The organism is Pseudomonas sp. RT4P38, from assembly GCF_054897765.1.
Genome location: NZ_CM142703.1, coordinates 2,635,001 through 2,692,328, shown reverse-complemented (window position 1 = coordinate 2,692,328; position 57,328 = coordinate 2,635,001). Strand labels below are relative to the sequence as shown.

49 protein-coding genes, 2 rRNA genes and 2 pseudogenes (2 of these 53 cut by a window edge) are annotated in these 57,328 nt (G+C 60.4%); 13 read left to right on the top strand and 40 right to left on the bottom strand.

The window, feature by feature from the left end:
- Positions 1-40 carry the final stretch of a hypothetical protein gene (locus ACYZT7_RS12605; RefSeq protein WP_462041257.1) on the top strand. 344 nt of this gene lie to the left of the window's left edge, so the window shows 40 of its 384 coding nt (coding positions 345-384); its start codon lies off the left edge, out of view; its stop codon occupies positions 38-40.
- A 201-nt stretch (positions 41-241) separates the two neighbouring features.
- Here the strand turns inward: ACYZT7_RS12605 and ACYZT7_RS12600 are convergent, their stop codons facing one another.
- The 23 genes from ACYZT7_RS12600 to ACYZT7_RS12490 all read right to left on the bottom strand — a co-directional run bounded on the left by ACYZT7_RS12600 (position 242) and on the right by ACYZT7_RS12490 (position 25,822).
- The gene (locus ACYZT7_RS12600; RefSeq protein ID WP_462041778.1) at positions 242-1,066 is read right to left on the bottom strand and encodes an IS3 family transposase; all 825 of its coding nucleotides are present in this window, start codon (positions 1,064-1,066) and stop codon (positions 242-244) included.
- Between the two features lie 8 nt (positions 1,067-1,074).
- A complete protein-coding gene (locus ACYZT7_RS12595) occupies positions 1,075-1,377 on the bottom strand; it encodes a transposase (protein ID WP_462041256.1) in 303 nt (100 codons plus the stop codon).
- Between the two features lie 473 nt (positions 1,378-1,850).
- Positions 1,851-3,155 carry an IS4 family transposase gene (locus ACYZT7_RS12590; RefSeq protein ID WP_462038785.1) on the bottom strand — a complete coding sequence of 435 codons (1,305 nt, stop codon included), beginning with the start codon at positions 3,153-3,155 and terminating at the stop codon, positions 1,851-1,853.
- A 382-nt stretch (positions 3,156-3,537) separates the two neighbouring features.
- Positions 3,538-4,404, bottom strand: a complete 867-nt coding sequence (locus ACYZT7_RS12585) for a CsgG/HfaB family protein (protein WP_449645931.1) — start codon at positions 4,402-4,404, stop codon at positions 3,538-3,540.
- Between the two features lie 31 nt (positions 4,405-4,435).
- The gene (locus ACYZT7_RS12580) at positions 4,436-4,855 is read right to left on the bottom strand and encodes a curli assembly protein CsgF (protein ID WP_462041255.1); all 420 of its coding nucleotides are present in this window, start codon (positions 4,853-4,855) and stop codon (positions 4,436-4,438) included.
- Positions 4,852-5,244, bottom strand: a complete 393-nt coding sequence (gene csgE / locus ACYZT7_RS12575) for a curli production assembly/transport protein CsgE (RefSeq protein ID WP_282381189.1) — start codon at positions 5,242-5,244, stop codon at positions 4,852-4,854. The genes ACYZT7_RS12580 and csgE overlap by 4 nt, the downstream gene beginning before the upstream one ends.
- The gene (locus tag ACYZT7_RS12570; RefSeq protein ID WP_462041254.1) at positions 5,241-5,786 is read right to left on the bottom strand and encodes a type II secretion system protein; all 546 of its coding nucleotides are present in this window, start codon (positions 5,784-5,786) and stop codon (positions 5,241-5,243) included. The genes csgE and ACYZT7_RS12570 overlap by 4 nt, the downstream gene beginning before the upstream one ends.
- A complete protein-coding gene (locus ACYZT7_RS12565) occupies positions 5,761-6,135 on the bottom strand; it encodes a type II secretion system protein (protein WP_056746582.1) in 375 nt (124 codons plus the stop codon). The genes ACYZT7_RS12570 and ACYZT7_RS12565 overlap by 26 nt, the downstream gene beginning before the upstream one ends.
- A gap of 4 nt (positions 6,136-6,139) precedes the next feature.
- A complete protein-coding gene (locus ACYZT7_RS12560) occupies positions 6,140-6,613 on the bottom strand; it encodes a type II secretion system protein (RefSeq protein ID WP_462041253.1) in 474 nt (157 codons plus the stop codon).
- A 2-nt stretch (positions 6,614-6,615) separates the two neighbouring features.
- Entirely contained in the window at positions 6,616-8,445 is a 1,830-nt protein-coding gene (locus ACYZT7_RS12555) for a secretin N-terminal domain-containing protein (protein WP_462041252.1), read from the bottom strand.
- Entirely contained in the window at positions 8,442-8,960 is a 519-nt protein-coding gene (locus tag ACYZT7_RS12550; protein ID WP_462041251.1) for a hypothetical protein, read from the bottom strand. The genes ACYZT7_RS12555 and ACYZT7_RS12550 overlap by 4 nt, the downstream gene beginning before the upstream one ends.
- Complete coding sequence (locus ACYZT7_RS12545; RefSeq protein WP_462041250.1) at positions 8,960-9,508, bottom strand: GspMb/PilO family protein; 549 nt, start codon at positions 9,506-9,508, stop codon at positions 8,960-8,962. Before ACYZT7_RS12545 ends, ACYZT7_RS12550 begins: the two co-directional genes overlap by 1 nt.
- Complete coding sequence (locus ACYZT7_RS12540) at positions 9,495-10,040, bottom strand: PilN domain-containing protein (RefSeq protein ID WP_462041249.1); 546 nt, start codon at positions 10,038-10,040, stop codon at positions 9,495-9,497. The genes ACYZT7_RS12545 and ACYZT7_RS12540 overlap by 14 nt, the downstream gene beginning before the upstream one ends.
- Position 10,041: 1 nt before the next feature.
- The gene (locus tag ACYZT7_RS12535) at positions 10,042-10,845 is read right to left on the bottom strand and encodes a hypothetical protein (protein WP_462041248.1); all 804 of its coding nucleotides are present in this window, start codon (positions 10,843-10,845) and stop codon (positions 10,042-10,044) included.
- Positions 10,826-12,532: a GspE/PulE family protein gene (locus ACYZT7_RS12530; protein ID WP_462041247.1), complete on the bottom strand. Its 1,707-nt coding sequence runs from the start codon at positions 12,530-12,532 to the stop codon at positions 10,826-10,828. The genes ACYZT7_RS12535 and ACYZT7_RS12530 overlap by 20 nt, the downstream gene beginning before the upstream one ends.
- Positions 12,533-12,616: 84 nt before the next feature.
- Positions 12,617-13,144, bottom strand: coding sequence for a response regulator (locus tag ACYZT7_RS12525; RefSeq protein WP_462041246.1), 528 nt, complete (start codon positions 13,142-13,144; stop codon positions 12,617-12,619).
- 222 nt (positions 13,145-13,366) lie between these two features.
- Positions 13,367-14,320, bottom strand: coding sequence for a peptidylprolyl isomerase (locus ACYZT7_RS12520; RefSeq protein ID WP_462041245.1), 954 nt, complete (start codon positions 14,318-14,320; stop codon positions 13,367-13,369).
- A 15-nt stretch (positions 14,321-14,335) separates the two neighbouring features.
- Positions 14,336-15,886, bottom strand: a complete 1,551-nt coding sequence (locus ACYZT7_RS12515; protein ID WP_462041244.1) for a cytochrome c/ABC transporter substrate-binding protein — start codon at positions 15,884-15,886, stop codon at positions 14,336-14,338.
- A 9-nt stretch (positions 15,887-15,895) separates the two neighbouring features.
- Entirely contained in the window at positions 15,896-16,522 is a 627-nt protein-coding gene (locus ACYZT7_RS12510; protein ID WP_462041243.1) for an SCO family protein, read from the bottom strand.
- A complete protein-coding gene (locus tag ACYZT7_RS12505) occupies positions 16,519-17,175 on the bottom strand; it encodes an SCO family protein (protein ID WP_462041242.1) in 657 nt (218 codons plus the stop codon). Before ACYZT7_RS12505 ends, ACYZT7_RS12510 begins: the two co-directional genes overlap by 4 nt.
- Positions 17,176-17,187: 12 nt before the next feature.
- A complete protein-coding gene (locus ACYZT7_RS12500) occupies positions 17,188-19,140 on the bottom strand; it encodes a YncE family protein (RefSeq protein ID WP_462041241.1) in 1,953 nt (650 codons plus the stop codon).
- Positions 19,141-19,174: 34 nt separating this feature from the next.
- Positions 19,175-25,009 carry a manganese-oxidizing multicopper oxidase MnxG gene (gene mnxG / locus ACYZT7_RS12495; RefSeq protein WP_462041240.1) on the bottom strand — a complete coding sequence of 1,945 codons (5,835 nt, stop codon included), beginning with the start codon at positions 25,007-25,009 and terminating at the stop codon, positions 19,175-19,177.
- A gap of 204 nt (positions 25,010-25,213) precedes the next feature.
- A complete protein-coding gene (locus ACYZT7_RS12490) occupies positions 25,214-25,822 on the bottom strand; it encodes a lytic transglycosylase domain-containing protein (protein WP_462041239.1) in 609 nt (202 codons plus the stop codon).
- A 195-nt stretch (positions 25,823-26,017) separates the two neighbouring features.
- Here ACYZT7_RS12490 and gspG point away from each other — a divergent pair, with 195 nt between their 5' ends.
- The 3 genes from gspG (at position 26,018) to ACYZT7_RS12475 (ending at position 28,300) form a co-directional block, all read left to right on the top strand.
- Positions 26,018-26,452 (top strand): type II secretion system major pseudopilin GspG, encoded by a 435-nt coding sequence (gene gspG / locus ACYZT7_RS12485; RefSeq protein ID WP_462041237.1) that lies wholly within the window; start codon positions 26,018-26,020, stop codon positions 26,450-26,452.
- A gap of 14 nt (positions 26,453-26,466) precedes the next feature.
- Positions 26,467-27,654, top strand: a complete 1,188-nt coding sequence (locus tag ACYZT7_RS12480; protein ID WP_462041236.1) for a type II secretion system F family protein — start codon at positions 26,467-26,469, stop codon at positions 27,652-27,654.
- A gap of 145 nt (positions 27,655-27,799) precedes the next feature.
- The gene (locus tag ACYZT7_RS12475; RefSeq protein WP_462041235.1) at positions 27,800-28,300 is read left to right on the top strand and encodes a hypothetical protein; all 501 of its coding nucleotides are present in this window, start codon (positions 27,800-27,802) and stop codon (positions 28,298-28,300) included.
- Between the two features lie 138 nt (positions 28,301-28,438).
- Here ACYZT7_RS12475 and ACYZT7_RS12470 read toward each other — a convergent pair whose 3' ends face one another.
- Positions 28,439-29,335: a LysR family transcriptional regulator gene (locus tag ACYZT7_RS12470; protein WP_462041234.1), complete on the bottom strand. Its 897-nt coding sequence runs from the start codon at positions 29,333-29,335 to the stop codon at positions 28,439-28,441.
- Between the two features lie 159 nt (positions 29,336-29,494).
- On the opposite strand from ACYZT7_RS12470, the gene ACYZT7_RS12465 reads away from it, so the two are divergent.
- Together ACYZT7_RS12465 and ACYZT7_RS12460 are read left to right on the top strand one after the other, a co-directional pair.
- Positions 29,495-30,514 carry an alpha/beta hydrolase gene (locus tag ACYZT7_RS12465; protein ID WP_462041233.1) on the top strand — a complete coding sequence of 340 codons (1,020 nt, stop codon included), beginning with the start codon at positions 29,495-29,497 and terminating at the stop codon, positions 30,512-30,514.
- Between the two features lie 54 nt (positions 30,515-30,568).
- Positions 30,569-32,002, top strand: a complete 1,434-nt coding sequence (locus tag ACYZT7_RS12460; RefSeq protein ID WP_462041232.1) for a mechanosensitive ion channel domain-containing protein — start codon at positions 30,569-30,571, stop codon at positions 32,000-32,002.
- Positions 32,003-32,127: 125 nt separating this feature from the next.
- Here ACYZT7_RS12460 and ycaC read toward each other — a convergent pair whose 3' ends face one another.
- The 6 genes from ycaC to ACYZT7_RS12430 form a co-directional block, all read right to left on the bottom strand.
- Positions 32,128-32,754, bottom strand: a complete 627-nt coding sequence (ycaC, locus tag ACYZT7_RS12455) for an isochorismate family cysteine hydrolase YcaC (protein WP_045061273.1) — start codon at positions 32,752-32,754, stop codon at positions 32,128-32,130.
- Positions 32,755-32,822: 68 nt separating this feature from the next.
- The gene (locus ACYZT7_RS12450; protein WP_462041231.1) at positions 32,823-34,661 is read right to left on the bottom strand and encodes an amidohydrolase; all 1,839 of its coding nucleotides are present in this window, start codon (positions 34,659-34,661) and stop codon (positions 32,823-32,825) included.
- Positions 34,658-35,251 carry an antibiotic biosynthesis monooxygenase gene (locus ACYZT7_RS12445; RefSeq protein WP_462041230.1) on the bottom strand — a complete coding sequence of 198 codons (594 nt, stop codon included), beginning with the start codon at positions 35,249-35,251 and terminating at the stop codon, positions 34,658-34,660. Before ACYZT7_RS12445 ends, ACYZT7_RS12450 begins: the two co-directional genes overlap by 4 nt.
- Positions 35,244-35,660 carry a DoxX family protein gene (locus ACYZT7_RS12440; RefSeq protein WP_462041229.1) on the bottom strand — a complete coding sequence of 139 codons (417 nt, stop codon included), beginning with the start codon at positions 35,658-35,660 and terminating at the stop codon, positions 35,244-35,246. The genes ACYZT7_RS12445 and ACYZT7_RS12440 overlap by 8 nt, the downstream gene beginning before the upstream one ends.
- 461 nt (positions 35,661-36,121) lie before the next feature.
- Entirely contained in the window at positions 36,122-37,426 is a 1,305-nt protein-coding gene (locus ACYZT7_RS12435; protein WP_462040829.1) for an IS4 family transposase, read from the bottom strand.
- Between the two features lie 199 nt (positions 37,427-37,625).
- Positions 37,626-38,546: a LysR substrate-binding domain-containing protein gene (locus tag ACYZT7_RS12430; RefSeq protein WP_462041228.1), complete on the bottom strand. Its 921-nt coding sequence runs from the start codon at positions 38,544-38,546 to the stop codon at positions 37,626-37,628.
- Positions 38,547-38,781: 235 nt separating this feature from the next.
- Between ACYZT7_RS12430 and ACYZT7_RS12425 the strand changes: the two genes are divergently transcribed.
- Complete coding sequence (locus ACYZT7_RS12425; protein WP_462041227.1) at positions 38,782-39,198, top strand: helix-turn-helix domain-containing protein; 417 nt, start codon at positions 38,782-38,784, stop codon at positions 39,196-39,198.
- 112 nt (positions 39,199-39,310) lie between these two features.
- Positions 39,311-40,615, top strand: coding sequence for an IS4 family transposase (locus tag ACYZT7_RS12420; protein ID WP_462038785.1), 1,305 nt, complete (start codon positions 39,311-39,313; stop codon positions 40,613-40,615).
- Between the two features lie 56 nt (positions 40,616-40,671).
- On the opposite strand, the gene ACYZT7_RS12415 is transcribed toward ACYZT7_RS12420, so the two are convergent.
- Both ACYZT7_RS12415 and ACYZT7_RS12410 read right to left on the bottom strand, forming a co-directional pair.
- A complete protein-coding gene (locus tag ACYZT7_RS12415) occupies positions 40,672-41,496 on the bottom strand; it encodes an alpha/beta fold hydrolase (protein WP_462041226.1) in 825 nt (274 codons plus the stop codon).
- A 31-nt stretch (positions 41,497-41,527) separates the two neighbouring features.
- Positions 41,528-42,196 (bottom strand): flavodoxin family protein, encoded by a 669-nt coding sequence (locus tag ACYZT7_RS12410; protein ID WP_462041777.1) that lies wholly within the window; start codon positions 42,194-42,196, stop codon positions 41,528-41,530.
- A 226-nt stretch (positions 42,197-42,422) separates the two neighbouring features.
- On the opposite strand from ACYZT7_RS12410, the gene ACYZT7_RS12405 reads away from it, so the two are divergent.
- Complete coding sequence (locus ACYZT7_RS12405; RefSeq protein ID WP_462041225.1) at positions 42,423-45,230, top strand: ATP-binding protein; 2,808 nt, start codon at positions 42,423-42,425, stop codon at positions 45,228-45,230.
- Here the strand turns inward: ACYZT7_RS12405 and ACYZT7_RS12400 are convergent.
- Both ACYZT7_RS12400 and ACYZT7_RS12395 read right to left on the bottom strand, forming a co-directional pair.
- The gene (locus ACYZT7_RS12400; protein WP_462041224.1) at positions 45,195-46,679 is read right to left on the bottom strand and encodes an ATP-binding protein; all 1,485 of its coding nucleotides are present in this window, start codon (positions 46,677-46,679) and stop codon (positions 45,195-45,197) included. The two genes, ACYZT7_RS12405 and ACYZT7_RS12400, sit on opposite strands and share 36 nt — an antisense overlap.
- 186 nt (positions 46,680-46,865) lie before the next feature.
- Complete coding sequence (locus tag ACYZT7_RS12395) at positions 46,866-47,816, bottom strand: GlxA family transcriptional regulator (protein WP_462041223.1); 951 nt, start codon at positions 47,814-47,816, stop codon at positions 46,866-46,868.
- Positions 47,817-48,074: 258 nt separating this feature from the next.
- Here ACYZT7_RS12395 and ACYZT7_RS12390 point away from each other — a divergent pair, with 258 nt between their 5' ends.
- Positions 48,075-48,797, top strand: a complete 723-nt coding sequence (locus tag ACYZT7_RS12390) for a pirin family protein (protein WP_462041222.1) — start codon at positions 48,075-48,077, stop codon at positions 48,795-48,797.
- Positions 48,798-49,083: 286 nt separating this feature from the next.
- On the opposite strand, the gene ACYZT7_RS12385 is transcribed toward ACYZT7_RS12390, so the two are convergent.
- Together ACYZT7_RS12385 and ACYZT7_RS12380 are read right to left on the bottom strand one after the other, a co-directional pair.
- Positions 49,084-50,898 carry an ABC transporter ATP-binding protein gene (locus ACYZT7_RS12385; protein ID WP_462041221.1) on the bottom strand — a complete coding sequence of 605 codons (1,815 nt, stop codon included), beginning with the start codon at positions 50,896-50,898 and terminating at the stop codon, positions 49,084-49,086.
- The gene (locus ACYZT7_RS12380; RefSeq protein WP_462041220.1) at positions 50,895-51,914 is read right to left on the bottom strand and encodes an AraC family transcriptional regulator; all 1,020 of its coding nucleotides are present in this window, start codon (positions 51,912-51,914) and stop codon (positions 50,895-50,897) included. The genes ACYZT7_RS12385 and ACYZT7_RS12380 overlap by 4 nt, the downstream gene beginning before the upstream one ends.
- A 166-nt stretch (positions 51,915-52,080) precedes the next feature.
- Here ACYZT7_RS12380 and ACYZT7_RS12375 point away from each other — a divergent pair, with 166 nt between their 5' ends.
- The 3 genes from ACYZT7_RS12375 (at position 52,081) to ACYZT7_RS12365 (ending at position 54,135) form a co-directional block, all read left to right on the top strand.
- A complete protein-coding gene (locus tag ACYZT7_RS12375) occupies positions 52,081-52,932 on the top strand; it encodes a 3-hydroxybutyryl-CoA dehydrogenase (protein WP_462041219.1) in 852 nt (283 codons plus the stop codon).
- Complete coding sequence (locus ACYZT7_RS12370; protein WP_462041218.1) at positions 52,919-53,521, top strand: TetR/AcrR family transcriptional regulator; 603 nt, start codon at positions 52,919-52,921, stop codon at positions 53,519-53,521. The genes ACYZT7_RS12375 and ACYZT7_RS12370 overlap by 14 nt, the downstream gene beginning before the upstream one ends.
- A gap of 200 nt (positions 53,522-53,721) precedes the next feature.
- The gene (locus tag ACYZT7_RS12365; RefSeq protein WP_462041217.1) at positions 53,722-54,135 is read left to right on the top strand and encodes a VOC family protein; all 414 of its coding nucleotides are present in this window, start codon (positions 53,722-53,724) and stop codon (positions 54,133-54,135) included.
- A gap of 333 nt (positions 54,136-54,468) precedes the next feature.
- Here the strand turns inward: ACYZT7_RS12365 and ACYZT7_RS12360 are convergent.
- The 4 genes and pseudogenes from ACYZT7_RS12360 to ACYZT7_RS12345 all read right to left on the bottom strand — a co-directional run.
- Positions 54,469-55,205, bottom strand: a pseudogene (locus tag ACYZT7_RS12360) (transposase).
- Positions 55,206-55,448: 243 nt separating this feature from the next.
- Positions 55,449-55,980 (bottom strand): annotated as a pseudogene (locus ACYZT7_RS12355) (reverse transcriptase domain-containing protein); the annotation flags it as partial.
- 500 nt (positions 55,981-56,480) lie between these two features.
- Positions 56,481-56,596 (bottom strand): 5S ribosomal RNA (rrf, locus tag ACYZT7_RS12350).
- A gap of 173 nt (positions 56,597-56,769) precedes the next feature.
- Positions 56,770-57,328, bottom strand: a 23S ribosomal RNA gene (locus tag ACYZT7_RS12345) (it continues 2,333 nt past the right edge of the window).

The following is a 57,328-nucleotide window of genomic DNA, read 5'->3' as shown; positions in this document are numbered from 1 at the left end:
TCTTTGGTTATATGGGAAATACACCGGCCTACTCAAATGAAGAACCAGCAGCTAATTCTACGACCCAATACGAGTCCCTGAGATTTACTGCCTGTTCATTCTTCGGTTTGGTAGCGCGTTGGCCGCTGGGGAAGGCCACTGGGTTACTGGGCGTATACCCTGTGTGAGATAGGTCGGCTATCAGGCCGCCATCGCAGGCAAGCTGAACTGGTCAAGTAATTCTGGACACCAGTTAAGGTTTTCACGCCGCCAGCTTTTCCATAGCTACCGGCGACCGGTAGCCGTTGTAGCTATGGAGCCTGACGTTGTTGTAACGCATCACATAACGCTGCACATCCACGCGGGCTTCATGCTCCGAGCTGTAGCCATCTTCTGGCACCCACTCTGATTTCAGGCTCCCAAAGAAACGCTCCATCGGGGCGTTGTCCCAGCACTCACCTTTGCGACTCATGCTTTGCAGGAGTCCATGCTTGCGCATTTCATTCCTGAATTTGTGGCTGGTGTATTGGCAGCCTTGATCGGAATGAAACAGCACCTCTTTTGGACGACCTCGCAATTGCACCGCCATTCGCAACGCTTCGCAGGTCAGCGTGGCATCGGAAATCATTGAAAACGACCAGCCCACGATCCGGCGAGCAAACAGATCCAGCACCGCAGCGAAATACATCCAGCGCTTGCCGACCTTGATGTACGTCACATCGCCACACCACACCTGGTTGATCGCCGTAACATCAAACTTGCGCTTGAGCACGTGCGGCGCCACCAGCGCTTCCACGCCGGAAGATTTGTACTTGTGCCGCCGGCGCTGACGACTGGCGACGCCGGCTTCGCGCATCAAGCTGCGAGCCATATGCCGCCCGACACGATGCCCCTTTGCTTGCAGTTCCTTGGCCAAGGTGCGCGAGCCGGCAGAGGCTCTGGATGCCTTGTGATGCTCGACCAGCACGGCTTTAAGTTTCTCCCGCTCAGGCTTCACCTTGCCTTGGCGCTGACGCCAGGCGTAAAAGCTGCTGCGGTTGACTCCAAACGCCCGACAGCAATTGTTAACGCCGTACTGCTCGTCCAGCTCATTGATCAGCGAGAATGATCTTTGGAGTCCAAAAGCAGGAGAGCACTGGCCTTTTTTAGGATTTCGATATCCAGGTCTTTTTGCCTGAGCAACGCTTTGAGCTGCTGGATCTCACGTTGATCAGCGGTAATCGCTTTGGCACCCGCCGGGGTCGAGCCCAAGCGCTCTTTACGAACCTGGTCGACCCAGCGGCGCAGGGCCGTAGGACCGATATCCAAACTGGCACAGACTTCGGGAATCGCCTGTCCTTCGTCCAGTACCATGCTCGCAGCCTTGAGCTTGAACTCTCTCGAATAAGATTTACGCATATCCAAACACCTCAGATTTGGGCGCCATCATAGCGCCCGATTGAAGTGTCCAAAAACATTAGGCCAGTTCAAGCCAGCTCCCACAGTTGAACCGAGTACATCTGTAAGAAACAGGTCGACTGTCAGGCCGCCATCACGAGCAAGCTGGCTCCCACCATGGATCGGGTACGCCTTTCGCTTCTCACCACTCAACAGGCCGAGCGTTAGCTCGCCTGCAGCTCTTGATCTTGATTCACCCGCCCCATCGGGAGGCTGAGTGGAGGTGTTCATCTGGGGGGAGGCGCGCAGCGCCGTTCGACGCAGTCGAACACATCGAGAGGAGGTCGTCGCGAAGCAGACCGTAGGCGATGCCCCCAGATGAATGCCGGAACGAAGGAACGCCGAGCCTTAGCGAGGGGCCGGACGCTCGGGGCGAAGCCTTTTGGTTCCTTTTTGGCGTTTGCCAAAGGGAGTCGCTGTAAGGGCCAGCCCTTTCAAGGTGTTTTCCCTTTATGGGCTTTGAGCACTCGATCGGTCGACACATGAGCATTCGCAGCCTTTCCCTCCAGCCACTCCTTGGGCTTGGCGATTTTGGGGCCGCGTATGCTTTTGGCAACCTGTTTGGGCTTGATATTCCTTGCCAGCGCCAACAAGCGCTGTGCCAGCGTTTCTGAGGTCGATTGAAGTGACAGATAATCCGACGGTAACGCGATCTGCATGCCCTCATAACCACTGCGCACTTGCACTGCCAAATGGAAAATCGATGCCTCCCATCCCTCTGGTTGCGTCTGGCGATGAGCCTGTTCAACGCTGCGCTTAAGCACTGACAAAACGTTGTAAGCCAACACGGCCGCGGCAAATCCCAGCAGAGCCGCCTTGGGGTTGCCCAGGCTTTCGATTTCACTGTCCAGCACCGATTCCAGGCGCTGGAACATCCCTTCGATACTCCAGCGACGACGATACAAATCGGCGATTTGCTCAGCGGTGATGGTGTCGGGCAAGTTGCTCCAGAACAACAGCATGGTGTCGCCTGATTCGGTAGCTTTTTGCAGGTTCAGTTCAACACGCCGCCACTGACGTCCGCCTTTCACTTCGATGGTTTGCTCGCGCACGCTTCCCGCCTCGACCGCGACAGGTTCTTGCCAGTCGCTTTCCTGAAGCAGGCGCGGATGCTTACTCGGCTCACGAATAATGAAAGAAGCGCCAGCGTCTTCGCAGGCCTCCATGACCGGGAGCGTGCAATAGAGCCGATCAGCCATCCACAACTGGCCCCTACTGGCGTTTTCCAGCAACGGCAGCACGCCGACGCGCTCACTGGCATAAGCATCTTCACAGGGCTGAAGATCGACGACCTGGTCCAGATCAGGGTCGTAAACCACGACCGAAAAACCAGGCCGGGCGGCGCCTCGTTCACGGCGCAACGCGCCCAGACGTTTTTCGCTGGAAGGCAGGTGGTTGCCGTCAACCACCCGCAGTTGCCAGCCAGGCAAAATGGCCGAGCAGCCCAATTCTTCAATCGTCGGAGCCAGGCGTTGCGCACTGCCGACTACCAACGCACGCAGCAGCGCGGGCTCCGTGCGGCTGACCTTGTCATAAAGCGCCGCCAAGCTGACGGGAAGATCTTCCATCTGCCGCGCCGCGGCATGTAGCGAGGGTCGCAAACCCAGTGAAACGAGGGACATCAGCTCAATAATGGTCGAAAACAAAAGCTCGCGCGGGTACTGGCGCTGACGATGTTCTTCGAACACCTGATCAACCCACTCTGCCGCAACGGCCTGCTCCAAAACCAATTTGGCCATGACACTGGCCGGCGCTTTTTTCTCGAACCGCGCTAAAACTTCTGCCCACATCGTCTCGTCGCCCTGACTGGAGTTTTGGGAGATTCTAAACGAAGACCTTGAAAGGGCTGGCTGTAAGAGCGAAACCATTAGCGGCCGTTACCGCAGAAATGGATATGTACACCTGAAAGAAATAGGTCGGCTATCAGGCCGCCTTCGCGAGCAAGCTCGCTCCCACAGTTGGACTGGGTACATCTGGGAGAGACTGGTCGGCTGTCAGGCCGCCATCGCGAGCAAGCTCGGCTCCCACATTTGATCTGGGTACATCTGTAAGAGCTTGGTCGGCTATCAGGCCGCCAAGATCAAAAGATCAAAGCCAGGTCGGCCCGAAGGCCGCCTCGGTTCACTCTTCCTCACCCTCAGGCACAACCTTGTTCTGAGTCAGGTAACGGTCAAGCGTCGCATTGTTGTCAGGCGAAGAATTATCCCCCGCCACCTGCCACAAATTCCGCTCAATCCCCTGCGCCAGCAAATGCCCAACGGCCGCCTCGATCGCCGACAACACACACAACTGCGCCGGCTCGTTCGTGGTGTACCCGACCTCAGCCTCCAGCAACTTCTTGAACTCGATAAACTTGAACACCCCGGCACTGCGCCCAACAGAGTAAATCGTCTTACTCGTCATCACATTGGCCAACACCTGCCCACTGCGCACATCGACGGCACGAAGGTTCACCGACACCTGATCCACCCGATACTCACGAGAAATATCGATCCCCAGATACCGCGCCCCTTCCCCGCCACTGCGCACGTTGGTGTCATAGGCAATAATCCCGCCCTCCAGCATCAAATTGGCGGCCTGCAACGGCGGCAACTCGCCCTGGATATTCACCGGCGTGTTCGGCTTCTTCTGCGAGGCGCGAATGATCTTGCGTTCGGTCAACAGGTTCTGCAGCCCTTCCCGTTCCAGCACCACAAACCAGCCACTGGCCTGCAACGCATCCATCAACATGCTGGCCGCGCCCTGCGTCACGCTGGTGGAAAACGAACTGGCCGGGGTCGGTTTGTACTGCCCGGTCTGATCCCGGAAGCCATACACCACCGCCATCAACCGACCCTTGGGTCGTGGCATGTTCAGCAAGTCGTAATAGGTCGACGCCCGAGGTGTCAGGGTCGGTGATTCGGTGTCCTGCTCGGCCCCCATCGGCTCGCGCAAACTGCACCCTTGTAATGCCGCCAACATCAGCCCTAGCGCTATTATCTTTTTCATGTCCTTAACTCCCCATCAACCCAAATCCCCGTCAAGGGGCCAGGCCATTCACCTGGATTTCGGAAACTTCACCGGTCGCTCGGTCGGTCACTTCAATAGTCAGTGCGCCAGAGTCATCGATGACGTTCACAACAAAAGCGTCGGTGGTCAGGCTCCCGGCATTGCCCGCGGAGATGTTGTCCATCAACTGGCCTAGCAGTCGTGATTGCAGCTGACTGGTGAAACGCTCCAGGGCCGAAGCGCCGGCCACGGACGCACGGTCCTTCAAGTCAGGGTCGTCGTAGTCGTTTTGCGCCTGGGCGTTGTTGAGCAACCAGGTTCCGTTCAACGGGTTGCCGCCAAACGAGGGGTTGATGGGCGTGTAGACCAGCTCTGTGGCCTGGACCAGCCCACAACTACCGAGCCCTAGTAGCCACATGCCCGTGCGTTGCGAGAAAGCTCTAATGTTCATAGTTCGTCCCTCTCAAGGTCGGTGGTGTCCTGCAACAAGGCTTCCAGCTTGCGCTGGACGATCTGCACGCGGACCAGATCGGCAGCCTCATAGGCCTCGTCCTTCAACTCCACGGTGTTCGGCGGCAGGAAGCGCCGATAAACCAATCGTTGCTGATATTCCACGGTCACCAGGCTGCCCCAGCGTGCCGAAGGTCGTTCACGCACCACCAGGTTGAAGTCCATCGGGCTGGTGGCGCGCAGGCGTTCACTGAACGAGTAGTAAAAGTCGTGGCCGATGTGCGAGATCGTGTCGTCGACGATAAAACCCAACATTTCGTCTTCTTCGGCGGCCGACACGAAAGACGTCATCAGCATCAGGACCAGGGCCGGTAGCCAGTGTCTGTTCATGGCATCACCGCCCCAACGCCTGAGGCGTTTTTGGAGGGGCCTTTGGGTGCGGACGCACCCTCGAGGAAGGCCTTCTCGGCCACGAACTGCCAGTCCTTGTAACTCGCCATGCCGGTGAAGTCCGACCATTGAGTGGGGAAATCCGCCTGCTTGAGCGGCTTGTCCGTGGAGGGGCTGCTGAGGCCGGTGATGCGCCCGTCGAAACCGCGCATCAGCGTCCATCCCCCCCCCCCGATCGGGTCCGGGTACAGGTTGCGCAAGTGGTGTTTGGGCGACGGAAAACGCTCGTCCTGCAACAGGTCCGCCAGTGCTTGAGGGTACTGGGCCAGGCCAGGTGAACTGCGGTAATAACTGCGCAATGCCTGAGCGTATTGAGTACCGACCCAGAGCAACTGGCGTTCACGATCACGGCGCGACGCGGTGGACCACAACTCGCCGGCGCTGGCCAGGCCCAGGCCCATCAGCATGATCAGAAACAGCACGCCCAGGTAAGTGAACCCGGCCTCGTTCGAGGGCTTACCACTCGGAATAAAGGCTGCCATCACGCGCCCTCCCTGTGGCCCCGCTTTTGATATCGGCAACTCCGCCCGGGACGCCGTCAGGCGGCGCCACCAGTACCCAAAGGTCTTTGCGTTCAGCGATCGGGTCCATCGGCGGGTTGCGCAGATAACGTTGCTCGACCAGCTGTTCGATGGAGTCGGGATAACGCCCGGTGTCGCCGTAGTAGTGATCCAGTGCTTCACGCATGGCCGACAGGCTCTGGCGCAACGTGGTCTCTTTCGAGACCTCGAGGCTGTTGAAATAGCGTGGCAACGCGATGGTCATCAGGGTGGCGATGATTGCCATGACCACCATCAGTTCCAGCAGGGTAAACCCCTTTTCCCGACGCATAATCTCACCACTCCCGGTAGGCGATGCCGTTGAGACCCTTGCCGCGAGCCTTGGAGTAAACGTCAAAGACGTCTTCGCCTTCGCGCGGGTTCTGAGCCGTACTGTCGTAGGAGCGCACGCCCCAGCCACCTTCGTCGTCACGCTTGACCGGCGCCAGCGGGTCATGGGGCACGCGCCGTAAAAAGAAGAACTTGGCGCCCTTGGCGCTGCGCACATCGCGCACACCGTCCACCAGCACTTGCAGGTTCGGCGGGTAGCCGCTGCTGTTCAGGGATTTCTCGATGTAGCCGGCGTCGAAAGCACGTTTGTAGGCGTCGATGGCATCGCGAATCTGGTACAGCGCCGCGCGCAGTTCCTGCTCCTTGCCCCGGCGCACCACGGTCTCGGTCAGCGGCGCGGCCATGCCGGCCAGCAGGCCGATCAGGGCCAGCGTCACAACGACTTCGATCAGGGTAAAACCGCGTTGCGAGGCGTTCATGATCAAGGCTTCTCGACGACAACGCGGGTGGAAGCAACCGGAGCGCTCAGGGCCTCTGTGCGAATCGCCGAGTCCATCCCACGGTCCGGTGCCTGAATGTGCATGCTGGTTTCGGTTCCGGTGGTGAACTCCATGTCCGACGGGCTCTGGTACGGCAGGTTGCGCACGATCCGCGGCGTGATCGACAGCACCAACTCCGACTTGCCGACGGTGTCCTTGTTGCTGCCGAACAAGCGGCCAAGACCTGGAATGTCGCCAAGGCCGGGGATCTTGTTGCCGGTGGCGCCATGGTCGTTGCGCATCAAGCCGGCGAGGATCTGGGTTTCGCCGTCATGCAGACGCAGGGTGGTCTGGGCGTTGCGGGTATCGACCTGAACCGGAATCGTGCCCTGGCGGGTCGGTTCCAGTGGCGTGGCATTACTCACTTCCAGGGCGATTTTGATCGCCACTTCGTTGTTCAAATGCACGGTCGGCTGCACTTCGAGCTTCAGACCGACGTCCAGGTAGGTGACGCTTTCAGTGATCACCGGGCCTTGAGTCGAGGGCACCGAGGTGGCGCTGATGATCGGCACGCGCTGACCGATGTGGATGCGCGCCTGTTCGCGGTTGCTGACGCGAATCACCGGGCTGGCCAGGGTGTTGATGTCGTTGTCCTGGGCGTTGATCTTGGCCTGCGGCGACGGTGAGATGGAGATCCGGCTGGAGTTGATGCCTTTGAGTTGATCGAGCAGGGTCACGGCCGAGCCGTCGCTGTTGACCACGCCGAAGGTGTTCGGCCATTGCAGGCCTAGGTCGAGTATCCGTTGGGTGGCGACTTCCATCACCTCCACTTCCAGCACCACTTCAGGGTTGGACTGATCCTGCGATTGCAGGAGTTTTTCGGCCATGCGGATCGCGTCTTCAGAGTCGCGCATGGTCAGGGTATTGAGGCGTTCATCGACGAACACGTCGCGGGTCTTGAGCATGGTTTTGATCATGTTCAGCGCGGTGTTGGCATCAATGCTGGTCAGGTAGAAGGTGCGCATCACCAGCTCTTGATAATCCTTGAGCTTCTGTGGTGAGTCCGGGTAGATCAGCAAGGTGTTTTCGTTCACCACTTTCTGGTGCAGCTGGTTCTGTTGCAGCAGCAGTTCCACCGCGTCTTCGATGCGCACGTCACGCACGAAGATGGTGGCTTTCATGTCCGGGCGCAGGTCTTTGTCGAAGATGAAGTTCAAACCGGCGACCTGCGACAGCACTTCGAAGATGGTTTTCAGGTTGGCTTCGCGAAATTCCAGGGTCACCGGCCGATCGAGACGGGTCCGCAGTTGTGGATACGCAATCACGTTGCGGCTTTGCACCAGGCGGACGTCGCTTTGCAGCTCTAGCGCCCCTTCATTCTTTGGGTCCAGTTCGAGGATCTGTTTCACCTGGCGGTCGGCACCGTAGATGTCACCGCGACGCAGGTCACCACGGGCCAGTTCGAGTTTTTCATCCAGGCTGCGCATGTGATCGAGCTGACGCAGCGAGTCCTGGGCACGGCGGTTGTTCGGTTCGATGGTCAACACCCGGCGGTAAGCCTGGCGGGCGGAAGCGAAATCACGCTGGGCGCGATCCATGTCGCCCTGGGTCAACAGCGCCGTCACTGCACGAGCACGGCTGCTGTTCAGGGCCAGGTGCAGCTCGGTGTTGCGAGGGTTTTCCTTCAGCCCTTCCTCGATGCGGGCCAGGCCGGCTTCGTATTGTCCCGACTCCATCAGGTCGGTCGCCTCTTGCTTGGCGACCTGCGCGGAACTGCACGCGGCCAACCCTGCACAAAGGCAAAGGCTCATCAGCAAACGGGATCTGTTCATTGCGTGCTCCCCACAGACAAAGTCTGAGACAAATGCAGAGGCAGGTAGACGAAGCTGAGTTCCACATCGGAAATCCCTTCTATCCGCCAGGTTTCGTCGATCACATCCCCCTTGCGTACGACGTATATTTTTTCGCCGTTCTGCAAAAACACTTGCAGGTCCGAACGGTCACTCAACTTGCCAATGAACTGGAAAGGCATCGGTGGTGCGCTGGGGGCTTGCACGACCGGGGTCAGGTTGACGGGTTGTTCGGTGACGGTGGCGAGCTGCTGCGCAGCCTTCCAGCTACGGGCGGCGAACAGGTCGCCAGCCGGGCCCAGGTCCTTGACTGCCGCCGCAGTTTTACCGGCGGACGTGGCGGGCAGCGCACCGCGGATTTTGCTTTTAGCCGGGGTAGCCAGGGCGGCAACCGAAGCATCGCCCTCCTGCGACGACGTGAAATATTCAGGCAGCCAGGTCAGCGCCGCCGCCATGCCGAAGAACGCCACCCAGCCCACTACGCGTTTGGTATTCATCATGACCTCGACAGGTAAAGGGTCATGCGGATCCGCCCGGTGAGGTCGGTGTCGGCGATTTTTTTACGCTGGAACTCCACGTCTTCCACCACCACCGCCGGCAACTGGCCGAGCAAGGCATGCAGGAAGCGCCGCAGTTGCGGGTAGCTGCCGCGCACCGGCAGCAGAATCTGATACCGGGCCAGGTGCGTCTTGGGGTCGATTCCCAGGGAATATTCACCGCGCGCCAGGGTGATGTGTTCCTGGGCCGCCAGCGCGTAGATCTTGTCAATGGCCACGGTGGCCTGAGGCTGGGACGGCAACTTGCTGCGAAAATCCTCGAGCTGACGTTGCGGCACCACCGGAGCGGCAACCGTGCCGTCTTCGACGTTGGCCAGGTATTCGCCGGCTTCCCGAGTCTGCTGGCTGAGGGTTTGCAGCGACTGCCAGTCAGGCATCAGGCCCACCAGGCCATACGCCAGCGCCAGCAGCAACATCGCCAGCCCTGCCAGGCCGGGAGTACCCAAGCCTTGCAAGTATTCGTGGACGATCAATCTAGGGATTTGCATCGCCAATCTCCCAAGTAGCCGACAGGTTGAATTGCACCGGGTGTTCCGGCACGTTCGCGACGATTTCGTGGCTGAGCAGCGACACATCGGACAGCTCGTCGCTGGCTTCGAGGCTGCGGTGGAAGTCGAGCATGGCTTCCAGATCCCGCGCTTCGGCGCTGATTCGCACTTGGCCTTTGCGGGCATCCGGGGTCAGGGTCAATAAAGCAATGTCGTCCCGGGGCATGGCTTCGAGCATGGCGAACAGACGCTCCCAAGGCCGGCGCAATTGCTGGGACACCTTGCGCATCTCGGCCAGGTTGTGCGCCTGTTCGCGGGTTTCGGCCGGGGTCAGGCTGACTTTGCCGCCGGTGTCGCCGGTGAGTCCGCGCTGGGCGGTTTGCAAATGGCCTTGCTGTTGCGCGGCCTGTTCACTGAGGTGCTGCTGAACCAGCAAGCAGGTCAGCGTCAGCACCACGCCAGCGGCCAGCAGGCTCCAGCCCAAAGGGCCCGAGCGGCGAGGCGGCTGGAAATCGAGCATCAGGGCGCGCATATCAGGCCACCGCCCGGGACATGACGTACAAGCCATCGCGTACGGATGTCCGGTCTTCTTCGAGGGTGCGCAGGTGCACACCGGGTACGTCAGGGTGCGAGTCAATGCGCGCCGGCGCATGCAGATAAACGCTCAGCGGCCGGTCGCTGATGGACGCCTGTAATTGGTTTTCACGACCGATCAATGCCGTCAGTGCGGCGTCGCTGTCGCTGCTGCCCACCGAACGCACCGATGTCCAGCGCCCTTCCCGGGCCAGCAGCAACACGCTGCGCACCGGCTCGGCGACGACGAACAGGAAATCTTCGGCGTCGAAGCTTTTATCGAAATGATTGAACGCCGCCATCAGGTACGGCTGCACCGAACGCAGGCGCAGGCCACGAGCAGCGACCTGCGTGCGCAAATGCGTCAGCAAGTCCTGCGGCAGCGCGGTGGCGACCCGGTCGTAGCCCGCCGGTTCAGCCGACAGCACCATGTTCCAGGGTTGAGTCGGCACACCATAAAGGTCTTCGAAACACAGTTGGGCAAACCCGAGCAATTCGGCAGGGCTGCTGATCTGTTCGCTCCAGGGCACCAGACAGAAGCGGCTGAAGTGCCCGGAGATCACCACACTCAATTCGGCACCGGGACGGGTGTGTTCGGCCAGCAGACGGTCGAGCGTTTCCAGGGCCACGGCCCAGGCATGGAAGCCTTCGTCGATAAAACCGACGCTGCCCAGCCACAGGGTTTCACTGCCACGGCGCTGGCCCAGACCGACACCACTGGCGCCGAGCACGGCGACAAAACGATCACGAGATAAAAGTGACACGATTGATCTCCTCGAGCGTGGTCCGCCCCTCTGCAACCAGCTCCAGTGCCGACTCGCGCAGCAGGCGCAAGCCACGGCTGCACGCCAGGGCCTTGATTTTCGAAATGGGTTGGCGCTCGACGATCATTTGCCGCAGCTCGTCGTCGAGGTGCAGCAGTTCGGCAATCGCCGTACGCCCGCGATACCCGGTGCCCCGGCAATGGCCGCAGCCCTTGCCATGGACGAAGTGGTAGTGATCGACCTTTTGCGGATCGAGGCCCGAGGCGCGCAGTTCTTCGTCAGTCGGGTTGCTCGGCGCGCTGCAACTGGCGCAGACCAAGCGGATCAGCCGCTGGGCCAGCACGGCATTGAGGGCGGAGACGAGGCTGTAAGGGTCGATTTCCATCTGGGTGAAACGACCGATCACGTCGAACACGTTGTTGGCGTGAATGGTGGTGAACACCAGGTGCCCGGTGAGCGCCGATTGCACGGCGATCTGAGCAGTGTCGGGGTCGCGGATTTCACCGACCATGATCTTGTCCGGGTCATGGCGCAGAATCGAGCGCAAACCACGGGCGAAGGTCAGGCCTTTCTTTTCGTTGACCGGGATTTGCAGCACGCCCGGCAGTTGGTACTCCACCGGATCTTCAATGGTGATGATCTTTTCCACACCGTGGTTGATCTCGGTGATCATCGCGTACAGCGTGGTGGTTTTGCCGCTACCGGTCGGGCCGGTCACCAGCACCATGCCGTAAGGTTCGGCCGCCAGCCGACGCAGATGGCGCAGGGTTTCGTCGTCGAAGCCCAGGGCTTGCAACTGCACGCCACAGACCTTGTCGGCCAGGTCCTGTTTGTCGAGGACCCGCAGCACCGCGTCTTCGCCGAAAATGCTCGGCATGATCGAGACCCGAAAGTCGATCTGCCGGCCGCTGATGCCGATCTTGAAGCGACCGTCCTGGGGCACGCGTTTTTCGCCGATGTCCAGTTCGGCCATGACCTTGACCCGGGAAATCACTTGTTCGGCGAACTCGCTGCCCTGGATTTTGCTGATGTTGTTCAGCACGCCATCGATCCGGTATTTGATCACCAGGCCGCTGCCGGTAGTGCCCAGATGGATATCGCTGGCGTGCATTTTCAGCGCGTCGTAGAGGGTCGAGTTGACCAGCTTGACCACCACGCTGGCGTCTTCACTGATGCTGGTCAGGGACAGGCTTTGCAGGGTATCGATTTCGATATTGGCGCCGGCCTGGGCGTTGAGCGATTCCACGGCGTGGAAGCTTTCTTCGTGGCGCGCCAGGTAGGCCTTCAGGTCGTCGGCATGCACCAGATACAGCGGCGCGCCGTGCAGGCAGTCGTCGATCCAGGCCAGACGAACCGTGTCGAACGGGTCGGCAAATACTCCGATGACCGCATCGTCGTGACGCAGCAGGATGAATTCGCGCTTGATGCATTGGGCAAGGGTGACCCGGTCGAACACCGGGGTGGATTGAAACAGGGCGTCGGTGTCGAGCACCGGATAATGCAGGGTAGCGCCGAGGCACTGGATGAAGGGCATGGGGGCCAGTTCGCACAACACCCCGAGGGCTTCCAGGATACGTTCGCCGGAACGGGTGGCCCTGGCCCGGGCCTGAGCCAGTTGCTCACTGGAAAATCGAGACGATACACAGTCCAACAGCGCCGGTTCGACGGCAAGGGATAGACGGTCCATGGCATGCTCTCCAACGCCGGGGGCTTTGAGCCCTGTCGACGCGGCAGGCCATTGCGGCGGATGCCGGAACGTCTTGTCGCGCCACTACTCCCCGGTGAGCAATTGTTCGTCGTCTGGTGCCTTGGAGGTCGATGGACTTCGTCGACGATCTGCCAGCACCCAACTGCCGTCGTACAACTGCAGCGGGAAACTCTCGGTCCTGCTCTGGCGTCGTTCGACGAATCCCTCGGACATGCTCGCTCTGGGTTCGCGCTCCATCCCCAGAAGGTCGCAGACTGCTCGGGCCAATTCCGCCATTGGAAACGGTTTGAACAGGATATGGCTGACTCCCAGTTGCCGGGCCCGCTCACAGACTTCAGCGGTAGGGTGCCCGGTAATCAGCACAAAATGACACTTCCTGTTCTGGCGGACAGCATCGAGCACCTCAAAGCCTTCCATGTCGGGCAAGCGGTAATCGAACACCATCACATCGGGTGAAAAGCGTTCGGCTTCGCCGATTGCAGATTCACCGTTGTGAGCTATCCGGACTTCCAGCGCTTGCGCCTGCAGGTAACCCTGAAGGTTTTCCGCCAGCAGCTGTTCGTCTTCGACAACCAGTACTTTGTTTAACAAGGTCGACTCCTTGAAACCGCAGGTCCGATGTTCCAGCCCTGGGAGTACGCGCCTTCAATGAGGCTAACGCACACTTCATGCCAGGCTGAGCGCCGGTTTTTTTACCGTTGCACGTCTTTGATTTTCATGAAAAAACCGTTTCATCCAGAAACTCCATCCCCCAAAGGCGGGGAAGCGCTCGGATGTGCCTTGAAGCTATTCCCCACTATTGGGGGGGAACCTTCAATCATCGTCAATCCGTTCGATTCGATTGCTTGATCGCAGCTGTGCGAGAACCTGTAGACGAGCCTGAGCCTGTTGCTGTCGGGCTAGGTAAGCCCTGATCATTTCAAGCCCTTGCACCTCTGAGACATCGGTCGCCTCCAGGCGGTTCTGCAGGTAGATTAAATGCCAGCCCAACGGTGTACGCACCGGTGTACTGAGAGCCCCCGGTGCCAGGGCAAAGGCCACTGCTTCGAATTCCGGCATCATCCGCCCACGAGGAAAATAGCCCAGATCACCGCCCTCGCTCGCAGAAGCGTCTTCGGAACCGGCCCGGGCCACGCTGGCAAAGTCCTCACCCTGACTGATTTTCACACGCATCTCCTCTAAGCGTAGCCGGGCTGCTTCAACTGTGGCGGAATCAGCGCCTTGAGGCACTTTGATCAAAATGTGCCGTGCCTGGATTTCTTCCGGCCGGCTCATCTCGGCTCGATGCTCCTCATAGAACGCACGGACCTTTTTTTCGTCTGGCCCGGCGACCTTGGCGAGGTCAGCAAACACCCGCTGGGCCGCGAGCTCACGGCGGGTGTACTCGGTATAGGCGGCCTCGTCAAAACCGGCGTCTTCGAGGCGCCGGGCGAATACGTCGGCACCGCCCATGGCTTGCCGGGTCTGATCGACCTGGCTTTGCACCACCTCGTCACTGATCACCACCCCGCGCTTGACGGCTTCCTGCCACAGCAATTCTTTGTCAATCAAGGCCGTCAGTGCCGCCTGACGCAACTGCTTGTAGGCCTTGGGATTGCGGATGCTGCCCAGCGCCCGCCCCTGGTCCTCCAGGTACTCGGCGAAATAGCGCTCCAGGCGAAACTCGGAAATTTCCTCGTCATTGACCCGCGCGGCGGCCGGGCCATCGCTGCAGAACGCCAAGGGAACCCACATCGTGAACAGGAGCAGCAGCGTCTTGAGCATCATGATCGAGACCTCCGGTCAGGGTGTAGCGGCAATAGGTTTGTAGGGAGCGACCAGATAAAAGCGCTGGTCGGGCAAGTCCACGGTAACGATATGCGCGCCGCTCAAGCCCAGGCGGCGGCCCGGGCCGAAGCTGATCAGCGGGGTCAGCCCGGTATCGAAGTCGTGCAGGCCTTCCAGCGCACTGATGAGTTTCTCGCGGCTGGCATCGCGCCCGGCCTGTTTCATGCCTTCGCTGAGCAGCAACATCGAACTGAACGCGCCGACTTGCAGCACTGCATGCTGACCGCCGAGCCCCTGGTGCTTGCGCAATTGGGTCAGGGCCAGGCGTCCGGCCAGCGTCCAGTCACTGGGTACGAACGGATAAGCCAGAAACACCCGCCGGGAAAAAGCACTGGGCACCTGCAACAGATCACCCGCCACTTGGTTCGACGCGGCGAACAGGTAAGGCACTTGCCCCGCCGCCTGCAAGCGCTCGGCGAGGCGACTGAAGCCGCCGCCGCTGCCCAGGTAAAACACCGAACGCGAGCCCAGTGGCAACTCGTCCTGCGCCGAGTCGTAGGCTTTCAGACTGACCTTTTGCCAGGCGTGATCTTCCAGGTACTGGCCGAGGTTCTGCGCCGCCAACCGTTGACTGGGCTCGTCCGGGTAGGTGATCAGCGTCGGTCCCTGGAGCACCCGTAAACTGTCGGTGGCGTAATCGGCCAGGGCGATCAGTTGCTCGCGCAAACCCGGCAGCGGTTCGAAAATCTGACGACTGGATTGCGCCGTGCCCAGCAACGACAGCGGTCCGATCAGCGGAATGCCGGTCCGCTCCAGGCGCGCGGCCAGGTCCAGGTCCAGTGCCGGTGCCAGCGGCGCGATCAGGGCGAACACCTGTTCTTGCTCGATCAACTGATCCAGCGCCTGCTCGGCACTGGCGCGGTCCGGGCCCGGATCGACGATGGTCAGGCGCAACTGCCGGCCATGAACCCCGCCCGCTTCGTTGATTCGCGCGACGCTGCCCTTGAGCACCGCCGCCACCGTGGCACCCTCCTCGCTCAACGGTCCAAGGCGTGGCAACAAGGTGCCCAGGTGCAGGCTGTCGGGCGTCAGGCCGGGGTCGCGGTCATCGGCCACGCGTTTGAGGTAGGCCGTGAGGTTGCGCTGATCATTCGTCGACAGGACGAATCGCGGCATCGCCGGATCGAGCCGATTGTTGCCCGGATCACGCCCTTCCTGAATGGCACGCGCCAACGTGCCTTCGGTATACGCCGGGTAATGACGGCCATTGATTTGCTGCTGGCCGTAAGTGCTGCTGAGCCGCGACCATCTGAGATCCGGCGGTCGCACCCCGCCTTCGGGTCGCCCCAGGCCATCGGCGCCGTGGCAGTTGGCGCACGGCAGGCTGGTGGCCGGCAACAGCATACCCGCCGCCCCGACCCGCGCCATGATCGGCTCGCCACTCGCGGACACACCCTCACGATACAGCCGTTTACCGGCGCTTTCGTCGGGGCTCAGCGGCAACGCTTCGGCGGCGAAATGGAGGCCGCCAAGCAGTAGCAGGCCGAGAGCGAGTGAAGTTCTCATGGCGCGGGCTCAACGGCCAGCCACGGGCATTGTCAGCAATTGCAAGCGCTGGGCAATGGCGGCGGCCGGGGCATCGGGACGGATTTTGCTCCAGCGTTTGTTGGCCACGTCACCCACGATCAGTTGTGTTGAATGCTGCTCGGGGGTCGGCACGATCTGGCCGATGCGCCCCAGTACCAGGTCCATCTGCGCCTTGTCGCCAGTAAGAAAAAGCCAGTGGGGACCATCGACGCCCTGCTTCAAGGTGTAAGCCTTGAGTACCGCCGGGGTGTCCCGCAGCGGATCACTGGTAAGGGAGATAAAAGTGATGCCGTCAGCCTTGTCGCCCAGCAACTCACGCACTTCCTTGAGCTTGCGGGTGATCAGCGGGCAGGCATCGTTGCAACTCGTGAAAATCACATTGAGCAGCACCACGCGGTTCTGCAGCGCGTCGCTGTAGAAACGCAGGGTCCCGCCGTTCTGGTCCTGCAACGGCGTGTCGGTAAACCAGGTTTTCGCATCGCGGGTGCCGCTGGCTGGCGGTGCGGCAACGGCGGCCACCGCGGGTGCCGACTCTTCGTGCCCTTCGTGGGCGGACGCCAGCGAACTGAACATGCAAAAGCAAACCGTCAGGGTGATCCAGTCGAGGGCTCTCATGGCTGCTGCTCCATCGCGATGGCCGTGTGTTTGGCGTGGACGTTGCGCTGACCGCTGAGTTTCTCCACTTCACGGGCCAGCACCTTCGGGTCGGTGAAGCCGTAGTAGCGGGTCCAGTGGCGGCTGTTGCCATCCCCCACCAGAATCAATGGCTGATGGCTTTTGAAGTCCCCGCTGAAGGTGCCCAGTCCCTTGAGGGTTTCGTTGATCGACTGCGAGCTGCCGGTCAGCCAACTCCAGCCAGGGCCGTTCTGGAAGTTGCGGGCGTAATCGTTGAGGCGTTTGGCGTCATCGCGCTGCGGGTCGATGCTGATCGACACCAGTTGCACCTCGCCGCCGACTCGGGCACCCAGCTGTTTTTGCACCTTGCCCATGATCGACGACACCACCGGGCAAACCGTGGTGCAGCTGGTGTAGATGAAGCTCATGACCACAATCTTGTCGGTCACCAGGTCTTTTTCCAGGCGCACCGCTTTGCCGTTCTGGTCCACCAGCGCCACGTCGGCGAACTTGACTTGGGCGCTTTCCGAACGGGCGCTTTTGGCCGGCATTTCGTGACCGGCGTGCTCATCCGCCGAGTGGGCCAGGGCCTGACCGATACCGGCGGCCAACAGGCAGAACGTCAGCAGTCCACGGTGTGCGAATCGGTTCATGTCGAACTCCTTTTAGTGGGCATCGCCGGGCAGGACCCGAACGCTGGCAAAAGTCTTGTCGTCGAAACTCGCGCCCAGCGACGCCGCCCGCACGTGCAGGTACCAGGCGCCGTTCTGGTCGAGGGTCACCGGGGCTTCATACACCCCATCGCCCACTTCCAGCGCGGCGACTTCCTGGGCCCGGGATGTCGGGGCCCGGAAGTAGCGCACCTGAACGTCCTTGACCCCGCTGCGCTGGACCTTCTGTTTGCCCTGAACGATGCGAAAGCGCACCACGTAAAGACTGCCGAGCGCTGCCGTGGAGTTGTCGAGCATGAATTCCACCTTCGGCACACCCGCGTGCGGGTTGAGGTTTTTATCCGGCTCAACCAATGCCGTGAAGCAATGGATGATGTTCGGCTGGTTCAGCAGGAAGGCCACGTCGAAACGCCCGGCGGGGGGCAGTTTGATCCGGGCGCTGTACAGCCCCGGCTCGACTTCGCGCAGGCTGCGGTCGATGACCATCGCCGCCCGCGCCACTTGCCCACGATTGGGGTAGCCGGACATCGGCGCGTTCATGCCTTCGGCGTAGAAGTAGGTGGTGTTGTCCACCGGGTTGACCACAAACACCGCGTTGTCGTCCCGTGACACGGCCAGGCTCGATGCCAACGGCAAATCACCCGCCAACCGTGGCGCCTGAGGCCCGGCTTCAAAACCCTGGCTGATGGGCGTGCGGCCCTCGCCGAGGGATGACAGGTTGATCATCGTGACCTTGGCCGAGGCCAGTCCGCGAATGTAGGCATAGGCCTTGGTGAACACCACTTGATAGGGTTCGGTGGACACGTTCAGTTCATGGATCAACGAATCGGTGGCCGCGTCGATCACCGAGGCCTGGTTCTCCAGGGTGTTGAGCACGATGCCGAAACGACCGTCAGCACTGAAGCCCATCGGGCCCAGGCCCTGTTTCATTTTGATCACCCGCCGTACCGCGAGGCTTGCGGTGTCGACCACGGTCACCGTGCCGTCCTTGCCGTCGGCGACATACACCGCCTGGGACAGCGGCGAGTACGCCACTGACAACGGGTGCGAGCCGGTTTTGAGTTGCTTGCTGATGGTCAGGCTGGCGATGTCGATGAGGCTCACCGTCCCGTCATCGCGGTTGGTGACGAAGGCAAAACGGCTGTCCTTGCTGAAGGCGATTTCGTGATGCCCGGCACCGGTGGCCAGGTGCTTGAGAGTCTTGAGGCTGCGCGTGTCGATCACCGTCACCCCAGACTCCTCGGTCGACTTCGCGTTGTTGCCGACCCACAGCAGACGCTCATCCGGTTGCAATGCCAGCCGCACCGGGTTGCTGCCAGCAGCGATCGAGTCGATCAACTTGAATTGCTCGCTGTCGATCACCGCAATCTCAGCGGCCGTTGGCATCGAAACGAACACCCGCTTGTTGTCACGGGGCGTCACCCAGTCCATTGGCGGCTGCTTGATATCAATCCGCGCCATCGTGCTGGTGATCCCGCCCACCGACACCGACGGGTCGACCACCGAGACGCTGGCATCGCGGTTCATCACCAGCAGGAAGTAGCTGTTCAGGTCGAGCAACGGCCGCGCGCCGATACTCGATTTCAGAAACACCCCGACCCGGGATTTGCAGCTGTGCTCCCGACCTTGAGCCTTGTCGGCGGCGACGGTTTCCGGATCGAGCCAGGCCCCCGGGTTCACGCCCGACATGGGTTGGCCCGAAGCACTGTCAGTGACCCGGAAGCGCACATCGGCGAATCCCCCCTCGCGCAGCACGCCGTCCTCCGCCAGCGGCCGCACCTCGAGCGCCACCGACACCCCGTCGCGCACCAGCGTGTTTTTGCTCCAGGTTTTCGGCAGTGCCACGTCGTTGAGCATAAGCGGCTGCGACGCGCGCCATACCCCCAGCCAGATCAGCGCCAATCCTACAACCAGCGCCAAAACGGCCACTATGATGGTCCTGTTCATAATGCTTCTCCCCTTCAGATCTGTGTCTGCTAGCTCAAGGTGCCGGAGCCGGTTCAGGTTCGTTGGTCACCCGCAGCAACCCCCAAAGCCCGGCGGTGTTGCCATAAGCGCCGTAATCACGGAACAGGTAGTCGCCCGGTATCGCGTTGCTGCCCCCGGCGCTCGGGTGCATGAAGCTGAAGTGCGCCGCCGGCAGGATGCTTTCGCGGGCACCGATGTACATCGACATCGGGTTGAAACCGAACCGCACCGAACCCACCCCTGGTGTATTCGTCGGATAACCGCCGGTATCGCTCTTCTCCGACTGGAACGGGTTGACCGACCAGACGTGACCGTCAAGCTGGAAGGTCGTACCCCGGCTGCCACCGGTGGGCATCATGATGTGGGTGCGGAACGGTTGCCCCGGCTTCACATACAGCACCGGCGTTTGCGGATCGCCTCCCACCAGCGCGTTGCTGTAAGCCATGTGCGCATTGGGCACGTCACCATAACCATGGCCGTCGGCACGGCCGAACGGCGCATCCGGTGCCAGCCCGAAGCGGAACCACAGCGGCTCGGCCTTGTAGTTGATGGCCATGCTCGAGTTGTCCTGCGGATCGGTCGGCACACCCAGGCCTTCGGCGGCAATGCCTTCGACCGGCCGGCCATTGGCCCAGCGGATGTTCAGGGCTTTTTGCCAGACCATCGCAAAGTCGCGGTAGGTGGTTTGCCCCGCAGCGGTGACCGTCGCCGTCACTTTGCGCGCATCGTCAACCCAGGTCGCCCCGATCGGCAGGATGCTCATCGCCCCGCCCAGGCCTTTCTGCGGCTGTTTGATGACGTCCGCCGGGGTGAAATTCAACCCGCCGAACTCCACCGCCGTGGCGTTGATGTTGTCGACACTGCGGCCCAGTTGCGTGATCGGCTTGCCTTCACGCTCCAGGTGCCCGGCGTAGTACTGATAGGTACGCGTCGGGTACGCGCCGACACTGCCAACACGCGGCGGCACGGTCTGGATCGGGTTGGCGCCGACGTTAGTGCCGTCGGACTTGGTGATGTCGTACGCCAGCAGTTGCGCGTGCAGGCCAACGTGGCTGGACGGCCGCATCAGGTTATTGCTGAAGGTGGTCGCCCCCAGGCCGCTGTTGCGATCACGTTTGACCATGCCTTGCATCACCGCTGTCTGGGTCAGGTCCGGCATGATCATGGGCAGACGGTTTTCCAGGGTGATTTTGATGCAATCACCGGCCGCCGCGCGCAGCACCAGCGGTTCGACAGGCACACCGGGTTTGAGCTTGCCGGTGATCGGGTCGAGATCGCCCTTGCGCACATAAAGGATCGCCGTCGGGTCATGCAGCGGCCCGCTTTGCCCGCCGATGGTGAAGGTCTCACCGTCTTCGGGGTCGGTCACGGTGACCTGCGCAATGCTCACGGGGCGCGAGTTGAACACCAGGGTGCCGCCCGCCGGATTCAACGGCCCACCGACATGCTGACCTATCCCCGCCGGATCGCCGATGGACAGGTTCAGCGGGTTGCCGAGGATGTCGTTGGCCAGCGCCGCGACCACTTCATAGTTGCGTTGCACGGTCGGCCGGGTACCGATGCCATTCGGGTTGGCGCCGTACCGTGGGCAGATACCATCGAACGCCACAGTGTTGCGCATACCCATCGGTTTCGCGTTGTTCGGCAGCGCGAACAGATCGCTGCGCTGGGCCGTGTAGTTGCGCATCACGCCCCAGATCCCGCTCCAGTATCCTTCCAGGGAGGCGTCCATCGAGTACAGGTAGTCACCCGTGGTCGCGGCCGAGCTGGAGACCATCGACACCGGTGCATTGAAGCCCAATTGCTCGGAGATCCCGACCATCTGCGACGAACGCCAACCCGAGTTGGAGCTGTTGCCGAACCCGGAACCGCTTTGCAGCCATTTCACGCCATGCAGGGTCACGTTGTGCTCTTCTTCGTGACCGCCGGCATGCACCCGCAGCCGCACATTGTCACCGGTATAGGTACGCAGCATCGGGGTGAACGGGTCACCCGGTTCTGCGCCGCCACGGTTGATGTGCGGCGGGAACAGCGTGGTGCCGCCGGTGGGACCGGTGGCCGCGGTCACCAGGTTAGGCGCCAGGTTCATCGCCGGGATGGCGCGGTCGGTGCGGCTTTGCATGGCGTACGCCAGGTCGCCGCCGAGGCCGTCGGCCTGCATGCCGCGCTTGCCGTCCGGGCCGACCTTGTTCGGGTCGTACACCCGCAGGGCCAGCGGTTCGTTGCGGTAATTGACCACGAACATGCCAGGGTCATCCACCGAGATGGCTTGAGGGCATGGCCGGCTTGGGCAACCGGGCACTTGCCCGCCTTGCACTTCGACGATCCCTTCCAGCAGGTTGCTGGCGTTATTGCGCACCGGCGGGTTGATCGCGTAGCGGAAGCTGTCGGCGGTGGCCGGGAAGGCTTGCGGATCGGGCACGCCATTGGGGCCGGCGCCAACATACACACCCGCTTCATAGGCGTGCTGGAAGTCGCTGTACTCAAGGAAGAACTCACGGAAGCTGTCGTTCTTGCCGTCACCATCGATGTCACCGGTGGAAATCACCGCTTGCCATGAAGTCGGCCCGCCATCCTGCCGCGCGCCGCTGTACAACGGCTCGCCGGTTTCGGCGTGGAACCAGGTGGAACCGGCCGGCTCGGCCAGCACAGTGGCGTACAGACCGATCTGTTGGTGAGTCGATGGGCCTAAGTGGTCGTGGGTAAAAATGGTCCCCAGGCCACGATCGACACCTTTGGTGTTCACCACCGGATCGACAAACCAGCGCTGCATCGCCGTGCGCGCGCCGACCCAGTCAGCACGGCCAAATTGACCGAAGTACGGGTGATTTTTTGCTTTCGGACAGGCCGGCGTGCCGTCACGCGGGTCGGTGCCTTCGCACTGGTTGAACTCGCGAATCGCGCGGATGCGTTCTTGCACTGCCCCCGGGGAAAGGACGCCGTCTTCGTAGTTCCAGCCGTTGGCCGAACCATCGGCGGCCGTCAGGTCCCATTTCGGCAGGTGAATGTGCTGACCGATCACGTCGGTTGGCGTGCGCACCTGATAGTCGTCCATTTCATAGGTGGCCGGCACCAGGTTGGTTTGCTGGTACTGCACGCAGTCGAAGGTGTTCATGCGCATCACCAAAGGCTCTGGCGGACGCTGCTTGGTAATCACCGGCCAGGCGTCTTCCCACAGCGCGAGAATGCGCGCTTGCGGGAAGTGGTAACCGACCTTGTTGTAGACCGCGTCGAACTGGATGTTTGCGGCTTTGTAGACGCGGGGACGGTCGGCGGTGAACATCGACGTACCGGTGAAGGACATGCCGTCGATCCGTTCGCCACTGGCAAACTCGCCGGTGCCGGCGCTGCTGGTCAGGCGTTTTTGCCGATCATCCATGCACGGTTCGTAATACGGTGCGCCCGCTATCGGCAAGGCACCGTTGGTGCGGAAGTTGCGCGCCACGACTTGATTGCCGGGTAGCACGGCGAAGCTCGGATGGTCTTTTTTGGCATGGAACGCCATGGCCGCCTGTTCGACTTCGGTGCCCTCTTCCGGCATGTAAATGGGTTTGGCGTGGGTCACTTTCTTGGAGAAATCCAGGGACGTGGTAATGGTTTGCGCCTGGCCACCGGAGGAGAAGCCGTCCAGCGTATGGCGCCCAAGACCGCCGTCCCAGCCACCGGACTGAGCCGGGTCGAGGTTGGCCCACAAGGCGTTGCCGCTGGATTTCAGGGACTGCGCCTTGGCAGCGTCGAGCATGTCCAGCGGTGGGGTCGGTGGACGCTGGCCGACCGAACTTTCCATGCCGCCAATCCAGAACGGATAGCCAGGGTTTTTCAGGCTGCCGTCGGCATTGCGGTTGGCTTCGCTGCGATCCACCAGGGCCAGGGAACCGATAGCTTGAGCGCCGCCGTTACCGCCGTGGTGTTCGCCGTCGTCATCCTCCTCGTCATCGTCGTCATCGCCACCAGCCAACAGGGTTTCGCCGATTTTCGGCACGACCGCGACTTTGCCCGGCATCGGGGCCATGGCTTTGCCGGGCAGCGGCACTACGGCTGGAATCGGTGTACCGGCAACGATCTCGCCATCGGGCAAAGCCCGGGCGCCTGCAGCCGGTTTACCGCTGCGCAGCGCATAAGGCTCGCTGTGATAACCGTCGGCGCCCTGCTGGGACACCTCGAGTTTGGTGCCTTCTTCAAAGACGTCATGCACCCGCCACATGCTCCACATGCCTTGGGCAAAGTGCGGATAGAAGTGGCAGTGATAGATCGCATCGCCCGCGACCCGGTTGCGGTTGCCCGAACCGCCGTTGGCGATTTCGTAGGTATAGCCGGCACCCGGACCGATGCCTTGGGCGTCCACATAGTCGGAGTTGTCGTCGTTGGGGTTGAACAACCACTGATGCCCGTGCAGGTGGAAGATGTGCTGTTCGTGGCCGTTGTGGGTATTGCGGAATTTGATGAAGTCACCGATGTAGCTGTGGTTGACGTTGGACGGCTCGGACGGATACAGCGCCATGGTCGCCTTGACCCCGACCTGATCGGCGCTCGGTACTTGACCGGGGAGAATGCCTTCCAGACCGGCGTTGGCCGGCACGTCCACCAGCATCGCCACATCGCCGACGGTGTGGGAACTGAGGAAGAATTCTTCATAGGCGCAGGACAGGCAATCGTGCATCGGCCCGACGCCCAAACGGTTGGCGACCACTTCGGCGCCCATGCCGCCGGAGCCATAGTTGATCATGAACGAGTCGCGGGTCGGCTCCAGCACGTGAGCCATCACCGGGTCTGCCCAGTAAGCGGGGAACGCCTGAGTCGCGGCGGTTTCATCCTGGAACTGCGAGGCGAAATCGCGGAACGGTTCCAAACGATTCGGGATCGCCGGGTTGCGTTTGCCTATGGCTTCCAGCGGATAAGTCGACGGCGGGAAGCTGCCATCGGCGTTGCTGCCCATCACGACCGCGTCACTCTCGCTGGAAATGATTTCATTACCGTCGACCATGTTGATGATCGGCGTGCCCGCCTTGCCTTCACGGATCCACGGCTCGCGCTGCGGGTAGCGCGCCTGGTAATCGACGATCGGTTGACCGGCCGGAGTGCGGCCGACGCTGGCCAGGCGCATTTCTTCTTCGGTCACAGTGTTGCGATAGGTGCGGCCGCCCTTGGGCACCACGACAACCTGGCCGAACAGTCCGTTGGCCACGTTGCCCGCATCCCCTTCACCACCAAAAGTCGCGCCGCGGCTGCTGGCGGCAAACGCCCCTTCGCGCTCGGCGAACAAGGTGTAGGAACGGGTGGCACCGGGAGGAATCAAGGTATTGGCGTTGCGTCCGGTATAGGACGCAATGTCGTCGATGCTGTTGACCGCTTGCATACCATTGACCTGGAAGCCGACGTGGCGGTCAGCGACCTGCTCATCGACCTTGAATTCGTCTTCGTTGCCGATTTCGACTTCACCCTCAATCTCACCCTCTTCCTCCCCCCCGTCTTCGTGGCTGCCGGGGTTAGCCTGGTAGGCCAGCAGGTTCTGCAGGTTGATGGTCAGGCAATCACCGGCGGCGACGCGAAGCACCAGTGGACGCGGACGCTTGTCGGGCCGCAACGACACTTTGCCTGGCACCGCCGCTCCGCCCTGAACCAGAGACATCTCGTGATCATCGACCACATCGCGGCGCAGGGCGAACATCATGCCGTTGACGTTCTGCGCGCCGAGGCGGTTGAACATCAGCGGCTGATCCAACGCCACGACGTTGGCCACCAGATTGCGCTCGCAGCGCACGGCCGCCTCAGCCAGCTCGATGCCAAGCATCGACACCACCAACAGCAGCAATCTAAAAACGGACGGGGCGTTGGGTATGCCGGTCATGATCACGGGCCTCGCTGTGGGTGCTCACAGGGAATAGTTCTCGACAAATCCCTTGAGCAATCCGCATGCCATAAATAATTCATATGTTTTTCAGTAAGTTACGTAAACGACTTAATAACTCGGGGGATATTCCCCACTTATTCCCCACTTTTCCGCCGGGGCCCCCATGCCCCACTATTGGGGGAACGTGCCCCCACCTTGCCATTACAGCGGCGCATCCGCGGACAGGCCCTGCAAGCGCCGGTATTGGCGCAAGACACTGGGCACGTAACGCTGGGTTTCGGCGAACGGCGGGATCACCCCGCCACGGCTGAGCACCGCTTGCGGCCCGGCGTTGTAGGCCGCCACGGCGAGGCTGATGTCGTTGTCAAACAGGGTCATCAGGCGCTTCAGATAACGGGCGCCACCCTGGATGTTGGCCTTGGGGTCATAGACGTCTTTCACCCCCAGTTCCCGAGCGGTGTCGGGCATCAACTGCATCAACCCTCCCGCCCCCTTAGGTGATCGCGCGCCGGAGTCGTAGGCGGACTCGGCCTGAATCACTGCATGCAACAGCGCCGCCGGCAATTCATTGGCCGTGGCCGCGGCTGAAACCAGCTCGGCATAGGGCCGTCGGGCAATCATCTGGGGTTGTTGATCCATGCTGACCCTGGCGGATTCGGGCTCGTGAATCACCCGTTCATAGGTGCGGCCGGGACGGTGGACATTGGACAGAACGTAGCTGCCCTTGGTGTCCACGGAAACGAACACATCGGCCTGTACGACGCCGGTCAGCACCAGCAGACCGAGCAGTCCTGTGGTGAGTGTTTTCATTGTTTTGCCTCCCCTGCCCGGCCCCGAAAAATGGGGCTAATGCCCCAATGGCCGGTAGTAAACCAGTCATACGCAAGCACTGTGCCGGATGCGCGAAGGCCCGTAATTCAGGGGTTGCAGAAGAGTGTCCAGGCATGTGCATGGCAATTGCATAAGCCTTCACGGCGACCCTTCTGCCGACTGTGTGAGGTCATCATGAATCAGCGTTTGCGTTCCGCCCCGCGTACTGAAAGCGGGTTCACCCTGCTCGAACTGTTGGTGGTGTTGGTGGTGCTAGGGCTGTTGGCCGGCATCGTCGCGCCGAAGTATTTCGCCCAACTGGGCCGCTCCGAAGTGAAGGTGGCCAAGGCGCAAATAGAAGGCCTGGGCAAAGCATTGGATCTGTACCGTCTGGAGGTCGGTCACTACCCGTCGACCGAACAGGGTTTGCAGGCGCTGATCACCGCGCCCAGCGATGAGACCAAATGGACCGGTCCTTATTTGCAGAAAAAACTGCCGCAGGATCCGTGGGGCCGTAACTACGCCTATCGCTACCCCGGTGAAAACGGCGAATACGACTTGCTGTCCATGGGCAAGGACGGCCAACCCGGCGGCGAAGGCGAAAACGCTGAAGTCACCAGCTGGCAATGACGGGAGCGGCGACCATGCGATTTCATCTCAAAGCCGTTGGCAAGGCTGGCGTAGTCTCGATGACCGTCGAGGCGCTGGGCCACAGCGAAGCCCGGCGCATCGTCGAAGATCAGGGCTATCGGGTGGTGAGCCTGTACGCCGAGAGGCACTGGCGTGCGTTGCGCTTACGACAGCGCGAGACCTTCAACCTGGTGCTGTTCAGCCAGGAGCTGACTACGTTGCTCAATGCCGGCCTGCCGCTGATCGATGCGCTGGAAAGCCTGGCGGAAAAAGAGAACGCGCCCCAGGCCCGCAAAACCTTGAGCGAACTGGTGCGCCTGCTTTACGAAGGCAAATCGTTCTCCCAGGCACTCGGCCAGTTGTCGGCGGTTTTTCCCCCTCTTTATGTTGCGCTAGTACAGTCCAGCGAGAAGACCGGCGCCGTGGGCGATGCCCTGGGCCGCTATGTCAGCTATCGCCAACGCATGGACGAGGTCCGGCAAAAAATCGTCAGCGCTTCGATCTACCCCATGCTGTTGCTGGTGGTGGGAGGTGGCGTGGTGTTGTTTCTGATGGGCTACGTGGTCCCGCGCTTCAGCCTGGTGTTCGAAGGCCTGGGTTCGAACCTGCCGTGGCTGTCGCAGATTTTGATGAGCAGCGGGATGTTCCTCCACGCCCATCAGGGCGAATTCTTCGGCGCATTGCTGGCGATCATCGTCGCCCTCGGCTTCCTCCAGCGCCAACCGGCCTTTCGCCGGGGCGTCGACCGCGTGATTGAAAAACTCCCGGCCGTCCATCAACGCATCTTCATGTACGAACTGGCGCGGTTCTATCGCTCGCTGGGAATTCTGCTGCAAGGCGGTATTCCCCTCGTCACCGCCATGGGCATGGTTCGCGGCCTGCTCACCGTCGCCTCCCGCGTGCGCCTGGACCAGGCCTGCGAACGGGTGCGCGAGGGTCAGTCGCTGTCGGCCGCGCTGGAGCTCAATCATCTGGTGACCCCCGTGTCCCTGCGCTTGCTGCGCGCCGGCGAGCAGTCCGGCAACCTTGGGCAAATGATGGAGCGCAGCGCCGACTTCTACGACGAAGAAATCAGCCGCTGGATCGAATGGTTCGTGCGGTTGTTCGAACCCTTGCTCATGACCTTCATCGGCCTGCTGATCGGGGTGATCGTGATCCTGATGTACATCCCGATTTTCGAGCTGGCTTCGAGTATTCACTGACCCCTGGAACAGGGTCGAGATAGACGTTTTAGAGCTCATCGACGCTACAACTGAATAAATCCGTACGTTGAGGTGTTTACCCACTGAATCAAGCGCAAGTTGCATTCATCAACGTTCCAATCTGAATAAGAAGACGGAGAACGATATGCACATGAAAAAGCTTTTGCTCGCAGTCGCTATTGGCGCAGTTCTGTCGGCATCCACCGTTCTGATCCCGGACAGCCTGTCCGGTATGTCGAGCGCTCAAGCCAAAGACGGAGGCAGTGGCGGTAGCGGAGGCGGCGGTGGCGGCGGCAATGGGGGTGGCGGAGGTAGTGGCGGCGGTGGAAGCGGTGGCGGCGGCAATGGCGGCGGTCACGGTGGAAGTGGCAGTGGCGGCAATGGCGGTGGTCACGGTGGAAGCGGCGGTGGCGGCAATAGCGGCAGCGGCCACGGTGGAAGCGGCAGTGGCGGCAATAGCGGCAGCGGTCACAGTGGCAGCGACCATGGCTCGGGCCATTCCGGCAACTCAGCCTCATCCTCCTCCGGACGCAGTGGCACTCACGCCGAACCGGGGGATGATCACGGCGTGCATCGTTCCGGTGAAGTCGGTGACGATCACGGCGTACATGTCGGCGGCGAACCCGGTGATGACAAAAGGTCCTGACGAACACTGATTACAGAAAACCCACAAAACCCTGTGGGAGCGAGCTTGCTCGCGATGGCGGCGTATCATTCAACATTTATGCTGTCTGACACGCCACTATCGCGGGCAAGCCCGGCTCCCCCAGAAACCGTGTGTAACCTATAGCCCACCCTCAACCTGATCCAGCCGCTCACGCAAAAACTCGATCAACGCCTGCACCGGCCGCGAACTCTGACGATGCTGCGGATACACCGCCGATAACGTCAGCGGCTGTGGACGAAACTCATCCAGCACCGGCATCAGCCGGCCATCCTTCAGCGCCGAGCCGACAATGAACGTCGGCAAGTACGTAATCCCCATCCCGGCCACCGCCGCATCCTTGAGTAACTCCCCGTTGTTGACCCGCATCCTGCCCGCCACGTTGACGGTCAGCGGCTTGCCCTGCCCTTCAAAACGCCATTGCACCTGACGCCCATGGCCGTAAGGCAGGCAGTCATGGCTATGCAAGTCTTCGGGTTTGAGCGGCGTGCCGCGCTCGGCCAGGTAAGCCGGGCTGGCGCAGTACACCCGTTGGATGGAAGCGATGCGTCGGGCGATCAGTGTCGAGTCTTCCAGAATCCCGATGCGTAATGCCAGGTCGTACCCCTCACTGAGCAAGTCCACCGGCCGATCGCTCAAGTCCACTTCCACCGTGACATCGCGATAGCGCTGCAAAAACAACGGCAGCAGACAACCCAAATGCGCCACCGCAAACGACAACGGCGCGCTCACGCGAATGGTGCCGCGTGGCTCGGTGGTCTGGCCAGCGATGCCCTGCTCCACTTGCTCGACTTCGCCCAGCAGGCGTAATGCTGATTCGTAATAACTCTGGCCCAGCGGCGTCACGTCCAGCCGCCGCGTGGAGCGATTGAGCAAGCGCACGCCCAGACGCTCTTCGAGCTGCATCAGGCGGCGGCTGACGAATTGCTTGGACAGGCCCAATTGATCGGCCGCCGAGGTGAAGCTGCCGGAGTCCATGACCTGGCAAAAAATACGCATATCTTCGAACGGGTTCATTGTCACACCCTGGTTGACAGTCAAACACTTTATAGCCGCTTTTTCCTTTGATGGCACCCTATTAATCTGTGTCCACGGTGTTGCTGAGGCCTGAACCACAGCGCCAGCAGCCACCTGACCTTGGGTCATCAACGTCTAATTAATTAAAAGGATTTACCCATGAGCATCGTCAAAAAATCCCTGACCGCTTCCCTCCTCGCCCTCTCCATCGGCAACGCATTCGCCGCGGGCAGCCCGGGTGTCGAACACAACACCCAAGCCTTCCTCGAAGCCCTCGCCGCCGGGGGTGGCAAGCCGCTTGAGCAGCTGAGCCCGAAGGATGCTCGTGCGGTACTGACCGGTGCGCAAAATTCGGTGAAGGTTGATCTGTCAGGCGTGGACGTCAGCGACCGTGCGATCAAAGTCGATGGGCAAACCATCAACCTGAAAATCGTACGTCCGGCCAAGGTCAAAGGTGAGTTGCCGGTGTTCATGTTCTTCCACGGTGGCGGCTGGGTGCTGGGCGATTACCCGACTCACCAGCGTCTGATCCACGATTTGGTGGTCGGCTCCGGCGCCGTCGCGGTGTATGTCGATTACACGCCATCGCCGGAAGCGCACTACCCGACCGCGATCAACCAGGCCTACGCCGCGACCCGCTGGGTGGCCGAGCATGGCAAGGACATCGGCGTCGATGGCAAACGCCTGGCGGTGGCCGGCAACAGCGTCGGCGGCAACATGGCGGCGGTCGTGGCGTTGATGGCCAAGGAACAGAAAACCCCGGCGCTGCGCTTCCAGCTGTTGATGTGGCCGGTGACCAATGCGCAGTTCGACAGCGGCTCGTACCAGCAATTTGCCGAAGGCCACTTCCTGACCAAGGGCATGATGAACTGGTTCTGGGACAGCTACACCACGGACAAATCCGAGCGTGCGCAGATCCATGCCTCGCCGCTGCAAGCCAGTGCCGAACAGCTCAAAGGCTTGCCTGCCGCCCTGGTGCAAACCGCCGAGTTCGACGTGTTGCGGGACGAAGGCGAAGCCTACGCCCGTCACCTCGACGCGGCCGGTGTGCCGGTCACGGCGGTGCGGTACAACGGCATGATCCACGACTTCGGCCTGCTCAACCCGCTGAGCCAGATTCCGCAAGTGAAGGCGGCGGTTCGCCAGGCGGCATTGGAACTCAAGACTTACTTGAACTGAGTTAGAAGGCTACGATTCTCTCTTGCCCCACAACACTTCCGCCGGAGTTTCCCCATGTCCTTTGTCCTCGCTCATCTGCTGTCCTGGAGTGCCCTGCTGCTGCTGATTGACGCCGTGCTCTGGCACCTCGCGCCGTTCAAGCATCGCGTCACGCGGGTTGGCGTGCGCCTGGCACTGTTCGTGATGTTCAGCGCTCTCGTGATCAATGCCGGTGTAAGCCCGTTGCAGGCACCGCTGTTTGCCGAGGACCGCGTAGCGCAATTGGGCGCCACGGCGCTGGGGATTCTCTGGTGGCTGTACACCGCGCGGGTGCTCACCGAAGTCATCGGCTTGGTGCTGATGCGTCGTATCGGTCACAGCGGTCGGTTGTTGCAGGATGTCATCGGCGCGCTGGTGTTTCTCATCGCCATCGTCGCCGCGGCCGGTTATGTGCTGGAGCTGCCGGTGAAAGGTTTGCTGGCGACATCCGGCGTCGTGGCAATCGTCGTCGGTCTGGCGTTGCAAAGCACTTTGAGCGACGTGTTTTCCGGGATCGTGCTGAACACCACCAAGCCGTATCAGGTGGATGACTGGATCATGATCGATGGCGTAGAGGGCAAAGTGCTCGATATCGACTGGCGCGCCACGCACCTGTTGACCAGCGCCGGCAGCACCGCCGTGGTGCCGAACTCGGTGGCGGCCAAGGCGAAGATCGTCAACCTCAGTCGGCCGAACAACATGCACGGCGTGTCGATCAGCATTCAAGTGCCCAACCACATTCGTCCGCGTCGGGTGCTGGATGCACTGGAGCGTACGCTTCAGGGCAGCAGCAGTTTGCTGCTCAACCCGGCGCCGAAAGCGGTGCTCAAAGAAGCCGGCGAAACCCTGTCCGAATACGTGGCCAGCGGTTTTATCGCCGAGCTAGGCAAGAAAAGCGAAGTGCGCAATCAGCTGTTCGACCTGGCGCATCGACACCTCGAAGCGGCGGGGATTTCCCGGCAGCCCGATGGCATCATCGAACCGACAACCCGTGCGCGGGCCTTGCTGGATGAAGTGAAGATCTTCCGTTCCCTGAGCGAAGATGAGCGCGATCAAATGGCTCAGTCCATGGTTGCACAGCAGTACGCGGCAGGCCAGGTGGTATTGGAATTGGGCGAAGTGCCGGACAGCCTGATGGTAATCGCCACGGGTGTGGTCAGCGCCTCCGTGCCCGGTGGCACCGGTCAAACCGAAGCCGGGCGCATGGGGCCGAGTGAGGTGATGGGTGAACAAAGCATCCTCACCGACACGCCGTCCCAGGCCACATTCATCGCATTGACCTCCTGCATCATTTACCGGATCGACAAATCCCTGGCCCGTCATTGCATGGAACAACGTGTTGAAGTGGGTCGGGCGTTGAACAAGCTGCAGGCGGTGCGGCAGCAGAACAGTCGGTTGGCGTTGATGGCCAAACCGTTGCCGATCAAGAAAGGTGGTTTTTTGGGTTGGTTGCAAAAACGTCAGGCATAAAACAAAACCCCTGTGGGAGCGGGCTTGCTTGCGAAGGCGTAGTGTCAGGCAATGCTCATTAGACTGACACTACGCCTTCGCAAGCAAGCCCGCTCCCACAGGTTATGCGTGTTGCTTTACGGGACTTACTTCGAAGACAGCACCGAGTAGCTGTTCATCAAATTGCGGTAGTTCGGAATGCGCGGTGACAGCAGGTTCGCCAGGCCTTCCATGTCGTTGCGCCAGTCGCCCTGCAGCTCGCAGGCCACCGAGAACCAATTCACCAGTTGAGCACCGGCCGCCGCCATGCGCGCCCAGGCTGCTTGTTGCACGGTTTCGTTGAAAGTACCCGAGGCATCGGTCACCACAAATACTTCAAAGCCTTCCGCCAACGCCGACAGCGTCGGGAACGTTACGCAAACGTCGGTCACCACACCGGCGATGATCAGTTGCTTACGACCCGTGGCTTTAACGGCTTTAACGAAGTCTTCGTTGTCCCAGGCATTGATCTGGCCGGGACGCGGGATGTACGGCGCGTCCGGGAACTGCTCTTTCAACTCGGGAACCATCGGGCCGTTCGGGCCATTTTCGAAGCTGGTGGTCAGGATAGTCGGCAGCTTGAAGAACTTGGCCACATCGCCCAGAGCCAGCACGTTGTTCTTGAATTCGTTGGGCGAGAAATCCTGAACGAGCGAGATCAGACCGGTCTGGTGGTCGACCAACAGGACTACGGCATCGTCTTTGTTCAGGCGTTTGTACGGAACGTTACTCATGTGAAACTCCTCGATGGATGGGTGTTACGTAAGGCGCCGACGCAGTGCATCGGCGCTGGTTGTGATCGTCAGAACGCGAAGCATGAGCAGCCAAACGCGCCCCAGAAACCCGCGAAATCGCTGACCGGTGCGTTCGACAAACGCGCCTTTTCATGGTGATGGGAATGCACGCCGCACGGCCCGCTGCAATGGTGAGCCTGCGCCTGTAACGGCGACGTCGGACGCCAGTGCCCTGGCACCTTGACCACCGGCGACCAGTCCGGCAGCACCGGCACGCTGGCCGGCCCGAGTTTTTCGAAGTCACCCGCGGCGTACACCACCTTGCCGCCGACCACAGTCAACACCGACTCGATCCACTTGATCGCTTCTTCCTCGACGCTGAAAAAATCCGCGCTCAGGGCCGCGACGTCAGCCAGTTGGCCAACCTTGATCATGCCTTTCTTGCCCTGCTCGGAAGAGAACCAGGCGCTGCCGTGGGTGAACAGCTCCAGTGCGGTTTGACGAGACAAGCCCTCGGCATGCAGTTCCAGGCCACCGACCGTGCGGCCGCTAACCATCCAGTACAGCGAAGTCCAGGGGTTGTAGCTGGACACTCGCGTTGCATCGGTGCCGGCGCCGACCGGTACACCTTCGGCCAACATACGCTTGATCGGCGGCGTGGCTTCGGCGGCTTTGGCGCCGTAACGTTCGACGAAATATTCGCCCTGAAACGCCATGCGATCCTGAATCGCAATACCGCCACCCAGCGCCCTCACCCGCTCGATGTTCTGCGGCGTGATGGTTTCAGCGTGATCAAAAAACCACGGCAAACCGTTGAACGGAATGTCACGGTTGACCTTCTCGAACACGTCGAGCATGCGGCTGATGGATTCGTTGTAGGTGGCGTGCAAACGGAACGGCCAGCGCTGCTCGACGAGGTGGCGGACCACCGGCTCCAGCTCGTCCTCCATCGTTTGCGGCAAGTCCGGACGCGGCTCGAGGAAGTCCTCGAAATCCGCCGCCGAAAACACCAGCATTTCCCCGGCGCCGTTGTGCCGCAGGTAATCGTCGCCCTGGTGCAGGGTCACGCTGCTGGTCCAGTTCTTGAAGTCAGTCAGCTCTTCTTTCGGCTTCTGGGTGAACAGGTTGTAGGCGATGCGAATGGTCAGTAGCTGGTCCTTGGCCAACTGCTCGATCACCTGGTAATCGTCCGGATAATTCTGGAAACCGCCGCCGGCATCGATGGCACTGGTCAGGCCGAGGCGGTTGAGTTCGCGCATGAATTGGCGGGTCGAGTTGACCTGATATTCCAGCGGCAACTTCGGCCCCTTGGCCAGCGTCGAGTACAAAATCATCGCGTTGGGACGCGCGACCAGCATGCCGGTCGGCTCACCGTTGGCATCGCGCACAATCTCGCCACCCGGCGGGTTCGGCGTGTTGCGGGTGTAACCGGCCACGCGCAACGCGGCGCGGTTGAGCAAGGCGCGGTCGTACAGATGCAGGACAAACACCGGCGTGTCCGGCGCAGCCTGATTGAGTTCTTCGAGGGTCGGCATGCGTTTTTCGGCGAACTGGAATTCGTTCCAGCCACCGACCACCCGCACCCATTGCGGCGTGGGTGTTCGATCGGCTTGGTCCTTGAGCATGCGCAAGGCATCGACCACCGACGGCACGCCTTCCCAACGCAGTTCGAGGTTGTAGTTCAGACCGCCCCGGATCAGGTGCAAGTGTGAGTCGTTGAGACCGGGGATGACGCAACGGCCCTTGAGGTCAATGACCTGCGTACCCGAACCGCGCAGGGCCATGGCTTCAGCGTCGGTGCCGACCGCCACGAAGCGACCATCGCTGATCGCCACCGCACTGGCGCGCGGATTTTCACGGTCAACGGTATGAAACTGGCCATTGAATAAAATCAGATCGGCGTTCATCGCGTTTCCTTGGAAGGAGTGGAATGGGACAGCCAGGGCGCGAACAGACGCGTCGCCATCGGCATGAACAGGTACACCACCGACACAACGATGGTCAGCGTGATCAGGAACGTGGCAACCACGTAATTGGAAAGGAGGGCGTTGAGCTGCAGCAGCGGACCCCAGATCATCGGCACCAGCAAGGTGTGCGGCAGAATCACCAACAACGTCACCACGGCCTGCTTCCAGCGCGGCGGTGGCGGTGAAGCGGCGTCGGCTTGCGGCGCGAACCAGAACTCATTGACCGGGTTGACCTCGGTCTGGTCGCCGTCAGCGAGCATCGGTGTGGCTTCGTTGACCAGTGCCAGGCGCTGCTGCGAATCGAGCCAGCGTTGCATCGCCTCGGTCGAGCAAAAGCGCAGCACGCAGGTGTACATGTCCAGGCCGGCGTTTTTACCGCGCATCACGTCTACGCCCAAGTGCCCTTCTTGCTGCCCGGCGATGCTGACAATGTTGCGCAACCAGGCTTCGTAGGGCACTTCAAAACCGGCCTTGACCCGGTGCTTGATGACCAGGGTCACAACTTCCTCGAAACGATTGGATTCAGGCATAACGCAAAACTCCGGCGAATCGGACATTGAGCGCCAGCCGTCCTGGCCCGGCGATAAGAATGCTGGTGAACAGAATCAACAGCAGCCAACCGAACTGCCCCTCATCGAGGCTCCAGTGCGGATGCACCACCAGCAGCGCGACCAGCAACACCGACAAAATCGGCAAACACGCCAACCGCACCAACACTCCAGCCATGATCAGCAGCGGGCACAACACCTCGGCAAAAATCGCCAGCATCAACGTGACATTCGCGCCCAGGTGAAAAGGGTCTTCAATGACTTGCAGTTGAGCGCTGTAGTAAAGCAGCTTCGGCAAACCGTGCACCCACAGCTGAAACAAGCCGCCACTGACCCGCAAAAAAAACAGCCCGATGTCCTGGGCTCGTCCATCCCATCGTGAAGCGTTCATGGGCTACCTGCACAATGAAAAACCACCGGCGTCAAAGCGCCGGAACGTCATTTGATAGTGCCGGTGCGGGGGCAGGGAAAATTGAATGTGTGTGCTCTTTTTTGGATGAGCCCGCCGGTACGATCCACCGCTCCCACAATTAATCCGCGAGCACCCCCTGCTTCTCACCACTCAACAGGCCGAGCGTTAGCTCGCCTGCAGCTCTTGATCTTGCTCTTGCTCTGCCCGCCCCTTCGGGAGGCCGAGTGGAGGTGTTCATCTGGGGGGAGGCGCGAAGCGCCGTTCGACGAAGTCGAACACATCGAGAGGAGGTTGAAGCGAAGCCAACCGGAGGCGATGCCCCCAGATGAATGCCGGAGCGAGGGAACGCCGAGCCTAAGCGAGGGGCCGGACGCTGGGGCGAAGCCTTTTGGTTCCTTTTTGGCGTTTGAAAAAGGGACTCGCCGTAAGGGCCATCCCTTTCAAGGTCTTTTGACCTTGGCGGCCTTGAGCACCCTATCTGTCGACACGTGAGCATTCACTGCCTTGCCTTCCAGCCATTCCTTGGGTTTAGGCACCTTCGGACCTCGTTTGCTTTTGGCGACGGATTTGGGCGGGATGTTTTTAGCCAGCGCCAGCAAGTGCTGAGCCAGCCCTCCTGAGCGGATCGGGATGGCTAAGTGCTCTGGCGGCAAGGCGATCTGCAGGCCCTCGTAACCGCTGCGTACCTGTACCGTCAGGTGGAAGATCGATGCTTCCCAATCTTCAGGCTGGGTCTGGCGATGAGCCTGTTCGACGCTGCGCTTAAGCACGGACAAAACGTTATAAGCCAACACAGCGGACGCAAATCCAAGCAGGGCGGCCTTGGGGTTGCCCAGGCTTTCGATTTCACTGTCCAGCACCGATTCCAGGCGCTGGAACATCCCTTCGATACTCCAGCGACGACGATACAAATCGGCGATTTGCTCAGCGGTGATGGTGTCGGGCAAGTTGCTCCAGAACAACAGCATGGTGTCGCCTGATTCGGTAGCTTTTTGCAGGTTCAGTTCAACACGCCGCCACTGACGTCCGCCTTTCACTTCGATGGTTTGCTCGCGCACGCTTCCCGCCTCGACCGCGACAGGTTCTTGCCAGTCGCTTTCCTGAAGCAGGCGCGGATGCTTACTCGGCTCACGAATAATGAAAGAAGCGCCAGCGTCTTCGCAGGCCTCCATGACCGGGAGCGTGCAATAGAGCCGATCAGCCATCCACAACTGGCCCCTACTGGCGTTTTCCAGCAACGGCAGCACGCCGACGCGCTCACTGGCATAAGCATCTTCACAGGGCTGAAGATCGACGACCTGGTCCAGATCAGGGTCGTAAACCACGACCGAAAAACCAGGCCGGGCGGCGCCTCGTTCACGGCGCAACGCGCCCAGACGTTTTTCGCTGGAAGGCAGGTGGTTGCCGTCAACCACCCGCAGTTGCCAGCCAGGCAAAATGGCCGAGCAGCCCAATTCTTCAATCGTCGGAGCCAGGCGTTGCGCACTGCCGACTACCAACGCACGCAGCAGCGCGGGCTCCGTGCGGCTGACCTTGTCATAAAGCGCCGCCAAGCTGACGGGAAGATCTTCCATCTGCCGCGCCGCGGCATGTAGCGAGGGTCGCAAACCCAGTGAAACGAGGGACATCAGCTCAATAATGGTCGAAAACAAAAGCTCGCGCGGGTACTGGCGCTGACGATGTTCTTCGAACACCTGATCAACCCACTCTGCCGCAACGGCCTGCTCCAAAACCAATTTGGCCATGACACTGGCCGGCGCTTTTTTCTCGAACCGCGCTAAAACTTCTGCCCACATCGTCTCGCCGTCCTGACTGGAGTTTTGAGGATTTTATCAAAGACCTTGAAAGGGATGGCCGTAAGGGCGAAACCCTAAGCAGCCGTGACCACAGGAATGGATATGTACTCAGTCAACAACAGCATGGTCGGCCCGAAGGCCGCCACGTTCAAGCCGAAACCGGCAAAGGCCTCGACATGAAATCGCTGATCCAAGACCGCAACCACCGCTCCGCCGGATCATTGTCATGCACCCCACTCCAGGCCATCGACAACTGCGCTGCATCGATGGGAAACGGCGGATCCTCCGCCCGCAACGCACACCCTTCAACCAGCGCACACGCCGCGTAATCCGGCACGGTGGCAATCATTTCAGTGCCGGCAAGCAACGCGCGCAAACCGCTGAACTGCGGCACACCCAATACCACGCGGCGGCTGCGTCCGACCTTCGCCAGATCCAGATCGATGTTGCCGCTCAGGTCGCCGGAGAACGACACCATGGCATGCGGTCGTTCGCAGTATTCGTCGAGCGTCAGCGTCCCCGATCGTTTGTCCCCGCGCAGCACTTTGCAGGGGATGTCCCGCAACTTCTTGCACTTGGCATTCGCTGGTAAATCCGTGGTGTAGCTCACCCCCACGGAAATTTCTCCCGAGGCCAGCAATGCCGGCATCAGCAGATAGTTGGCGCGCCGCACCACCACGACGATCCCCGGCGCCTCTTCCTGCAATTGCCGCAACAACGGCGGAAACAAACCGAACTCCGCGTCATCCGACAAACCAATGCGGAACACATCGCAACTGGTCGTCGGATCGAATTCCTTCGCTCGACTGACCGCCCCGGAAATCACATCCATCGCCGGTTGCAGCTCCTTGAGAATCGCCAGCGCCCGCGCCGTCGGCTCCATGCCGCGACCATTACGCAGCAACAACGGATCGTCGAACAGATCCCGTAACCGCCCCAGCGCCGCACTCACCGCCGGTTGCCCCATGAACAGTTTTTCGGCCACACGGGTGAGGTTCTTTTCGAACATCAACGCTTCGAAAATCACCAACAGGTTCATGTCGACGCGGCGCAGATCGTTACGGTTCATAGGCGCGGTTCCCTTGTGTGTTCAGCCAGGCACGAAGCGGTGGGACTTTACTCGATCAACGGTACTTTGGCCGCCAGTTGACGTCGATTTTGCACGGGTCGTGCCCGTATAAATTGCAGCAATGTGCTGAGATCGCGCCGATGTCAGCACTGCGCACAGACGGAATTAACAACGTTTAACTCGCCTGCCAGAGCCCTGCGCCCAAGAATGAAGCTCACCGACACGGACATTTGTCATGGCCCATTCTCAGCAAAACGTCGCCCGCGCGACTGTCACTGAAACGCGAAAGAAAACCACCGGCGGCCTGACCCCGTGGCGCGAAAGCCTGGCCAAGCAACTGATCCTCGAACGCCTTGGTGAAACCGTTGAAGTGACCGAATTGGCCCGCGCCTGCGCCCTTTCGCGCAGTCATTTCTCCCGCGCGTTCAAGTGCAGCACCGGGCTCTCGCCGCAAGACTGGATTCGCCACCAACGCATCGCCCTGGCCAAGCAGTTGATCCAGAGCACCGACCTGACGCTGACGCAAATCAGCCTCGAATGCGGCTTCTGTGATCAGGCGCATTTTTGCCACATCTTCACCCGCAGCGAAGGCATCAATCCGTTTGCGTGGCGTTGTCGAACAGTACGTCCCCTCTCTCGCATGACCTTGTAAGAGCCATCCCTTTCAAGGTCTTTGATAAAATCCTCAAAACTCCAGTCAGGACGGCGAGACGATGTGGGCAGAAGTTTTAGCGCGGTTCGAGAAAAAAGCGCCGGCCAGTGTCATGGCCAAATTGGTTTTGGAGCAGGCCGTTGCGGCAGAGTGGGTTGATCAGGTGTTCGAAGAACATCGTCAGCGCCAGTACCCGCGCGAGCTTTTGTTTTCGACCATTATTGAGCTGATGTCCCTCGTTTCACTGGGTTTGCGACCCTCGCTACATGCCGCGGCGCGGCAGATGGAAGATCTTCCCGTCAGCTTGGCGGCGCTTTATGACAAGGTCAGCCGCACGGAGCCCGCGCTGCTGCGTGCGTTGGTAGTCGGCAGTGCGCAACGCCTGGCTCCGACGATTGAAGAATTGGGCTGCTCGGCCATTTTGCCTGGCTGGCAACTGCGGGTGGTTGACGGCAACCACCTGCCTTCCAGCGAAAAACGTCTGGGCGCGTTGCGCCGTGAACGAGGCGCCGCCCGGCCTGGTTTTTCGGTCGTGGTTTACGACCCTGATCTGGACCAGGTCGTCGATCTTCAGCCCTGTGAAGATGCTTATGCCAGTGAGCGCGTCGGCGTGCTGCCGTTGCTGGAAAACGCCAGTAGGGGCCAGTTGTGGATGGCTGATCGGCTCTATTGCACGCTCCCGGTCATGGAGGCCTGCGAAGACGCTGGCGCTTCTTTCATTATTCGTGAGCCGAGTAAGCATCCGCGCCTGCTTCAGGAAAGCGACTGGCAAGAACCTGTCGCGGTCGAGGCGGGAAGCGTGCGCGAGCAAACCATCGAAGTGAAAGGCGGACGTCAGTGGCGGCGTGTTGAACTGAACCTGCAAAAAGCTACCGAATCAGGCGACACCATGCTGTTGTTCTGGAGCAACTTGCCCGACACCATCACCGCTGAGCAAATCGCCGATTTGTATCGTCGTCGCTGGAGTATCGAAGGGATGTTCCAGCGCCTGGAATCGGTGCTGGACAGTGAAATCGAAAGCCTGGGCAACCCCAAGGCGGCTCTGCTGGGATTTGCCGCGGCCGTGTTGGCTTACAACGTTTTGTCAGTGCTTAAGCGCAGCGTTGAACAGGCTCATCGCCAGACGCAACCAGAGGGATGGGAGGCATCGATTTTCCATTTGGCAGTGCAAGTGCGCAGTGGTTATGAGGGCATGCAGATCGCGTTACCGTCGGATTATCTGTCACTTCAATCGACCTCAGAAACGCTGGCACAGCGCTTGTTGGCGCTGGCAAGGAATATCAAGCCCAAACAGGTTGCCAAAAGCATACGCGGCCCCAAAATCGCCAAGCCCAAGGAGTGGCTGGAGGGAAAGGCTGCGAATGCTCATGTGTCGACCGATCGAGTGCTCAAAGCCCATAAAGGGAAAACACCTTGAAAGGGCTGCTTGTAAGAGCGAAAACCGGCGCGGATCTACGCCCGCGCCGGGATACATCAACCCTTGAGGAACGCCAGCAGATCAGCGTTGAGCTGATCCTTGTGGGTGTCAGTCAAGCCATGAGGCGCGCCGGGGTAGACCAACAGCTGCGAACCCTTCACCAGTTTTGCTGAGGCGATGCCCGCCGCTTCGATCGGCACCACCTGGTCCGCGTCGCCATGCACCACCAGCGTCGGAATGTCGAATTTCTTCAGGTCTTCGGTGAAGTCGGTTTCGGAGAACGCCTTGATGCAGTCATAAGCGTTCTTGTGGCCGGCCGTCATGCCTTGCATCCAGAACCAGTCGATCATGCCCTGGGACGGCTTGGCGTCCGGTTTGTTGAAGCCGAAAAACGGCCCGCTGGCGAGGTCGATGTACAGTTGCGAACGGTTGGCCTGGGACGCCTGGCGAATGCCGTCGAACACCTGGATCGGCAGGCCGCCGGGGTTGGCTTCGGTCTTGAGCATCAGCGGCGGCACCGAAGAAATCAGCCCGGCCTTGGCCACGCGGTCAGTGCCGTGGCGACCGATGTAGCGCGCCACTTCGCCGCCGCCGGTGGAGAAGCCGAACAGCACGGCGTCTTTGAGCTCCAGCAACTCGATCAACTGCGCCAGGTCATCGGCGTAGGTGTCCATGTCGTTGCCGGACCACGGCTGGCTGGAGCGGCCATGGCCGCGGCGGTCGTGGGCGATCACTCGGTAGCCTTCGGAGGCCAGGAAGATCATCTGCGATTCCCAGCTATCAGCGTTCAACGGCCAGCCGTGGCTGAAGACGATGGGTTGGCCGGTGCCCCAGTCCTTGTAGTAAATCTCGGTACCGTCTCGGGTCGTGAACGTACTCATGCGATGTCTCCTCAGCGAGTGTTGGGGTAAGTCAAACCGGTGAACGGGCCATGCGTTCGGCCAGACGCGCCACCCGCTCGCCCAGATGAGCGGCGGTGCAGCGATCTTCGGGAGGCGGTGCGAGGTCCGGGGACTGTTCGACATTCGACTGGGCCATGGCACCGAGCGAGCTGCCCAGGCGATTCATTTGCCCATCGAACGCACCCGAGCTGGAGCGCGCCGGCAGCAGGTCGAGGCCGACCCAGATCATCGAATGCTGCGCGGCGAACACTGCCATCTGCAGCAAGGTGTTGAGTTTGTCGCCGCACAGGCAGCCGGAATTGGTGAAGCCTGCGGCCAGTTTGTCGCGCCACGGCTGGGCGAGGTAGAACGCCGCCGTCGCCTCCATGAAACCTTTGAACGGTGCCGACGCGCTGCCCATGTAGGTCGGAGCGCCGAAGATGATGGCGTCGGCGCTGTGTAACCGCTCCCAGTGTTGGTCCACTTCGTCGACCGGAATCAGCAGGCAGGTGCTGCCCACGTGCCGTTCCACACCTTGGGCCACGGCTTCGGCCATGACGCGGGTATGCCCATAGACACTGTGATAGACCACCACCACGTTGCTCATTGCGGCGTCCTTTGTGGGAGCGGCTCTTGACTGACTGACATGAGTCCCTACCTCCCTGGAACTTGAAGGATGAGAGTTTTGGGCGTAAACCAGACGCAGGACGAGTTAAACGTTGTTAATTTTCATTGACGCGCCAAAAGCCTCAACACCTGTTTTGCTACGGTTGCACCCAATAAACACGGCCCCTGCTAGTGGCACCGGGTACAGGCAGTCGCCGCGAACACCCGACCGTTCAACCGAACCCTCGTTGCGTTGACGGAAAAACCTGAGGAATATGCTCGAAACCGCGTACTAGACGGCTGCAAGCAGGAGCGACACGTTGACCCTTTCCCCCGACCAGGCCATCCAATTCGGCCCCTACCGGATCTATCCCGGACAACGTCTGGTGCTGGAGGCCGACCAGCCCCTGCGCCTGGGCCGGCGCGCCATGGACATTCTGTTGATCCTGCTGGAGCACGCCGGAAACGTGGTCAGCAAACAGCAACTGATCGCCGGGGTCTGGCCCAAAAGCGTCGTCGAAGACATCAACCTGCGCGTGCACATGGCGGCGCTACGCAAAGCCCTTGGCGACGGCCAGGCCGGCCAGCGCTATATCGTCACCGTCGCCCAGCGCGGCTACAGTTTTGTCGCGCCGTTCTCGCTGGAATCGATCGAGCAATATCCGAAGACCCAAGGGCCGGAGCCGAGCGCCCATAACCTGCCCATCCGTCGAACGCGCATGATCGGTCGTCAATCGCTGGTCGAGAGCCTGGTCACGCAACTGTCACGCCAGCGCTTCATCACCCTCGTCGGCCCCGGCGGCATCGGCAAGACCACTGTGGCGCTGCGCGTCGCCGAACGGTTGATCGGTCGCTATCGGGACGGCATTCGACTGTTGGACCTGGCGCCGATCAACGACCCGACGATGATCGCCGCACATCTGGCCGCGCTGCTGGATTTGTCCCTGCACGACGCCGAACCGATGAACAGCCTTGCAGCGTTCCTGCGCGAGCGGCAGATGCTGCTGGTAATCGACAATTGCGAGCACCTGATCGACGCCGTCGCACTGCTCTGCGAAAGCATCCTGCGCGCCGCGCCACACGTGCACATTCTGGCCACCAGTCGCGAGAGCCTGCGGGCCGAAGGTGAATTCGTTCAGCGTCTTGAATCGCTCGATTGCCCGCCGCCCATCGCTGTGCTGGACCGCGCTCAGGCGCTGACCTTTTCCGCGCTGCAACTGTTCGTCGAGCGGGCCATGGCCAGCCATGACAGTTTCGAGCTGAGCGATGACGAACTACCGCTATTGATTGAAATCTGCCACCGCCTGGACGGCATTCCGCTGGCCATTGAACTGGCGGCGGCGCAAGTCGGCCACTTTGGTCTGAGCGGATTGCTGACGCAACTGCAAGGCAGTTTTCGTCTGCTCACCCACGGTGGTCAGTCGACGCTGGGCCGGCACCAGACCCTGCGCGCCACACTCGACTGGAGTTTCGAACTGCTGAACGCCTGCGAGCAAACCTGCTTGCGCCGACTGAGTGTGTTCAGGGGCGGCTTCACGCTGGAGTCAGCAGCGGCGGTGATCGTCGGCGAACACATCGAGCCCGGCGCGGTGTTTGGCTCGATCACGCAACTGGTGGCCAAGTCGCTGCTGAACGTGGACGTGGGCGACGAAGAAGTGTTCTACCGCTTGCTCGACACCACCCGCAGCTATGCCCTGGAAAAACTCGACCAGGCCGCCGATTGGCCGGACACGCGAGAGCGCCACGCCGAACGCTGCCTGGCCTTGATGGATCAGGCCCAGGCTGACTGGGAGCTGATTTCCACGGGCCTGTGGATCGAGCGATACGCACGCAGTCTGGATGACATTCGTTCGGCCCTCGACTGGGGTTTGAACGCTCAAGGTCCGCAGGCGCTGGCGATCCGGTTGGCCGCGACGTCGACGCCACTCTGGCAGGAACTGTCGCTGCTCAAGGAACACGGCGTCTACGTGCGCAAATCGCTGGCATTGCTTGAGGCGGCACCCGAGCCCTGCCCTCATCTGAAAATGACCCTCACGCTCGCACTCGGTAGCTCCTGTTACCACACCCAGGGTGGCACGGCCGAAACCATCGCTGCGTTCGTCAGCGCCAGAACCCTGGCTAGGCACAACAATGACGTGGTCGGTCAGCTTCGGGCTGTGTCCGGGCACATGGCGGTCAACCTCAGTTGCGGCCATTATCAAATGGCGCTGGAGCAGAGCCAGCTATTCGATCGCTTGGGGGGCGCGAAGGGTGACGCCGTGCTGTCGCTGAGCACGCACCGCTTACGCGTACTGGCCCTGCACTTTGCCGGGAATCAGCCACTGGCTCGAGAGAATGCCGAACAGGTCATCCAGCGCATGGCCCAGAGCGGGCACCTCAACCGCTTCACCCACGGTTTTGGCGTGCAATACGATCAGAGCGTGGCCGCCCTGACGATTCTGGCGCGCATCCTCTGGCTGCAAGGTCAGCCGGAACAAGCCTGGCGCACAGCCCGTCAGGCACTGGACATCGCGATCCAGATCAACCATGGCACCTCCATTTGCTACACCCTGGCATTGGCCGGCTGCCTGATCGCCCATTACAACGGCGATACGCGCACCGCGCGCGACCTGGTGCGCCTGCTGCTGGAACAAGCGCAGAAACACTCGGTGCTGCTGTTCTACACCTGGGCGCAACACTATGCACAGGTGATCGACCACGCCGAAGCGCAGTGGCCCGATCAACCGGGGGCAGGATTGATCAAGGAAATCATGGTCACGCTCGACACCGCGTTCGTCGACGACGCCCTGCTGCAACGGGCCGACACCGGCAAGGCTGGCTGGAGCACCGCGGAAATTCTGCGCGCCAAGGCGGATGCGCTGCTAACGGAAGATTGCCCGCTGCAAACCAATGCGGCCGAGGCGGTGCTGATCCGGGCGTTGAATGTCGCCAGGCATCAGGGCGCCCTGGCCTGGGAACTGCGCAGTGCCACCTCACTGGCTCAACTGTGGCAGCGCCAGGGCTTGCATCAGCAAGCTCATGAGCTGCTGACGCCGATCTACAACCGATTCACCGAAGGTTTTGCCACACCGGACCTGAGAAAAGCCCGTCGGCTACTCGACGAGCTCCAAGGGCAACTGCACGCCTGAGACCCAGCGCGCACGGCAGATGTAATGCGAGTAGCGCCTCTCGAACGTACGCAGGTGGCCGCTGTGCTCGAGCTTTTCCAGGGCATATGTACGCGTGGTGTTGAGAAAACGATAACGGGTTGTGCCGTTGACCTGATCCATCGAGAGCAACGACTTGGCCACCAATCGCGTCACCAACGCCGCCAGTTGATTGGGCTTGAGCGCCTCGCAACTGCTCACGCCAATCGCGGCATCGAGGGTGAAGGACATTTTGAATACCGAGAGGCGCTGCAACACGGTTTGTTCCAGCCGGCTCAGCCGTTCATAGCTCCAGTCCAGCGCGGCTTTGAGGGTTTGATGTCGGGGCACGGCCGTGCGCCGGCCTTGGGTCAGCAGCTGAAAACAGTTATCCAGCTGAGCTTGCAAACCGACCAACGCCAGCGCATCGATCTGCGCCGCTGCCAGTTCAATGGCCAGTGGCAAACCGTCGAGCCGCCGACAGATTTCACGCACCGACTTGAGGTCTTGTTCGCGCAAGGCAAACCCTTGTTGACGGGCTCGGGCGCGACTGACAAACAGTTGCACCGCTGAATAGCCCATGGCTTCGGCCACACAATGCAATGCCGACGCGGGCGGTACCGCCAGGGACGGCAAACGCTGGACCGTCTCCCCCGCCACTTGCAGCGGTTCGCGACTGGTGACGAGGATCGACAGCCGGGGCGCCGACACCAGCAAGTCCTCGACCAATGTCCGGCAGCGTTCCAGCAGGTGTTCGCAGTTGTCGAGCACCAACAAGGTGTGCCGCTCGGCCAGCACGTCCAGGGTGGTTCCGGTTTCAAGTTCCAGGGTTTGGGTCAGGTGATCGACCACTTGCGCCGGGTCGTCAATGGCTGAGACATCCACCCGCCACACGCCGTCCTCATAGTGCTGCAACAGCAACTCCGCGACGCGCAACGCCACGGTGGTCTTGCCGATGCCGCCCGGGCCGACCAGGGTCATGAGCCGCCGCACCGGTAGCTGCCGAACCAGACTGCCGACAATCGAGTCGCGCCCGGTCACCGGCGACAGCCGTGCGGGCAAATTGTGCTGAGGTTTTTGCACGGTCTCGATCGAGACCAGGGAGCCCGCCGGTACGTGCTCCACCGGGGCGATAAAGCTGTAGCCGCGCTGGGGAATGTTGACGATGTAGCGCTGGCCGCTCTGCCCGTCGCCAAGGGCCCGACGCAGGGCCGCAATGTGCACGCGCAGGTTGATTTCTTCCACCACGGACGTCGGCCAGACGTGGGCAATCAACTCGTCCTTGCTGACCACATTGCCGGCGTGCTCGACCAGCACCTGGAGGATATCCAGTGCCCGACCGCCCATGCGCAGCGGTCGATCGCAGTCCAGGATCAGCCGCTGCCGCAGGTGGAACGCGTAGGGGCCGAATCGCAGCACCGTATCGCTGTTTAAATCTCTGAGGCTGTTCATGCACGTTTGCGTGCTGAAAACCTGGCCCGGCTCACAGTGCAGTAACCTCCATCGCACCCGACCTTCCAGGCTCCCGCACCTCCATTGCCAAGAGTTCATGGGTATCTTGGCAGGCCTCAGTGACGGTACAACTGCCACGGTGGGAGCGTCACGGCCATTGCGGTGCGCACGACGGACAAGAACGCGCTAGCTGAACTGTTCGCGGTACTGAGTCGGGGTCAAACCCAGCTTTTCAGCGAACAGAAAACGCATGTGCCGCACGCTGCCAAAGCCACTTTTGAAGGCCACGGTCTTGAGCGGCAAGTCGCTGGTTTCCAGCAGGTTCCTGGCGCAATCGATGCGCGCGCTTTGCAGAAACTCCATGGGTGTCATGTTCACTTCCCGGGTAAACACCCGGGCGAAGTGCCGCGTACTCATGTTCGCCAGGCTCGCCATGCGTTCAATGCTGAAGGCTTCATCGAGATGTTCGAGCACATGGTTCTGCACGCGGGTGATCGGCGTTTCATGCGGTGCGACGGCGGCCATCAACGGGCTGAACTGCGCCTGCCCGCCCTGGCGCTTCATCACCACCAGCAACACTTTGGCCACGTCCTGGGCGACTTTTTTGCCGTGGTCTTCGGCGACCACCGACAGTGCCAGGTCGATGCCGGCGGTGACGCCGCCGGATGTAATGAGGTTGCGGTCCTGAACATAAATCTGATCGGTCTCCACCGTCGCCTTGGGAAAGCCTTTGATCAGCCGCTCGGTGTAATGCCAGTGCGTGGTGACGCGATAGCCGTCCAGCAGACCGGCATGCCCCAGCACAAACGCGCCGGTGCAGATCGATCCGTAGCGCTCGGCGCGATGGACAGCGGCTTTGAGCCAACACAGCAACGGTGGATGTTTTTCGTTGTAGGCCCCTGGACCGCCCGGCACCAGCAACAGGTCATACGCGTGATCGGCCTGATCGATGTGCAGATCGGTCTGCACATTTACACCGTTGGAGGCACGCAGCGCACCCTGCTCGGTGCCGATGGTCGACAGCTCATAACGATCATCCGGTGCCAGGTATCGATTGGCGATGGAAAACACTTCCATGGGACCGGCCATGTCGAGCAACAGAAAGTCGGGGAACAACACCATAGCCACGGTTTTCATGGGTTCAAAATCACTGAAGTCAAAAGAAGGTCCGTCTGCCGAACACCGCCCCCTGTGGGAGCGAGCCTGTCATTTAAGGATGCTATGCATTATGGCCAAGTGTGGCGGCAGCGTCGGAGAAGAATACGTGATCGCGCGCAGATTACTGTCAACCTGAAAGAGACAGTATTTCAGTTTCCATCTACTTATTGCATCAGCCAGTAAATATTAATCTTCTCCTCACTCGGACGAATCAACGTCCCCACAGGAGATTTCATCATGCTGACCCTTCGCAAAGCCTCTGATCGCGGCGCCGCCAATCACGGCTGGTTGAAGTCGTTCCACACCTTTTCCTTCGCCAACTACCGTAACCCGAAAGAGCAGGGTTTTTCCGACTTGCTGGTGATCAACGATGACCGCGTGGCGGCCGGTAAAGGTTTCGGCCAGCACCCGCACCGTGACATGGAGATTTTCTCCTACGTGCTCGAAGGTGCCCTGGAACACAAGGACACCTTGGGCACCGGCTCGGTGATCCGCCCCGGTGACGTGCAATTGATGAGCGCCGGCAGCGGTGTGGCGCACAGCGAATACAACCATTCGGCCACGCGGCCGGTGCACTTTCTGCAAATCTGGATCGTGCCGGAGGTCAGCGGCGCCAAACCGCGTTATCAGCAAGAGCACTTCAGCACCCAGAAAAAACGTGGGCGTCTGCAACTAATCATCTCGCCGGACGGGGCTAACGGTTCACTGAAAGTGCGTCAGGATGCCCGGGTGTACGCCGCGCTGATTGACGGCAAGGAAAGCGCTACGCTGGAGCTGGCCGCGAACCGCTACGCCTATGTGCATATGGCCCGTGGCAGTGTCGAACTCAACGGCGTGCAGTTGCAGGAAGGCGATGGTGTACGGGTTCGCGATGAACAGGTGCTGACGTTGAACAACGGCGTCGATGCCGAGGTTTTGGTTTTTGATCTGCGGCCGCAAGAACTGCCGGAAATGCTATGACCGTGAATCACCCGGGGGCATGGAAGCCCCCGGGCATTACTCGCTTGTCCCTGAAAACACCGCGACAGCATGTACACCGGAATTTCCCCCAATCCGATCCCCGCGGCAATGGATCGGCGCACCAGCAGACTGGAACTGGGTTAAGCGGCACACTGCCGCAGGCCTGTTTGACCTGGGCAATGTCGTCCCGCACCTGATCAAACATCGGGCGCCAGCAAGGTATGATCGATGTACTGCGCCAACGCTTGGGGTTCGAGATGTGCCATCGCCTCGGGAGTATTGAGATCTATCGGTAACCGCGGGCCTGCAAATCAAACAGCTGTGCATAGCGCCCGCCCGCTGCCACCAGACTGTCGTGATCGCCCCGTTCAAGGATCGCGCCCTGATCTAGCACGATGATGTGATCCGCATTGCGCACGCTGGAAAACCGGTGGGAAATCAGCAACGTCATGCGGCCTTCGGTGTGCACACTAAAATGCTCGAACACCGCCGCTTCCGCCGCCGGGTCGAGTGCCGAGGTCGGCTCATCCAGAATCAGGATATCGGCGTTGCGCCGCATGTAGGCGCGCGACAACGCGATCTTCTGCCATTGCCCGCCGGACAACTCCTGCCCCCCGGCGAACCACCGCCCTAATTGCGTGGCATACCCTCGATCCAGTCCCTCGATGAAGGGTGCGGCCATGCCCTCGGCGGCAGCTTCCTGCCAGCGCTGCTCATCATTGAACGCCAGCGTGTCACCCACACCAATGTTCTCGCCGACAGAGAATTGGTAGCGAATATAGTCCTGAAAAATCACCCCGATGCGCCGACGCAGCGCGTCTTCTTCCCACGTCTGCAGATCGCTGCCGTCCAGCAGGATGCGACCCTGATCAGGACGGTACAGCCGAGTCAGTAATTTGATCAGCGTGGTCTTGCCCGAACCGTTCTCCCCCACCAGCGCCAGACTGTGCCCGGGTACAAGGTGAAGATCGATGCCTTCCAGCGCGGCGCGACTGGCGCCTGGATAACGGAAACCGACGTTTTCGAAACGCAGGCCATCGCCGGGTACGGCGCCCACGGTGAGATGGCCGGTATCCGCCACAACAGGCTCGGCCAGGTATTCATAGAGACTGGAAAGGTAAAGACCATCCTCGTAGAGACCGCTGATGGCACTCAAACTACTGCTGACCGCCGTCTGCCCCTGCTTGAACAACACCAGGTACATGGTCATCTGTCCGAGGCTGATGTTGCCGTGGACGGTATCGACCACAACCCAGGCATACGCCAGATAAAATGCGCCGGTGCCCAGTAGGCCGAGGACAAATCCCCAGCCATCTCGACGTAGCGTCAGGCGCCGGTCTTCGGCATAGAGACGTGCGAATGTCTCGCGGTAACGCTTTAACAGCAACGGCGCGAAGCCGAACAGTTTGACCTCTTTGATGTAGCCCTCGTGGGAGAGCAGCGTTTCAATGTAATTCTGTTGTCGACTCTCCGGCGCGCGACGCGTGAAAAGTCTGAAAGCATCACCAGAAAAATGCGCTTCGGCGAAGAAAACCGGTAACGCGCCGACCACCAGCAACACCAACGCCCACGGCGAAAAATGCACCAGCAACACACCGAAACTGATCAACACGATCAGGTTCTGGATCAGCCCCAACGACTTCATCACCAGCGCCAGCGGCCGGGTCGAGGCTTCGCGCCGCACCCGAACCAGCTTGTCGTAGAACTCGGAATTCTCGAACTGCACCAGCGATAACGTCTGGGCCTTTTCCAGAATCATCGTGTTGACCTTCTGTCCCAACTGCACCCGCAACAGCGATTGCTGGACTGACAGCGCACGCTGGGTCCCGGACAGCAACGCGAGCACGCCCGCTTCGAATAACACATAACGCACGACCGGCCACAACGGCGCACTGCCCTGCTGCGCGTGCAACTGCATGGCGGTGACCACTGCATCGACAATCTGCTGCCCCAACCAGGCCGCCATTGCCGGAAGCACCCCGGCGATCAGCGTCGCCAGCACCAATCCCAGAAACAATCCGCGAGACGTTGCCCAGACCAGCAGCAAGGCGCGTCTCGCCTGGTCGAGTAATGAGGTGAAGCGATCAAGAACAGGGTTCACTCCGTGAGTTCCCCCCGATGCCTGGCCCGATACCGCCCCGGACTTTCGCCCGTCCACTTCTTGAACGCTCGATGGAACGCACTCGGCTCCTGAAAGCCTAGCTGCTCGGCAATATCGCTGATACTCGCCTTGCTCTGACGCAGCTGCTCGAACGCAACACCGCGGCGCACCTCGTCCTTGATCTCTTGATACGAACACCCTTCACGCTCCAGTTTTCGGCGAAAGGTGCTGGGGCTCAGGTGCTGTTCCAGGGCGAAGTCCTGCAAGGTCGGCCATTGGCTGTAATGGCTGTTACGCAGGCGCTGGTGGACCTGCGACGCCAGGCCGTGCTGATTACGAAAACGGATCACTAGCCATTGCGGCGCGGTGCGCAAAAACACCTTCAGCGACGTCAGATCCTGGACCACCGGCAGACGCAGGTAGTGGCTGGCGAATTCGATTTCAGTACGCTCTGCACCAAAGGTCAGGTTCGGCCCCCAGAGCAAACGGTCATCGCTGAGCGACACACGCTCATGGCGAAAGTCTGCGCGATCGATGGGGATGCGCCGCCCACCCAGCCAGCACAGCAGACTGATCATCAACACCAGAAACGTCTCCTCGCCCAAACGACTGACGTCGCAGTTTGGCGAGTGGTTCTGCAAGCTGATCACCGCGCGTTTGCCGCGCACCGTCAGCGTGCCGCGAAAGTCGTGGAGGAACAGCGCGAAATTGGCCAGGCACTGGCGCATGGCTTTGTGCAGGTCAGGTTCCTGAATCAATGCCCGGCAGATCAGGGCGAAACTGCCCGGTGGCATGCCATGGGAGTCGAGCCCGAAGAATTCATCGTTCAGTTCGCGGATCTGAATCAACCACAACGCGGCGAACGCGCTCGCCGGCACACGCGCAGTGGGCTGCTCCATCAACGTCGGGTCGATGCCCGCCTGTTCAAGCGCAACCCTCAGACGCTGCGGATCTTCCCCCAGCCCATGGATCATTGCCTGCACGAAGTAGGCGGCAACCGAGTCCTTTTCCCGCATGTGAACGCTTCTCTCCCCATCACCTGAAATGGCAAAAAACACCAGTGCCGTTGAACAGTTTCGGCATAGGACAACCGCCCTGCTGGCTCTAGACTCGCGACCAATAGTACGCCTTCGGCCACTACGGCGGCCAAGGTATCGCGGGGTTTGATCGGAAGGACGGAACATGAATCTGCAAAACATTGGCGTGATCGGCGCAGGCACCATGGGCAATGGCATTGCGCAAGTCTGCGCCTTGGCCGGTTTCAACGTGACCTTGCTCGACATCTCCGAGAGCGCCCTGCAAAAAGCCATCGCGACCGTGGGCAAAAACCTCGATCGGCAGATCGCCAAGGACACGCTGACGCAAGAGCAAAAGCTCGCCGCCCTCGATAAAATCCAAACCAGCACCGACTACAACAGCCTGCAGAACGTGCAAATGGTGATCGAAGCCGCCACCGAGAACCTCGACCTGAAATTGCGCGTGCTGCAGCAAATCGCCGCGCAGGTCAGCACCGAGTGCGTGATCGCCTCCAACACTTCGTCGCTGTCCATCACCCAGCTCGCTGCCAGCGTGAGCCAGCCTGAACGCCTCATCGGCCTGCACTTCTTCAACCCGGTGCCGATGATGGGCCTGATCGAGGTGATTCGCGGTTTGCAAACCAGCGACGCCACCCACGCCCTGGCACTGGACATGGCGACAACACTCGGCAAAACCGCGATCACCGCCGGCAACCGTCCGGGTTTCGTGGTCAACCGAATTCTGGTGCCGATGATCAACGAAGCGATTCTGGTGTTTCAGGAAGGCTTGGCCAGTGCCGAAGACATCGATGCCGGCATGCGCCTGGGCTGCAATCAGCCGATCGGGCCGCTGGCGTTGGCGGACCTGATCGGTCTGGACACCGTGCTGGCGATCCTCGAAGCCTTCTACGATGGCTTCAACGACAGTAAGTACCGCCCTGCTCCACTGCTCAAGGAAATGGTGGCCGCCGGCTACCTGGGGCGCAAAACGGGGCGTGGCTTCCATGCCTATGCCTGAGCGTTGCTCGCGCTTTGCCGAGTACCGGGACAAGGTGCTGGAGTTGTTCGCCAGCAAGGGTTTCGGCCAGGTCGGCATGCGTGAGCTCGCGACCTGCCTGGGGCTCGCCCCCGGCTCGTTGTATCACCATTACCCCAGCAAACAGCACTTGCTGCTCGACCTGATCGAGGAGTTCTACGAGGAGCTGCTGGCAACCTTGGGGCGCATCGAGCAAAAGGCCCCGGCAAAACGTGACAAGCTCCATGCCCTTATCCGAGCGCATTTGAACCTGCATCAGGAGATGCCCTGGCATTTTCGTCTGGCGGAGCGTGACAGCGGCTGCCTTAATGAAGAGCAGCAGGATCGGGTTCGGCAATTGCGCGAGCAATATGAGCGCAAATTGTTGCTGATGCTCGGGGCCCGGTCCCACTTCAGTGAACAGGGTCTGCTGGCCGCCGGACATGCAATCGCCAACTTACTCAACAGCGCACCCGGCTGGCTGGCGCAACATTCGTTGGATGAACGAGAGCACGTTGAACTATTGGATAGTCTGGTGAGTGGAGCCATCGAACGTTTGCTGCGTCCCTCGGCGCCACGCGCAGTGGCCTGAGACCCAGGACGATATCCCCGTGATCGTGGATTGACCCGTGGGTGCCGGAAGCCATAAGCCACGCCACTTCAATAGAGAAAACGTCTAAACGATTCCTGCCAATCGCACCATCTAACGCTTAGCTAATGGGAACCCAATTACTGCGGAGCCGGGAGGTGAATCCAGCCTCCCTCCGCCACCTTCGATACCAGGAGCCAAAAATGAAAATCAATCCCTACCTGATCTTCAACGGCGACTGCAAAGCCGCATTCACCTTCTACGCACAAAGCCTGCCAGGCCAGATCGAAGTCATGATGACCTTCGGCGAAAGCCCCGCGCGCGAGCACTTTCCGGCGGACTACCACAACCTGATCATCCACACCCGCTTGCTGGTGGGCGATCAGGCGATCATGGGCTCTGACACAACACCTGACCGTCCCACTGACGAAATGAGCGGTTGTTCGGTTTCGCTGAACGTCGACAGCATTGCTGAGGCAGAGCGGGTGTTTTCTGCGTTGTCGGACGGCGGCAAGGTGGACATGCCACTGGAAGCCACGTTCTGGGCGGCTCGCTTCGGCATGCTGGTTGATCGGTTTGGTGTGTCGTGGATGGTGAATTGCGAAAAGGATCAGTGAAACTCACTTTCTCAAGGATCGAGTAGGAGGCGGGTTGCACCCGCCGTCCTCTCACATACATGGACGCCCCCAGTTTGCCGAGCTTTCAATTCGTGACAACACAGACGGGGTTGAGATTGCAGCCATATATCCGGACTTTATGTGAGGCTCTGCCTCTGTCCCTGATGGAATTTGCTGATCGGGCTCTTATCACCACCACGCGCTCAATGCGCCTATGAGAGGGCAGAGTTACCCGATCCCGGGTCTGACCTGTCTTGCCATCACGTCGTGATTGCCTAGGCAACCTTGGAAGTACACCTTCTAACGCATCATCGCCTGACTCCACCGACCCGGCTATACCCCTGCAACGTCAGGGGTGTAGCCGGGTCGGAATCTGCGGTCATGGGCCAACAGCGCCCAGGCAATCCGGGCATTTTTGTTGGCCTGTGCAATGACTGTCACATTCGTATTACGACGCGCCAACAAACCCTTCAACCAATCCGGGGTCAGTTTTACCTTCGGCGTAGCGGACCACGGCTCGTGCGCCGTGGTCCAGCAATGTGCGCAAATAGCTATCGCCTCGCTTACTGATACCTAATAGCGTGGACTTGCCTCCGCTCGAATGCTGTCGCGGTACCAGCCCCAACCATGCCGCCATCTGCCCACCGTTGGTAAAGCTCTTTCGCTTGCGCAGTACGCGCCTTAACAAAACCCTGACGCGCACGATGCATGGCCAAGACTCCTTGTTGCTCTGTCGTCGTGATCGGCACGAAGCGCATATTGGGTCGAGCTACCGCTTCACAAATCGCTTCTGCATCGGCTACGTCGTTCTTATTCGTTTTCACATAGGGCCGGCTTAACAAATTGTGGAGCCATCAATTTGATCGTATGTCCAAATCCTTGAGTTGTCTCGCCCAGTGGTGGGCGCTGCCGCAAGCCTCCATGCCAATCAGGCACGGCGCCAATACCGCAAAGAAGGAAGCAACCTGGTCACGTTTAAGCGGCCTCAGTACTGGCTGGCCTCGTTCATCGACACCGTGCACTTGAAATATGTTTTTTGCTAAGTCGATACCAACAGTCGTAAGCTTCATGGGGACGCTCCCTTCCGTTAAGTGCTATTAACACTTTCACTTTGGCACATTGATGCCGTTAGGACAGGGGGCGTCCATTCCATTACCACCGTACGTACGGTTCCGTATACGGCGGTTCAGGTTATGCGGTTAAGCCGGTTTATCGTATCCAGTATCGAGACCAACCCGAGTCGATTCCACAGCTTCTTCGGTAGCGCCTGATTCATATGTGGCGCTCCCGAGTTCCACCATGGGCCTCGGCCCTTCCAGTTCGCGGTCGAGTTCGTTGAGCAGGATGTTCGACAACAACGGCGAGAGCGGGCCGCCTTGCAGTCAGCTGACGAGTCCGTCCGACATCGTTCCCGCTTCGAGGTACCGACGGATCAGCGTGAGCACCCGCCTGTCTTCGATTTGATGCGCCATGTAGGCCATCAGGACATCGTGGTTGACCCGATCAAAGAACTTATCCAGATCGAGTTCCACGCACCAGCGGTGACCCGCCGCCACATGGGCACGGGCTGTTTCGATGGCTTGGTGGGCGCTTCTGCCCGGACGGAAGCCGTAGCTGTAGTCCGAGAACAGCGGGTCGAAGATTGGTGTGAGCTGTTGCAGCAGAGCCTGTTGGATCAGGCGATCCACGACGCAGGGAATTCCCAGCTGCCGTGTTCCACCTTTGGGTTTGGGGATGTCGACGGCGCGCACTACTTGGATGGTACTCACCGGCCAGCAACCGAACCTTGAGGATCGGCCAATACTGTTTCACGTAGTCCGCCAAGTCGTCGACCGTCATGCCAGTTGACCAGGCGCGTCTCTTTTTCGTGGTCCTTGATCGGTATCGGTTGGGGCATTTCTGCAGCAGCTCTTTGACTGTAAAGGGGGTGCCGATCCGTAGGTTTGAAATCAGTCCGTTAAAAAACGAGCTGCAACATACCAAAAACTGTGCGGTCACTTTAGTGCGATTTCCTCTAACGGTTGTCCTTGAAAGCCAAATCCAGATGAAAAACATCTTCGTCGAGTGGGGTTGTGGCGGGAGGTCGGTGGCGAAGAACCCTACATTAGCTTTGTGCACCTGGATGTGGTGGCCAATGCTCACCCACCGATGCGCCGTGTGCGTTTCGGTGGCAGCTGCGGGAGGTTGGCATTGATCGATGAGCTTCAGGCGTTGCCAGTTGAACCTATTCTAGTGTCATGGGGCGAAAATAACTGTGCAAATTTGTGCTGTAGCCCGATCGTGCTTTTCTTGCAGACAAAACAAAACCCCTACCTGCATACGCAGATAGGGGTTTCGGAATTTAATCTTGACGATGACCTACTCTCACATGGGGAAACCCCACACTACCATCGGCGATGCATCGTTTCACTGCTGAGTTCGGGATGGGATCAGGTGGTTCCAATGCTCTATGGTCGTCAAGAAATTCGGGAGCCAGGTCGTGGGCCTTTGCAGGTTCACGCTCCAGCGAATGGGTATGCGATAGTTTGGTGTTTTGTGAGTATCTCGAACTTTCGGTTCGGTTCGTCTTCACACACCGCAATCTGGTGCTCTTTCGCTTTTCAGCTCGAAGCCTGCAAATTGCTTGGGTGTTATATGGTCAAGCCTCACGGGCAATTAGTATTGGTTAGCTCAACGCCTCACAGCGCTTACACACCCAACCTATCAACGTCGTAGTCTTCGACGGCCCTTCAGGGGACTCAAGGTCCCAGTGAGATCTCATCTTGAGGCTAGTTTCCCGCTTAGATGCTTTCAGCGGTTATCTATTCCGAACATAGCTACCCGGCAATGCCACTGGCGTGACAACCGGAACACCAGAGGTTCGTCCACTCCGGTCCTCTCGTACTAGGAGCAGCCCCTCTCAAATCTCAAACGTCCACGGCAGATAGGGACCGAACTGTCTCACGACGTTCTAAACCCAGCTCGCGTACCACTTTAAATGGCGAACAGCCATACCCTTGGGACCGGCTTCAGCCCCAGGATGTGATGAGCCGACATCGAGGTGCCAAACACCGCCGTCGATATGAACTCTTGGGCGGTATCAGCCTGTTATCCCCGGAGTACCTTTTATCCGTTGAGCGATGGCCCTTCCATACAGAACCACCGGATCACTAAGACCTACTTTCGTACCTGCTCGACGTGTCTGTCTCGCAGT

What these genes read in the sequence shown, in the direction of transcription:
- ACYZT7_RS12545 (WP_462041250.1), bottom strand. Translation starts at nt 9,508, where the DNA reads ATGCAAATCCCTAGATTGATCGTCCACGAATACTTGCAAGGCTTGGGT.
- ACYZT7_RS12550 (WP_462041251.1), bottom strand. Translation starts at nt 8,960, where the DNA reads ATGAATACCAAACGCGTAGTGGGCTGGGTGGCGTTCTTCGGCATGGCG.
- ACYZT7_RS12570 (WP_462041254.1), bottom strand. Translation starts at nt 5,786, where the DNA reads ATGGCAGCCTTTATTCCGAGTGGTAAGCCCTCGAACGAGGCCGGGTTC.
- ACYZT7_RS12425 (WP_462041227.1), top strand. Translation starts at nt 38,782, where the DNA reads ATGGCCCATTCTCAGCAAAACGTCGCCCGCGCGACTGTCACTGAAACG.
- ACYZT7_RS12370 (WP_462041218.1), top strand. Translation starts at nt 52,919, where the DNA reads ATGCCTATGCCTGAGCGTTGCTCGCGCTTTGCCGAGTACCGGGACAAG.
- ACYZT7_RS12420 (WP_462038785.1), top strand. Translation starts at nt 39,311, where the DNA reads ATGGCCAAATTGGTTTTGGAGCAGGCCGTTGCGGCAGAGTGGGTTGAT.
- ACYZT7_RS12565 (WP_056746582.1), bottom strand. Translation starts at nt 6,135, where the DNA reads ATGCGTCGGGAAAAGGGGTTTACCCTGCTGGAACTGATGGTGGTCATG.
- ACYZT7_RS12505 (WP_462041242.1), bottom strand. Translation starts at nt 17,175, where the DNA reads ATGAACCGATTCGCACACCGTGGACTGCTGACGTTCTGCCTGTTGGCC.
- ACYZT7_RS12580 (WP_462041255.1), bottom strand. Translation starts at nt 4,855, where the DNA reads ATGAACATTAGAGCTTTCTCGCAACGCACGGGCATGTGGCTACTAGGG.
- ACYZT7_RS12465 (WP_462041233.1), top strand. Translation starts at nt 29,495, where the DNA reads ATGAGCATCGTCAAAAAATCCCTGACCGCTTCCCTCCTCGCCCTCTCC.
- ACYZT7_RS12555 (WP_462041252.1), bottom strand. Translation starts at nt 8,445, where the DNA reads ATGAACAGATCCCGTTTGCTGATGAGCCTTTGCCTTTGTGCAGGGTTG.
- ACYZT7_RS12375 (WP_462041219.1), top strand. Translation starts at nt 52,081, where the DNA reads ATGAATCTGCAAAACATTGGCGTGATCGGCGCAGGCACCATGGGCAAT.
- mnxG (WP_462041240.1), bottom strand. Translation starts at nt 25,009, where the DNA reads ATGACCGGCATACCCAACGCCCCGTCCGTTTTTAGATTGCTGCTGTTG.
- ACYZT7_RS12490 (WP_462041239.1), bottom strand. Translation starts at nt 25,822, where the DNA reads ATGAAAACACTCACCACAGGACTGCTCGGTCTGCTGGTGCTGACCGGC.
- ACYZT7_RS12400 (WP_462041224.1), bottom strand. Translation starts at nt 46,679, where the DNA reads ATGAACAGCCTCAGAGATTTAAACAGCGATACGGTGCTGCGATTCGGC.
- ACYZT7_RS12390 (WP_462041222.1), top strand. Translation starts at nt 48,075, where the DNA reads ATGCTGACCCTTCGCAAAGCCTCTGATCGCGGCGCCGCCAATCACGGC.
- ACYZT7_RS12520 (WP_462041245.1), bottom strand. Translation starts at nt 14,320, where the DNA reads ATGATGCTCAAGACGCTGCTGCTCCTGTTCACGATGTGGGTTCCCTTG.
- ACYZT7_RS12395 (WP_462041223.1), bottom strand. Translation starts at nt 47,816, where the DNA reads ATGAAAACCGTGGCTATGGTGTTGTTCCCCGACTTTCTGTTGCTCGAC.
- ACYZT7_RS12380 (WP_462041220.1), bottom strand. Translation starts at nt 51,914, where the DNA reads ATGCGGGAAAAGGACTCGGTTGCCGCCTACTTCGTGCAGGCAATGATC.
- ACYZT7_RS12560 (WP_462041253.1), bottom strand. Translation starts at nt 6,613, where the DNA reads ATGAACGCCTCGCAACGCGGTTTTACCCTGATCGAAGTCGTTGTGACG.
- ACYZT7_RS12530 (WP_462041247.1), bottom strand. Translation starts at nt 12,532, where the DNA reads ATGGACCGTCTATCCCTTGCCGTCGAACCGGCGCTGTTGGACTGTGTA.
- ycaC (WP_045061273.1), bottom strand. Translation starts at nt 32,754, where the DNA reads ATGAGTAACGTTCCGTACAAACGCCTGAACAAAGACGATGCCGTAGTC.
- ACYZT7_RS12440 (WP_462041229.1), bottom strand. Translation starts at nt 35,660, where the DNA reads ATGAACGCTTCACGATGGGATGGACGAGCCCAGGACATCGGGCTGTTT.
- gspG (WP_462041237.1), top strand. Translation starts at nt 26,018, where the DNA reads ATGAATCAGCGTTTGCGTTCCGCCCCGCGTACTGAAAGCGGGTTCACC.
- ACYZT7_RS12470 (WP_462041234.1), bottom strand. Translation starts at nt 29,335, where the DNA reads ATGAACCCGTTCGAAGATATGCGTATTTTTTGCCAGGTCATGGACTCC.
- ACYZT7_RS12510 (WP_462041243.1), bottom strand. Translation starts at nt 16,522, where the DNA reads ATGAGAGCCCTCGACTGGATCACCCTGACGGTTTGCTTTTGCATGTTC.
- ACYZT7_RS12515 (WP_462041244.1), bottom strand. Translation starts at nt 15,886, where the DNA reads ATGAGAACTTCACTCGCTCTCGGCCTGCTACTGCTTGGCGGCCTCCAT.
- ACYZT7_RS12500 (WP_462041241.1), bottom strand. Translation starts at nt 19,140, where the DNA reads ATGAACAGGACCATCATAGTGGCCGTTTTGGCGCTGGTTGTAGGATTG.
- ACYZT7_RS12585 (WP_449645931.1), bottom strand. Translation starts at nt 4,404, where the DNA reads ATGAAAAAGATAATAGCGCTAGGGCTGATGTTGGCGGCATTACAAGGG.
- csgE (WP_282381189.1), bottom strand. Translation starts at nt 5,244, where the DNA reads ATGAACAGACACTGGCTACCGGCCCTGGTCCTGATGCTGATGACGTCT.
- ACYZT7_RS12540 (WP_462041249.1), bottom strand. Translation starts at nt 10,040, where the DNA reads ATGCGCGCCCTGATGCTCGATTTCCAGCCGCCTCGCCGCTCGGGCCCT.
- ACYZT7_RS12435 (WP_462040829.1), bottom strand. Translation starts at nt 37,426, where the DNA reads ATGGCCAAATTGGTTTTGGAGCAGGCCGTTGCGGCAGAGTGGGTTGAT.
- ACYZT7_RS12595 (WP_462041256.1), bottom strand. Translation starts at nt 1,377, where the DNA reads ATGCGTAAATCTTATTCGAGAGAGTTCAAGCTCAAGGCTGCGAGCATG.
- ACYZT7_RS12450 (WP_462041231.1), bottom strand. Translation starts at nt 34,661, where the DNA reads ATGAACGCCGATCTGATTTTATTCAATGGCCAGTTTCATACCGTTGAC.
- ACYZT7_RS12590 (WP_462038785.1), bottom strand. Translation starts at nt 3,155, where the DNA reads ATGGCCAAATTGGTTTTGGAGCAGGCCGTTGCGGCAGAGTGGGTTGAT.
- ACYZT7_RS12430 (WP_462041228.1), bottom strand. Translation starts at nt 38,546, where the DNA reads ATGAACCGTAACGATCTGCGCCGCGTCGACATGAACCTGTTGGTGATT.
- ACYZT7_RS12460 (WP_462041232.1), top strand. Translation starts at nt 30,569, where the DNA reads ATGTCCTTTGTCCTCGCTCATCTGCTGTCCTGGAGTGCCCTGCTGCTG.
- ACYZT7_RS12415 (WP_462041226.1), bottom strand. Translation starts at nt 41,496, where the DNA reads ATGAGTACGTTCACGACCCGAGACGGTACCGAGATTTACTACAAGGAC.
- ACYZT7_RS12445 (WP_462041230.1), bottom strand. Translation starts at nt 35,251, where the DNA reads ATGCCTGAATCCAATCGTTTCGAGGAAGTTGTGACCCTGGTCATCAAG.
- ACYZT7_RS12475 (WP_462041235.1), top strand. Translation starts at nt 27,800, where the DNA reads ATGCACATGAAAAAGCTTTTGCTCGCAGTCGCTATTGGCGCAGTTCTG.
- ACYZT7_RS12480 (WP_462041236.1), top strand. Translation starts at nt 26,467, where the DNA reads ATGCGATTTCATCTCAAAGCCGTTGGCAAGGCTGGCGTAGTCTCGATG.
- ACYZT7_RS12365 (WP_462041217.1), top strand. Translation starts at nt 53,722, where the DNA reads ATGAAAATCAATCCCTACCTGATCTTCAACGGCGACTGCAAAGCCGCA.